Source organism: Vibrio sp. V15_P4S5T153, assembly GCF_963874485.1.
Lineage (GTDB): Bacteria > Pseudomonadota > Gammaproteobacteria > Enterobacterales > Vibrionaceae > Vibrio > Vibrio anguillarum.
Window position 1 is genome coordinate 1 of the sequence record NZ_CAWNHR010000020.1, and the last position, 57,671, is coordinate 57,671.

Below are 57,671 nucleotides of genomic sequence, written 5' to 3' on the forward strand. Positions count from 1 at the left end.
AATTTGCTTGGCGACCATAGCGTTGTGGACCCACCTGATTCCATGCCGAACTCAGAAGTGAAACACAACAGCGCCGATGGTAGTGTGGGGTCTCCCCATGTGAGAGTAGGACATCGCCAGGCTTTGAATATTGTCTAACCAGACACGCTGCGGAGCGGTAGTTCAGTTGGTTAGAATACCGGCCTGTCACGCCGGGGGTCGCGGGTTCGAGTCCCGTCCGCTCCGCCACTTATTAGGAAGCCCTGCTAGTAATAGCAGGGCTTTTTTCGTTTGAGAAAAATAGCATTTTATTTTTTATCACTCTCAGTGCCGTCTTCTAAAAATCAATTCCACGCATACTTACATATTCACTCCTTGTAATCCGTAACACTCTGATTAGCTAGGGCTCGCTTAGTAGTCCGTAGTTTTACTTGGCGTCCTTCTTCAATAATCATTGAACCTGTTTGTTCAAACTTGTTCGGCTGACTTTAAGCTATTGTGTGATTATTTGTGTACGTGAATGACTTTCTTTGGGGTGTGCGAGAGCCATCATCACACCTTCATCTGAATAGGGTTCGCCAGCTTTTTAAATAGGTGTTACTAAAGCTATCCATAGTGATATTTCACCATAGTTCAACAGCCTTAATTAGATCATATTTTTTAAATTGGTATTACAGTAGATATAGAAAGAGGAGCAACAAAGTAAAGATAGCAAAAGCCGATGTTCTAGAACATCGGCTAGGGATAAAATTGATTTGGTCAGTCATTACTGACAGTTTTCTTTCTACACTGACGACTTTTCAGCTTGTTTTGCTTTGTCTATCAATGGGGTAATTGTTGAACCTTGAATAAGTATTGAGAACACCACGACAGCGTAGGTCATAACAAGGATTATCTCTTTTACATCAATAAGCTTGTCTGGGATAACTAATATGCCAGATGGGATAGAAAGTGCCATTGCTAGTGCTAGCCCACCTCGCAGTCCTCCCCAAGTTAGTATCTTTATTGACCATGGGTTGTAGGAGCGGTAACGCTGGAAGCCGATGTAAGAGAAAAAAACGCTTAGATAGCGAGCAGATAAGACAAGAGGAATGGCGAAAGCCATCAATATCCAGTCCTCTTCATGGAATTTGAAGAGTAGCATCGACATACCGATAAGTAGAAAGAGCACACCATTCAAAAATTCGTCAACCAATTCCCAAAAGTGGTCAAGGTGTTCTTCACTTTCTTTTGAAAAGCCAATGAAGCGTGTCCAGTTGCCGATCATTATCCCTGATACAACCATAGCTAAAGGCCCGGAAACATGAATAACATCTGCAAAAACATAGCCAGCAGTCGGTATACCAATGGTTAAAAGCAGTTCCATTGAGTGATCATCGGTGGCGCTGATGAGGTAGTGGAATAATAGCCCAAGAGCTAGGCCATACAGGATGCCCCCCATTGCCTCTTGAATAAACAACATAGTTACACTACCTATGGTTGGTGCTTCTGTACCAAATGCAATAGTGAAAATAGTGACAAAGATAACCAAACCAAAACCATCATTAAAGAGCGATTCTCCCTCGATTTGGGTTGAAATACGTTTTGGTGCATTTAACTTTTTAACAATAGCTAATACGGCTATTGGGTCTGTTGGTGATATGAGTGCACCAAATAGCAGACAGTAAACGAGATCGAAGTGAATACCGATAAATTGACAGAAGGCGTATAGCCCAAAACCGATGAAGAAGGTTGAAAATAGCGTTGCGCCTAGTGCAAGAACCGCGATTTCCCATTTCTGATCTTTTAGGTTGGGTAATTTGATGCCTAGGCCGCCAGCGAAAAGTAGAAAACCGAGTATTCCTTTGAGCAGAAAATTTTCAAAGTTAATACTGTTGACGGTTTCTGTCGCTATTTGAGTTAGATGAAACCAATCATTTTGACCTGCAACTAAGATCAATAATGACAACATCATCGATCCTGCTGTAATGGCGATAGTGGTTTGCATATTGCCTATCTTACTGTTTAGAAAGGCAATCAACATTGCTGCTCCTGATAGGAAGCATAAAGTGTAATAGACAGACATTGTTTTCTCGTCGTGTAACAAAATATGAATGAAATTCTCCTTGGATGATGTACAAATAGCAAACACTTTTTAGCCATGATTGCCGATGTATCAAACGATAATTAAAGTGAAGTTTAGACGTCTAGATTTCTAATGGTTATATGATAGGATGAGCGAATAACCAAAAGGAATGAGGCTGTACTGTGGGAAGAGAAGTTAGAAGTCAAATTGAAGCTCAATTGCAACAGAGAATATTATTGATTGATGGTGGCATGGGCACCATGATTCAGAGCTATAAATTGGAAGAGCAAGATTACCGCGGAGATCGCTTTGCCCATTGGCCAAGCGATCTGAAAGGAAATAATGACCTTCTCGTCTTGACGCAGCCTCAGTTAATCAAAGAAATTCATAGTGCTTACTTGGAAGCAGGTGCTGATATCCTCGAGACGAATACCTTCAACGCGACGAGCATCGCAATGGCCGACTACGATATGCAAGCCATTAGCGATGAGATCAATTTCGCTGCTGCAAAACTTGCACGCGAAGCTGCTGACGAATGGACGGCGAAAACGCCTGAGAAACCTCGTTATGTAGCAGGAGTGCTAGGGCCAACAAACCGCACTTGCTCGCTCTCCCCTGACGTGAATGACCCTGGTTTTCGAAATATCAGCTTTGAGCAATTAGTTGAAGCTTACTCAGAATCAACACGTGCTTTAATTCGTGGCGGCAGCGACTTAATTTTGATTGAAACTATTTTCGATACTTTAAATGCTAAAGCCTGTGCCTTTGCGGTGGATTGTGTGTTTGAAGAGTTGGGTTACAAACTGCCCGTGATGATCTCAGGGACAATCACCGATGCCTCTGGTCGAACGCTTTCTGGGCAAACAACCGAAGCCTTTTATAATGCACTGCGACACGTTGAGCCTATCTCATTTGGTTTGAACTGTGCACTCGGTCCGGATGAATTGCGCCAATACGTTGAAGAGCTATCACGTATTTCCGAATGTTATGTCTCGGCTCATCCCAATGCGGGGTTGCCTAACGCATTCGGTGAGTATGATCTTGAAGCCGATGAGATGGCGAAGCACATCGGGGAATGGGCGCGAGCAGGATTCTTGAACCTTGTTGGTGGCTGTTGTGGAACCACTCCTGAGCACATTAGACAAATGGCAAAAGTGGTCGAAGGTGTGAAACCAAGAGCGTTACCCGATATTCCAGTGGCTTGTCGTCTATCCGGTCTAGAGCCGCTGACGATTACCAAAGAGAGCTTATTCATCAACGTAGGTGAGCGAACTAACGTCACTGGTTCTGCGCGTTTTAAGCGTTTAATCAAAGATGAGCAGTATGATGAGGCGCTGCATGTTGCTCGAGAGCAGGTCGAAAACGGTGCACAAATCATCGATATCAATATGGATGAAGGGATGTTGGATGCGCAAGCTTGCATGGTCCGCTTTCTCAATTTATGCGCTTCTGAGCCGGATATTTCCAAAGTACCAATCATGGTTGATTCTTCTAAGTGGGAGGTAATTGAAGCAGGTCTCAAATGCATTCAAGGCAAAGGGATTGTGAACTCGATTTCCCTCAAGGAGGGGAAAGAGAAGTTTGTTGAACAAGCTAAACTCATTCGCCGCTATGGTGCTGCTGTGATCGTGATGGCGTTTGATGAAGTAGGCCAAGCGGATACCCGTGAGCGAAAACTTGAAATTTGTACCAAAGCTTATCGAATTTTGGTTGATGAGGTTGGTTTCCCTGCTGAAGATATCATTTTTGATCCGAATATTTTCGCGGTTGCGACTGGTATTGATGAGCATAATAATTATGCTGTGGACTTTATCGAAGCCGTGGCTGATATCAAACGTAATTTACCCCATGCGATGATTTCCGGCGGGGTTTCCAACGTCTCTTTCTCTTTTCGCGGTAACAACTATGTGCGTGAAGCGATCCATGCTGTATTCCTTTATCACTGTTTTAAAAACGGCATGGACATGGGCATCGTCAATGCCGGTCAGCTTGAGATTTACGATAACGTGCCTGAGAAACTGCGTGAAGCAGTCGAAGATATCATTCTCAATCGCCGCAGCGATGGCACTGAACGCTTACTGGATATTGCGGCTGAATATGCGAACAAAGGTGTCGGTAAGGAAGAGGATGCCAGTGCGCTTGAATGGCGTTCATGGCCAGTCGCAAAACGTTTAGAGCATGCGTTGGTCAAAGGTATCACCGAGTATATTGTTGAAGATACGGAAGAAGCTCGTCAAAATGCCACTCGCCCATTGGATGTGATCGAAGGGCCTCTCATGGATGGAATGAACGTGGTCGGCGACCTCTTTGGCGAAGGGAAAATGTTCCTGCCGCAAGTAGTGAAATCGGCGCGCGTTATGAAGCAAGCCGTTGCGCATTTAGAGCCCTACATCAACGCGCTTAAGCAAGTAGGTTCTAATAATGGCAAAATCCTTCTTGCCACAGTTAAAGGGGATGTACACGACATCGGCAAAAATATCGTTGGCGTCGTTTTGCAGTGTAATAACTACGAAATCATTGACCTCGGCGTTATGGTGCCATGCGAGCAGATCCTCAAAGTCGCGAAAGAACAGAATGTCGACATCATTGGGTTATCCGGCCTCATCACTCCCTCTTTAGATGAAATGGTGCACGTCGCCAAAGAAATGGAGCGACAAGGGTTTAAATTACCGCTTTTGATTGGCGGAGCAACCACCTCTAAAGCACATACCGCAGTTAAAATTGAGCAAAATTATCACCAGCCAGTTGTGTACGTGAACAATGCTTCGCGCGCAGTAGGCGTTTGTTCTTCGCTTCTTTCTGATGAGTTACGTCCTGCTTTTGTGGAAAAATTAAACATCGACTATGAACGCACGCGTGATCAACATCACCGTAAAACCCCACGTACTAAACCCGTCTCATTAGAAGTGGCAAGGGCAAATAAAGCGGTTATCGATTGGGATAACTATACGCCGCCAGTTCCGGCTAAATTGGGCGTACATGTGTTTGATGATTTTGATGTGGCTACCCTTCGTCGTTACATCGACTGGACACCATTTTTCATGACATGGTCATTGATGGGTAAATATCCGACGATTTTTGAACACGAAGAGGTGGGAGAGGAAGCGCAAAGTTTATTCCATGATGCTAATGCATTGCTTGATAGAGTTGAGCGAGAAGGGCTACTCAAGGCTCGCGGTATTTGCGCTTTATTCCCGGCCGCGAGTGTGGGGGATGATATCGAAGTGTATCGCGATGAATCGCGCACCGAGGTTGCTCATGTTCTGCATCACTTACGCCAACAAACCGAAAAGCCCAAAGGTTATAACTACTGCCTGTCCGATTACATTGCACCAAAAGAGAGTGGTAAACGAGATTGGATCGGTGCATTTGCCGTGACAGGCGGAATTGGTGAGCGAGAATTAGCAGACCAATATAAAGCGCAAGGCGATGACTACAACGCCATCATGATCCAAGCGGTAGCTGATCGTCTTGCTGAGGCTTTTGCGGAATATTTGCATCAGCAAGTTCGTAAAGAAATTTGGGGCTATGCTGCTGACGAAGAGTTGTCGAACGATGATTTGATCCGTGAGAAATATCAAGGTATACGCCCAGCGCCGGGCTATCCTGCGTGTCCTGAGCATACGGAAAAAGGCACCTTGTGGGAGATGTTGCAGGTTGAGCAAACCATCGATATGTCTTTAACCACCAGTTACGCTATGTGGCCGGGTGCTTCGGTGTCGGGTTGGTACTTCTCGCATCCTGACTCTCGTTATTTTGCCATTGCACAAATTCAACAAGATCAGATGCAAGATTACGCACAACGTAAAGGCTGGAATGCGCAAGAAGCGGAAAAATGGCTTGGGCCGAATTTAGATTAAGTAATAAAAAACAGGTTGGCTAAGCCAACCTGTTTTTTATTCAGCGTGTTACTACTCAATGTGGTTTTATCGTTCAAACAAGTCTTGATGAAGTTTCTGAATTGCCGCTTTAGAAACCGACTCGTGTAATAAAAAGCAGAGGTTGTGCGGGCTGGCACCATAGCAAATCATACGCAAATTGAAATCTTCTAAGGTGCTAAAAACTTGTTTTGCATAGCCTTTGCTTTCACTCATGTTATTGCCGATCAGCGCAACTAAACACAGATTATGTTCGACTTCAACTTTACACAGCTCTTCTAATTCTAAGCGCACCGCTTGAGGCAGTTCAGGTGCTCCACCTGAGGTATCGGTTTTATCTAATGTTAATGAGACGCTGATTTCAGAGGTGGTGATCAGATCCACCGAAATTTTGTGTTTGGCTAAAATTTCAAACACCTTCGAAAGAAAGCCGTATGCGTGAAACATGCTAGCGCTGCGTAGCGTAACCATGGTTTGATTGCAGCGTAGGGTCAAGGCTCTAAATAGAGGTGAGCTTTCCACACGTTTACGGATCCAAGTGCCGCCTTTTTCAGGCTCTTTTGAGGAGCCGACAAACACAGGGATATCGTGGCGAAGCGCGGGCAGCAACGTCGATGGATGCAAAATCTTAGCGCCAAAGTTTGCCATCTCCGATGCTTCGCTAAAGCTTATTTCCGCAATCGGAGCGGCTTTAGGCGCAATGCGTGGGTCGGTCGTATAAATCCCCGGCACATCAGTCCAAATTTCTAAGCCAGAAGCTTGTACCGCTTCGGCGATCAAGGCCGCAGAATAATCACTGCCGCCTCGGCCCAATGTGGTTGTATTTCCTTGCTCATCAGCGCCGATGAAACCTTGAGTTACCACTACGTGTTGCAGACAAAGTGGTGTTAACTTCTCTTGGGCTAATTGCTGGATCTGTTCTAATTGCGGTTCTGCCCGACCGTAGTGATCATCAGTACGCAGCACTTCTCGAATATCAAAACGGATCGCATCCATGCCACGTTCACGCAGTAATTGCGTCAGAATGAAGGTCGACATTAACTCGCCACAAGCCACTAAGTGATCGGTCAGTTTTTTACTCGCTTGAAAAGAGGCCGCTTCTGCGACACTGGCCACCATATCTAAAATTGAGTGTACCTCTTTTTCAACTTGTAGCGGGTCGGCAAGTTTATCAATAATCGCATGATGAATATCAGCTAACTGCTTGATAATACTTAAGCGTTGATTGGCATCTTGTACGCCATTGGCTAATTCAACCAATAAATTCGTCACGCCAGAGCAGGCACTGCTCACGACTAATTTGGTCTCTGGATTATTTTCGATCACAGCGGCACAAAGGCTCATTGCTTCAAAGTTAGCAACGCTTGTTCCGCCAAATTTGGCGACATTGAATGCGCTCACGGCATTTCTCCCACGACTTCCTGAAATAAAAATAGTGTTGGTGTACCAACGTCCAATGTTTGAAGAGAGTTTTTCTAGAGCAAATAAAGAGGTGTTTTTATGATTGGTTTACCTCAGAAGCTCTTCATCAGGATTGCTGATGACAGTTGAAGGGATTCAGCCCATTCAACCGATAAACCAAATCCACAACCTTGGTTTATCTCGGCACTGCTCCCCATTAATGTTTTGTATTGGAGTTGAGGCTCCACAAAACATCTGCCTGGGCAGTGCTCCTCTTCTGCTAGATAGCTCATTCATTGAACGTTTTTGAACTGTTAATGTCAATCGCTAATTAAGTCCAAATGTAAAATAAAATTAACCAGAGTGTGACACTGGTTTGACCTCTAGACTTCGGTCGAATTGTTGCATCAGCGGATTTGTTTTACTCTGGGTATTCGCATTTGGCCGCAAGCAAGGAGCAACTATGTCCATTACCAGTTTTAACCCACCCCAGCGAATTTTGATGGGGCCAGGCCCGTCAGATATTTACCCTCAAGTATTACAAGCGCTGAGCAGGCCGACCGTTGGCCACTTAGACCCGCTTTTTATCCAGATGATGGATGAGCTAAAGCAGCTGCTTAAATACGCTTTTCAAACGGAAAATGAGTTTACCATCGCGGTTTCCGCGCCGGGCAGCGCAGGTATGGAGGCGTGCTTTGTCAACCTGATTGAGCCGGGAGATAAGGTCATCGTGTGTCGCAATGGCGTTTTTGGCGAGCGTATGCGCGAGAATGTAGTGCGCTGTGGCGGAGAGGCGGTGCTGGTGGATGATGAATGGGGAGCCCCCGTTTCGCTCGATAAAGTCGAGCAAGCCATACAGGCTAACCCTGATGCTAAAATTCTCGCGTTTGTCCATGCAGAAACGTCAACTGGTGCATTGAGTGATGCGCAAGCATTAGGTTTGCTGGCTAAGCAAAACAACATGCTGAGTATTGTAGATGCGGTGACATCCTTAGGCGGCGTGCCACTTTATGTGGATCAATGGCAGCTCGATGCCGTCTATTCTGGGAGCCAAAAGTGCTTATCGTGCCCTCCGGGTTTATCGCCACTGACTTTTTCAGCGCAAGCGATTGAAAAAATTCAATCTCGCACAACCCCCGTTCAAAGCTGGTTTTTAGATCAAAGCTTAGTGCTTGGTTATTGGAGCGGTGCAGGCAAGCGCAGTTATCACCACACTGCGCCAGTTAACAGTTTGTACGCATTGCATGAAGCCTTGCTGGTGTTGAAAAACGAAGGTCTAGAGCAGGCGTGGGCACGTCATCGTGTGATGCATGACAAATTAAAGCTGGGCCTAGAAAAATTAGGATTTGAATTTGTCGTTGCTGAAGATTGCCGTTTACCGCAATTGAATGCGATCTATATTCCAGAGGGGGTTGATGAGGCTAAAGTGCGCGCGCATTTACTCAATCAATACAACTTGGAGATCGGCGCAGGCCTTGGCACTTTAGCGGGTAAAGCGTGGCGTATTGGTCTAATGGGGTATGGGGCGCGCAGTGAAAACGTGGCCTTATGCTTGCGGGCGTTAGAAGAGTCATTAACAAATTAACAAAGAAACTACATAAGGGAGCATTTGCTCCTTTTTAGTGGTGCTGATGCCGAATGTTGTTCGTCTCAGCATCAATCATAAAATTCATTTTTATTGTTAGCTCTTCCCTAGCGTGAGTGGAATACTCGTGATTGATGTCTTAAGATAAATTCTTCCGTTAATGGTTTAATTACTCCTATGAATATAAGTGGCATTTTGTGTATTTATAATAAATATACGATGCTAAAGTTTGTGGCCTAAATATTAGAACAGGTTTGGATGCTACTTTGTATTGTCATGGTATTGTAAAAAATGAACATTGTTCGATTGTTTTGGTTGACCATTATTTTATCTGCGTTAGGATAACCGCGCTGAGAAAGCATACTTATTATTAACTTTTTAGAGGTGCAATAGAAACCTATGGACTCGTCGAGTAGTCGATTATCCAAGTGTGGTATTTTCTGGTTAGTAGAAAAGCCTACGTTTTGTTGCCAACTTTTCATTTAAAGCCTCGCTTTTGCTAAGTTGGTATTCATACTAACGAAGCTCCTTTTCTTGTTCTCTCCTGTCAATATCACACTCTTTTTATAGAGTATCGTGTTTGTTTAAGTCGATCATATGATTTATTCAATACAGCGTTTCTACTGGCTAGAGCGTGAATGCTTTTGAATTTCTTGCGTGTCATCTGTACACCGCTAGAACTTTCGCAAGTACACGGCTTCTCTATTTGACTGACTTTATCTTCTCCTAACTTGCTTGTTCAAGGCGGGGAATGCTTGAGCTTGATGGTATAAGCTTATTGCAGCTCAGTTACGTGGATTTTCTGCATAATTTGGTTTCTTTGCCTTGATAGTTTCAAGGAGATACAAAGATGGTTATGTACAACACATCATTAGCTATGGGCAACCGGCTACCTGCTGCTCACTCTATTCAAACCGAAATGGATAACAACTTTATTTGTGTAGGCGCATCGCTATCTGTAGAGGCGGTGATTGCGATTCTACGCTCATCGTCCTTAACCGATAAGCGTTTAAACCTTATCTTTATCTCTGGTGATGCAGGTGAATACTTAGGATTTGTTTATTTAAGCAAGGTGGTGGTATCACAGATGAATATCATCATGAAAGATATTATGCACAAAAGCGATATTGCCGTATCGGCCTTAATGGATAAGGTTCAAGCTAGAAAGTTATTATTAGACAGTCATTTGCCTATGATTCCTATCATCGATAGTCGGAATCGAGTGATTGGCGCCTATTCTATATAATAAATATTAACAAACTTTAAAATAAGTCGCTCAACTTCACTAAATGAAATTTTAGTGAGATTGGAACAGTGTGCTTAAAATTTAAGTTATTCATTGAATACATTGATTCTAAAAATAAGCTTTAAAATTATTATGTTTATTTTTAAAGTTAAATATCGGCTGAGATATGATAATGAAATTACAAAAAATAGCGTTAGAACTCGCTGCGATTAATTTTAATCGTGACCCATTAAACTTAAATCAATTAATGGAACAGTATCCCATCGCTGATATTGCTCAAGTCTTCGCTGAGCAGTTGGCTAATCAGACCTTGAGCGAAGAGGATGTCTTTGAGCTGGTGCAATTGATGCCAATCGCTCGTCAAGCGGCGCTATTGGGGTATTTTTCTGAGCCTATCAGAGAAAAAGTGGTGGAGAGAATGCCGCTCGAAGCGCTTGCGAAAGTGCTTCAAGTTATGCCCCATGATGAAAGGGCTGACTTATATGCTCACTTGGATGAGACGCGCCAACCGCCGCTACTTGCTCTACTGGATCAACAAGAGCGGCAAGATGTACAACAACTTGCAGCCTACCCTCAAGGCTCGGTCGGCTCTATCATGACGACAGATTATGCGACGTTAAACGCCGATGATGATGTGCAGCAGGCGATTGCGCGTTTACGTGAAATGGCCAACGAGAGGGAAACCATCTATCAAGCGTATGTGATTGATAAACAGAATCGCTTACTTGGTACACTTTCGCTTAAGGATTTAGTGCTGGCACAACCAACCTCGCTTGTCTCTGACATCATGACCAAAGAGACAGTGTTTGTGCGAGCCGATGAAGATCAAGAGTGTGCAGCGCAAGCCATCAGTAAATACGATTTACTTGCGGTGCCTGTTTTTGATGAGCAATTTCGTTTGGTCGGTATAGTGACTTATGACGATGCGATGGACGTGGCCGAGCAGCAAGCGGATATGGATTTTCATAAAGTCGCTGCGGTTGGTTTTACCGGTAACCTTAAAGAAGCCAGCGTATGGCTAATGTACAAGAAACGTGTGTTTTGGCTGGTGTTGTTAGTCTTTGGTAATCTTTTTTCTGGTGCTGGTATTGCGTACTTTGAGGAGACGATTCAAACCTATGTCGCCTTGGTCTTCTTCTTACCACTATTGATTGATAGCGGCGGTAATGCAGGATCCCAGTCAGCAACGTTAATGGTTCGAGCCTTAGCCACTGGTGAAGTGGTGATGAAAGATTGGCTATCCATGTTGGTGCGAGAGTTAGGGATTGCGGCGTTATTAGGGGCAACAATGGCCATTGCTGTCTCTTTATTGGGTTTTTGGCGAGGCGGCAGTGATATCGCTTTTGTCGTTGCGGTAACGATGCAAATTGTGGTGATTATTGGCTGTATTGTTGGAATGCTCCTTCCGTTCATTCTGAATAAGTTTAAGCTCGATCCTGCGTCAGCCAGTGCTCCGTTGATCACGACCATTGCGGATTCTATCGGGGTGATCATCTATTTCAGCGTTGCTACCATGGTGTTGGATTTTCCACCAGTGACGTAAGCCACTCATCTGGCAGTGAGATCTACTGGTTGGAGTGTGAAATAAGCTCAACGGTTAAAAGCTTTCTCTATTTTTGGGAAAGCTTTTTTAATGAATAAGGCTCATATACTCAATTTAATTGGCAGACGAACGATCAGCCGAACTGGCTGGCGGACTATACTGCACCTCACTGAAATCCATATTGGGGAACAAAAATGCGGCTTCGGAGCGAATTTGCTCGGCGCGGCTTTCGTCACCAATACCTTGGTAAGCCAAGATCAGATTATTGTAAAAAGCAGGACGCGGTTTATGTTTTATGATGGCCAATGACCAGTCGATGTATGGCGTAATCAATTTAGGATCTTGATTATACAGGCCAATGTTGAGGTAAGTGCTGTAGACATCCCAATCAAAACGGTCTTTCCAAACCACAGGGTTCGTCACCTTTTGTAGGATATCCGGGTTCTTGGGTTGAGATTTCTCAAATTGGGTAAGCACGTAATTACTGTGCAGTGCGCTGAGCATATAAAAGCCAGTCAAAATCGGCACTACTAAACTCAATACTCGAAACAGGGATTTACTGATAAGGCCAAAAGGGGCCGAACGGTATTTAGCCACGCGTTGATCAACCCAAAAAAGCAGAATAATGAAGGTTATCCAATGAATGGCAGAATGGTAAAATGGGTATTCGAGTTGGCTGTGCAACACGATAGGGATGAAAAGGGCGAACATCGCAAGCCTGGTCCCTTTCTTGGCCGAATACATCCGCATGAGCACGAAAAGCATGGCCAGTGTGATCCCTAGCACAGGTAACAAACCGCCTTCCACCGCCCAGAATAGTAATTCATTATGAGGATGATCCATCGACGCTAACCCCGGTTGGTAGCTAGGGTTTAATTGGTGTTGCCTTGCAGTATAAAGCAAATATTCAGATTCAAACTTGCCATAGCCATAACCCGTGAAGGGTTTTTCTATGACCATATCGATGGTTTGAGGAAAGGTATAACGGCGAGGGCTCTCTAAATCAGCCTTATTCTCTAGAAAATCGCCCGTGCCTTGGGAATAGACAGCGACAAACCCTAAAGCAATACCCAATAGCGTTGCAGCGCTCCATCCCCAAAACCGTTTAGGCGTCGAAAATTTAAATAGGTAAGGCAGAACAAAAAGCGTGCCGAGTACCGCGCCAATCCAGCCAGTGCGCGAGGCTAATATCACCAGCAACGGTGCAGTGAGCAGTGGAGTGACATAAAGTAGGCTCACTTCGCTAACATGCTGATTGTACTTTTTCGGTTGACGAGCCAGTAAATAGCCGGACATAACTAGCCCTGTCGCGAGAAAGCTCGCCATCACATTCGGTTGCTGAAAAATGCCGTAAGGGCGGTTGATGAGGGTGTTGTAGCCAAAAATATTATCGGGTGAAAGCAAAAAGTATTGGTACAGACCAAATAGAGTTTCAATCAATACCGCGAGTACGATAAACCAGAGTAATCGCTGCTTATGTTTGTTACTAAAACGAAATTGTTGCAGCAATACAAAAAAAAGCAGCCCAGTCCATAGTCCTAACATTCGACTCAACGACGACTCAATTTGAGCATTCGTATAAAACAGCGGAATCGTCATGATGGTACAACTGATGAAAAGACCGATGGTCAGTTTGGAATAGCGTAACCTACGGTTAGATGCGAGTTGATACAGACCTAATGAGAGCGTAAAACTAAGGGTAAGCCAAGTGGTTGGATTAAAAGATAAAGCTAGACCTGAGCCACCAGGGTTGGGCATAAAAAAATGCATTGCCAGTAAATAGAGAATGCCAATCGAAAGCAAAAAGGGTTTGTTTAAGGGGATGGCGGGTGTTTGTGCTTCAAGTTGTGTACCGCTTAGATGCAATGTTGCCATAGGTCTCGCGTTCCAATTAAAAGAAACCAGCAACCACTTGCTGGTTTCTTTACTTTACCGTTTTTTTCTATTTCAACATAGGCTTAAGAAAGCGTGCTGTGTGTGAACCTTCGATCTGCGCCACATCTTCGGGCGTTCCTTGAGCAATAATTTCGCCGCCGCCTTGTCCACCTTCTGGCCCTAAGTCGATCACCCAGTCTGCGGTTTTAATCACATCTAAGTTGTGTTCAATCACCACCACGGTATTGCCGTGGTCGCGTAGGCGATGCAGTACGGTCAAGAGCTGTTGGATATCATGGAAGTGTAAGCCAGTCGTTGGCTCATCCAAAATGTACAAGGTTTTTCCTGTATCGCGTTTTGATAGTTCACGAGCCAGTTTGACGCGTTGAGCTTCGCCCCCTGACAACGTCGTCGCCGCTTGTCCGAGGCGTATGTAGGATAAACCCACGTCAATCAAAGTTTTGAGTTTGCGAGCGATCATCGGTACGGGCTCAAAAAAAGCGTAAGCATCTTCGACGGTCATCTCCAACACTTCATCAATCGCTTTGCCTTTGTAGCGGACTTCCAATGTTTCACGATTATAGCGTTTGCCCTTACACACATCGCATGGCACGTAAACATCGGGTAAAAAGTGCATTTCAACCTTAATCACACCATCACCTTGGCATGCTTCGCAGCGTCCACCGCGAACGTTAAAGCTAAAACGACCCGGTTTATAGCCTCGAGAGCGAGACTCTTGAGTGCCCGAGAATAGCTCACGGATCGGTGTGAAAATGCCTGTATAGGTGGCCGGGTTTGAGCGGGGAGTTCGGCCTATCGGGCTTTGGTCAATGTCGATGACCTTATCAAAATGCTCTAACCCTTTGATTTTTTGATATGGAGCAGGCGTTGCTGTGGTGGCTCCATTTAAGGCCGTATGAGCAATTTTAAAAAAGGTATCATTAATTAAGGTTGATTTACCGGAGCCTGAAACTCCGGTTACGCAGCTAAATAAACCAACAGGAATTGATAAATCAACCGTCTTGAGGTTGTTACCCGACGCGCCGATAAGCTCCACTGTTTTCTTGGGATCTCTTGGGGTACGCACGGTAGGAATCGCAATTTTTTTCGCGCCGCTCAGGTACTGTCCCGTGAGCGAATTAGGGTTGGAAATAATGTCATTCACATTCCCTTCTGCGACGACTTGCCCACCATGCACACCAGCGCCGGGGCCAATATCAATTACATGATCGGCCATACGAATCGCGTCTTCGTCATGCTCTACAACTAATACCGTGTTGCCTAGATCGCGCAAATGTGTGAGCGTTTTTAATAGCCGTTCGTTATCACGCTGGTGGAGCCCAATCGATGGCTCATCTAAGACGTACATTACCCCAACGAGTCCAGCGCCAATTTGGCTCGCTAAGCGAATCCGTTGTGCTTCGCCTCCTGATAGGGTTTCAGCACTCCGAGAAAGGTTGAGATAATTCAACCCAACGTTGACGAGGAAATGCAAACGGTCATTGATCTCTTTCATTACTTTTTCAGCAATTTGTGCTCGTTGGCCTTCTAAATCAAGAGATTGAAAAAATTGCAAGGCATCGGCAATGCTCAGTTCCACCACTTCCGGGAGCGCGGTGTCATTGATAAATACGTTGCGAGCTTCGATGCGTAAACGGGTGCCATTACAACTGGTACAAGGCTTAGTCGAGATGTATTTCACCAAATCTTCACGGACAGAGTTAGATTCTGTATCGCGATAACGCCGTTCAAGTGTATTGAGAATGCCTTCAAACGGATGGCGTTTAACCCGAATATCACCACGGTCATTAATGTAGTTAAACTCAATCTCAGTTTTCCCCGAGCCTTTCAAGATGATTTCCTGAACCTTTTTAGGCAGTTTGTTAAATGGGGTGTGTAAATCAAAATCATAATGCGCAGCGAGTGACGTGAGCATCTGGAAGTAGTAGTAATTTTTCTGATCCCAGCCACGAATCGCTCCTTGCGCGAGGCTGAGTTGGCTATCTTGGATAACGCGTTCAGGGTCAAAATATTGTTGTACGCCTAAACCATCACAGGTGTGGCATGCGCCCGCTGGGTTATTAAATGAAAACAGCCGAGGCTCTAACTCCTGCATACTGTAGCCACAGTGTGGACAAGCAAAATTGGCTGAGAATACAATCTGTTCGCCTTCACCATCCATGTCAGTAACCACAGCAATACCGCCAGACAATTCGAGCGCTGTCTCAAAGGATTCGGCTAGGCGCTGCTGTAGGTCAGGACGAACTTTAAAGCGATCAACCACCACTTCAATGGTGTGCTTTTTGTGTAGTTCAAGGGTTGGTGGATCAGTCAGATCGCACGTTTCACCATCAATTCGGGCACGGATAAAACCTTGCGCGGCCAAGTTTTCCAGCGTTTTAACGTGTTCACCTTTGCGCTCTTTTACAATCGGAGCTAGCAGCATCAGCTTTGAACCTTCAGCTAACTCCAATACCTTATCAACCATTTGGCTGATGGTTTGAGCGCGAAGTGGAACTTTGTGCTCAGGGCAGCGCGGCTCACCGACTCGCGCATAAAGCAGACGCAAGTAGTCATAAACTTCGGTAATGGTGCCAACCGTAGAACGAGGGTTATGCGAGGTTGATTTTTGTTCAATAGAGATAGCCGGTGAAAGACCTTCAATATGGTCAACATCCGGTTTTTCCATCAAAGATAAAAATTGGCGTGCATAGGCAGACAGCGATTCAACATAGCGGCGTTGGCCCTCTGCGTAGAGTGTATCAAAGGCGAGAGACGACTTCCCCGAGCCTGATAGCCCTGTAATCACCGTTAATTTATCGCGTGGAATGGTCAGGTTGATATTTTTCAGATTGTGGGTTCGAGCGCCCCTAACTTCAATTTTGTCCATCATCTAGGCTCTATGTAACACAAGTTAAGCAAGTATTGCATAGTGTGAGTTTTGTGCAAATAGGTACTGGATAAAAAAACAGTAAATAAAAACCACGGGACTTGCCGTGGTTTTTATTGGGGAGGCGCTAGGTTACTAACGCATTCGGTTACTTAAGCTTTATGAGTCGAATGTTTATCCAACGCGACTTTTTGTTCGTTCTTTTTGTACATGTTTTCAAAGCAGTAGTTAGTGGCTTCGATATAGCCTTCTACGCTACCACAGTCAAAGCGTTGGCCTTTGAATTTATACGCCAATACACAGCCTGATTGCGCTTGTTTGAGTAGCGCGTCGGTAATTTGAATTTCGCCACCTTTACCCGGCTCTGTTTGCTCAATCAGATCAAAAATATCTGGGGTTAAAATGTAGCGACCAATGATGGCTAAATTGCTTGGTGCGGTGCCTGGTTCTGGTTTTTCAACCATGTCATCAACTCGGAACAGATCGTCTTTGATCATTTCACCGGAAATAACACCGTATTTATGTGTTTCATTTTCAGGCACTTCTTGAACGGCAACAATTGAGCAGCGGAACTGTTTATACAGAGCGACCATTTGTGCCAAAACCCCTTTTTCTTGATTGACACATAAGTCATCGGCCAGCACCACCGCAAAAGGTTCATCGCCGACTAACTCTCGACCCGTTAAAATCGCATGGCCTAAACCTTTCATTTCACGTTGACGAATGTAGGTGAAGTTGGCGGTATCAATGATTTCACGAATATCAACCAGTAGCTCTTCTTTGTTGGTGCCACTAATTTGATGCTCTAGCTCATAGTTTTTATCGAAGTGATCCATGATCGAGTGTTTTCCACGCCCAGTCACAATACACATCCCGGTCATTCCAGCTTGAATCGCCTCTTCAACACCATATTCGATCAAGGGTTTATTGACGACTGGCATCATCTCTTTAGGCATTGATTTGGTCGCTGGAAGAAAACGTGTACCGTAGCCAGCGGCTGGGAATAGGCATTTTTTGATCATGCTATAACCTTATTTTTATTTGAATTGTTAATTGATGGCGCAACCTTATCATGCTTTATGAAACGCTATCACCACTAAAGCGGTGAACTCAGTTAAATTCTGCGTGAAAGCACATAATTAAGACAGAATATTTTGATTGGCCCACGCAATCGCTTGGACCCTATTTTTGACCGATAGCTTTTTGAATATTTGGTAAAGATGTGATTTGACCGTGAATTCACTGATGAATAAATCTTCCGACATTTGGTTATTCGATGCGCCAGTTTGTAAGCAGCGAAGGATCTGTATTTCGCGGGCGGTTAAGTCTGTAATCACTTGAGCAGTATGGGACTCAAACGCGTAGCGATAGTAGTGCAGTAACTGACTTACAGCGTGTCTGGGTAGCCAATTTTGTCCATTAATGATTTCGCCAAGCCCGAATGCAATTTTATCTAAGGTGTCATTTTTATAAAATAGCCCTTTTAAATGGCCAAAGGTTAATAAGTCATTAGTGGTTAATCTTTGCAACACATTGATGAGGATCGTTTCATGATGCTGACTGTTTAATGGGCAGTTTCCCAAGCGTCGTTGCAACTGCGCATAATCGGCATGGTCAATCATCAATATTTTGTGTTTATCTGAGCAATACGTTTGGCGCAGGGTTTCGGGCTCAATTTTAGGAATGGGCAGCCCAAGCCGATCGGTTAAATGGTCAATATAAGGGTGTTCTTGCTCTTTATCTAAACAGAGAAAGTAAATGGTGCGGGTATAGTTTGCTTTTCTCATGGTCACTTCCTTTTGACGAGAATGTTAGACAACTGTCTAGAAAATGACGGAAATTAGGTTATAAAGCCAACGAGATAAATAAAATTGCGCTTAGTTTCATATAGTAAGGTAACTGAGTGTTTTGTCATCCTTAAATTAGAGGTAGTGGTTCTAAAAAATAGGAAATTGAGCAAGATTGTGAGATGAATTTTGACAACTATTTCTGTGAAGATTTGTGCCTCGCATAAAGCGTGGTATCCTAGTCAGCTATTTAAAGAACACTCATGATGGAAGACGGAGCAAAACATGGCAAGCCGTGGAGTAAATAAAGTTATTTTAGTGGGTAACCTAGGTAACGACCCAGAAATTCGTTATATGCCTGGTGGCGCTGCTGTGGCAAATATCACCATTGCAACGTCAGATTCATGGCGTGATAAAGCAACTGGCGAGCAACGCGAAAAAACCGAATGGCACCGTGTTGCGCTGTTTGGCAAATTAGCCGAAGTTGCTGGTGAATACTTACGTAAAGGTTCACAAGTGTACATTGAAGGCCAGCTACAAACTCGTAAGTGGCAAGATCAAAGCGGACAAGATCGTTATACCACCGAAGTTGTCGTACAAGGTTTTAATGGTGTGATGCAAATGTTGGGTGGCCGTGCTCAAGGTGGTGCTCCAGCGCAAGGTGGAATGCCACAACAACAGCAACAAGGTGGCGGATGGGGGCAGCCTCAGCAGCCTGCGATGCAAAAGCAACCACAGCAGCAGTCAGCTCCTCAACAGGCTCAACCTCAGTATAATGAACCACCAATGGATTTTGATGACGACATCCCATTCTAAACGTTCGAATGTCGAAAAAAGCCGCGAAAACCGCGGCTTTTTTATATAGTTATCACTATTAGCATTTTCTTATTTGTCAGCACAGCTTAGTGATCGACAAAGTTTACGTTGAAAAGGAATTCAGCATTCATGCGGTATACACCAACACTGAAACTGAGTACTCGGTTAGTAGCTTTTGTTACGCTCATCGTAACCAGTGCAATGTTCATTTTGTTTATTGGTGGAACTTTGTCTTTTCAACGGCTTGGACAAGAATATCTCAATCACTACCTAGCAGGAATTGTGGAGGTGGTCGATAAAGAAATAGAAGATCCTGATGCCGCTTATTCATTGCAACGTTGGATGCCCAAAATGTTGCAAGCCAGTAGCATTGTTGAAATGCAGCTCTCTTCACCAGCTGGCGTTATTTACCGTTTTAAAGATACCTCGTCCAAAGTCGACCCTGCCCGTTTGTACCATATTGATATTATCCTTGAACGTAATCCAGGCTATAGCATCAGCTTTAAAGCAGTTCCGCCCTATCTCAGTTATAGCTACTCATTGGGTGCCATGTGGTCTATTACGTTGGCAGTTGGTCTCATCGTGTTTTGCTTGATTCGTGGAGTAAAGTGGCTTAAAGAGCAATTGCTGGGATCTGAATTGTTGGAGGAGCGAGGGCGAATGATTCTCGCCGGCCGTGTGGAGCAGTACGCCAAAGGTGATCACCGCGAGTGGCCCTATACGGCGAGTGAGGCGCTTGATGTCCTGATTGATGAGCTGCAAGATGCTCGTCAAGAGCGTAGCCGCTTTGATACTTTTATCCGGACCCAAACCTTCTTAGATAAGTTGACGGGTACGGCCAACCGTGTCCTTTTTGATAGCAAATTGGAATCAGCCTTGTTAGAGAATGGCGCGCGTGGTGGCGTTTTGTTAGTGCGTATCGATGATTGGGATTCTCTGTGCGAAGAAAATGATAAAAAAGCAGCGGATGATCTCGTTGTGGAAGTCGGGGAGAACATCTCTAACGTCATACAGCGTTACCCGGATGTGATTTTATCTCGCTATTACGATACCGATTTTGCCATTTTTGTGCCGCACCAAGGGGTAAAAGAGGTCGCTTCTATTGCTACACAATGTTTGAAGCTTTTAGCGCGCATATCGCCTCCAGAGCCGCTCGATAAAGAAAACTGGTGCCATATAGGTATCAGTATGTACAGCGAAGGCGAGCGGCGTGGTCGAGTGTTGGATGAGGCAGAAACGGCCTTAAAAAGTGCTCAGTTACAGCGAGTGAATACGTGGAGCCGCTTTAAAAAGAGTACTTTTTTCCAAGAGGAACGGGGCAGTGTGCGTTGGCGAACTTTGTTTGATCAGGTGCTGACGCCTGAGAAAATAATTTTATTCCGTCAACCTTGCTATTTGCTTGAAAAGACGAATGATTTAGTATGGCTGCACGATGAGTTGTTTGCGCGTATTGATGATCCAGAACAAGGTGTTATAAAAGCCTCTCGCTTTCATTCTGCTTTAGAAACTGTAGGTTATGAAATGGTGATGGATCGAGCCGTATTGCTGCAGGTGGTTCGTTTACTCAAACGCTCTGAAGTTAAGGTTAATGTGTCAGTGAACTTGCATGTGATTCCATTCGCCGATAAGCAGTATTTTAAGTGGTTTCGACATGAATTGCTGCAACTGACCTCGAGTAGCCGATCGCAGCTCTCCTTTGAGTTTCCTGAAGGCCGATTAGTACAGCATCTCGATTATATGCGCCCCGTTATTAAGATGATCTCCGGTCTCGGTGCTAAGGTAGTAGTAGGGCAGGCTGGCAGAACGATTGTCAGCACTCACTACATAAAAGATCTTAAGATTGATTTCCTTAAGTTACACCGCAGTTTGATGAAGAAAATAGATCAACGGCATGAAAATCAGCTGTTTGTTCGTAGCATGATCGGTGCTTGTGGCGGTACTCAGACTCAAGTTATTGCGGTCGGTGTCGAAACAGAACAAGAGTGGCAAACGCTAAAAAACCTAGGCATTCATGGTGGGCAAGGCCGACTGTTTGAAGAAGAACAGCCTTTGTTACCTGAGAAAATAATTAGCCCTAGCGTGACCTTAGGGCGAAGAAATCGTTGGCGTAAAAAATAAAAGCGAACCTATATGAATCTTCAGTCACTGATTGATAAATTAAAACCATCTAAAGCGACGTTGCGGCAATTGTTCGTTGTCGTAAGACCTGATGCTCTCTATTTCTCGGCTTTGGATGATGCGACTTTGCCGACAGAGATCCCGCTTGATGGTGCAACGTGGCAACAGGTACTCTTTCACGCACTCAAACCGCTCAACATCAAGGGTACGGTAATTAACCTTGTCCTCCACGCTCATTTTTATCAAACTTATCAAATAGAAAAACCGCAGTTACCCAAAGAAGAGTGGTCAGTCGCCCTGCCATTTTTATTGAAAGATCTGGTGACAGAGAAAGTCACTGATATCATCGCTGATGCTTTTCCGTTACTCGCAGATAATAAAATTCAAGCCTACGTGGTCTCAAAACGCACGGTATTGGAAGTGGCGTCGCAACTGAGTACGATGGGTTTAGAGTTAGGCAAAGTCATCCCCGAAGATGAAGTGTGGGCGAGAAGTGCCGGTGATCTTGAGCATTTTCTACTGCTACAGCGCAGTAAAAATAGCAGTTTTAAGTTTGACGCATTTGTGGACCGAAAATGCTGTTTTCAACGCACAATGAGAGGGGTTGTGCCACCGATTACAGGTGTTGCTAGCTCGGCTCTGCAATTGGATGGCTTAGCGTTAGAACTGCAACGTTCGATCGATTACCTTTCCTCGCAGCTTAAAGGGGCCTCATTACATCAGCTAAAAGTGCTGTGTGATGAAGAAGTGCAGCAAGAGTTGGTCGATGCATTAAATGAACGCCTAAATGTCAAAGTGTCCCTGCTTGATGAGCGGCTACCGAGTTCGGCGCATCTGCTGGTGGAGCAAGTGACTCGCATTGACGATTCAATGCTCAACTTATACCCGGCGCATCTGAAGCCGAAGAAAGAGTATTTTTCACTGTCCATGGTCTGCGCGATTTGGGGCATTGTCGCTTTAGTGATGCTATTGGCCTATGCCAGTTATCAATGGCAAAATAGTCAATTGGAACAGCAGCTACAAGCCAAACAAGTGCAAAATCAAGTCCTTGCTGCTGAATTAGAAACGACCAAACAGAAAGTTGATAAGCATAAGCCATCGGTTGAAAAAATGGCGGCGATTGAGCGTTTGAAGCAGCAAATTAAGGGCAAACAAGCCACATTGGATTCGATTAATGAGTTTGACCAATCACAACAGGTCGGTTACTCAGGAGTCATGCGTTCGCTCGCCACACTCAGCCGTGATGATATTTCATTAACGACCATTACCATTCATCATGAGCAGCTCGATTTGCAAGGCTTGGCTAGAGAGGCGAAAGATATTCCAAACTGGTTAAGTCAGTTTAAAAGCGAACTGAACCTAGTGGGACGTAGTTTTGAAAAGTTAAAAATTGCGCGCAATGAGCAAGGCATTCTCATCTTTGAGCTTAAAACTAAAGCGGAGGATAGCCAATGAATTGGCAGAGCATCAGCAACAAATTTTTAGCCATCAGTTCGCGTGAAAAAATGTTGATCGCCTTATGTGGTTTAGTGGTGATTACACTGCTCTTGTTTAGCTTGTTGCTCGAGCCTGCGATGAAATCGGTGGCGGCTAATCGGTTACAGCTTCAGTCTGTTGAGCAGATGAACCAGCGAATGCAAGGTGAAATTCTGTTATTGACTGCTAAGCTTAATAAAGATCCTAATCAAGAGATCAATCTAGAATTCAAACAGTTAATGACGCAGAGCCAAACTCTCTCGCTTGAGCTGGCAGCATTGGTTGATTCACTGATTACACCCGCGAAGATGGCGCAATTGCTTGAAAGTGTTTTGGCAACCAGCCCAGAGTTGACGTTGGTCTCCATGGAGTCATTGGCAGCAGAGCCGATTGCAAATAACAACCAATCATCTGAATATTCAGGCTATTATGTTCATCCTGTGAGATTGGAGTTCACCGGTAATTACTTCGCGATATTGAATTATTTGACCAATTTAGAAAGTTTACCGATGAAGTATTATTGGCGTCATTTCCAATACAAGGTAGAAAATTACCCCCAAGCCAGAGTCATTATGGAAGTGTACACATTAGGCATTAGACAGGAGTTTATTGGTGGTTAGATCCGTTTTTTCACTGCTGTTGATGTGTGTTGTATGCAGTAGTTGGGCAGCGCAAGATCCTACCGCGCCATTAGGTTGGGCGAGTGAGAGCGCATCACCTGTCAATAAGATAGAGAGTTACCCGCTACCTAGGTTGCAAAGTATTGTATGCCAACAAACCATACCTTGTGTGGCAGTGCTTAACGATCAAGTGGTTGGCATCGGAGAGTCGCTATTTGGCTACACAGTAGAAGCCATTGAGCCACAGCAAGTGACCCTTTCTCGCAGAGGAAAGACGTGGGATTTAGGCCTCTTTTCTCTGGACATCAAGCAGTAAGGTATAGAAATCGTATGCGTAAAATCGTATTAGGCGTAGTCATCGTATCCTTAATGGGCTGTTCCATGGGACATCGCGATCCAGTTGAGATGAAACAGTCTTTGAATCAGGCGATTAATGAAGCCAACAGCCGAAATCTAGCCGTTCTACCGGCCTCCGTAGAAGCTGACTTGATGCCTGACATTGAGGGAATCACAGCGCGCAGTCAAGAAACGGTTAAACGCTTTCGTATCCAAGCTGATAATGTGGATGCAAGGGTATTTTTTGCCAGTTTAGTGAAAGGAACTGAGTTTAGTGCCGCCATCCACCCTGAAGTTACTGGAAGTGTAACGGTAAATCTAACCGACGTGACTTTGGATGATGTATTGGCCGTCGTTCGTGACATGTATGGCTATGAAATTATTAAAAAGGGTAAAGTGATTCAGGTTTACCCGTCAGGCCTGCGTACGGTGACTATCCCGGTCGATTATTTACAACTTAAACGTACGGGCCGTTCTTTAACTTCCATCACCACCGGTACGATCACTAATACGGATACCGGTTCTAGTTCCTCGAGTAGTTCTAGCTCAAATTCCAGTTCTAATTCCAATTCGAGTAACTCATCCAGTAATTCGAAAGGTGGAACGGAAATTGAAACCACCAGTGAAAGCGATTTCTGGCCGCAGCTTGAAAAAGCAGTTGCACAGCTGATTGGCTCGGGCAAAGGTCAAGGCGTTGTTGTCACGCCACAAGCGAGCGTAATCACTGTTCGAGCCTACCCAGATGAAATACGTGAAGTGCGAGAGTTTTTAGGCATTTCTCAGCAACGTCTGCAGCGACAAGTGATCCTTGAAGCAAAAATTTTAGAAGTCACCTTGAGCGATGGTTACCAGCAAGGGATCAATTGGTCAAATATGTCCTTTGGCAATGGTGATGTTGTGATTAATAAGGTCGGTAGTGCGGCCTCGTTACTGCCGGGGATGGATGCGATTGGCACTCTGCTGCAAGGCCAAACCAATGTCACCATTTCAGATGGCAGTTTTAAAGCAGTGCTTAACTTCATGGGAACTCAAGGGGATTTGAATGTCCTATCCAGTCCAAGAGTCACCGCTGCTAATAACCAAAAAGCGGTGATCAAAGTCGGCACCGATGAATACTATGTCACTGACGTAACGGGTGTGGTTGGTAATGGCGATAACTCCAATGTTGCACCAGATATCCAACTAACGCCTTTTTTCTCGGGTATCTCGCTTGACGTGACGCCACAAATTGATGACCAAGGCAATGTGCTATTGCACGTGCACCCCGCTGTGATTGAAGTCGACGAGCAGACGAAACAAATTGAATATGCAGGCAACCAAATTGTGTTGCCATTAGCGCGCAGTACGATCCGCGAATCAGACTCGGTAATCCGTGCACAAGATGGTGACGTGGTGGTGATTGGTGGATTAATGAAATCCAACACCTCCAATCAAGTATCTAAAGTCCCTTTTTTGGGGGATTTACCCGGTTTAGGATATCTGTTTCGTAACACCTCTGAGCTGACTGAGAAAACCGAATTGGTGATTTTGCTTAAACCAACGGTTGTGGGTGTTAATACGTGGCAAAAAGAGCTCGAACGCTCGCGTGAACTACTACAGGAGTGGTTCCCAGACGAAGAATAAACATCATGTATCTTGAGCACTTTGGTTTTGAGCAACTGCCTTTTCATCTCACGCCTAATACATCACTGTTTTTAGGCTTAGCGCCACATTACGAGGCGATTCAGACAGTGAGTGCTGCCATTGATTTAGGCGAAGGGGTGATCAAGATAACCGGAGAAGTCGGAACCGGAAAAACCATGGTGTGTCGTATGTTGATCAATTATTTACATGATCATATTGCACTGATTTATTTACCCAACCCAGCGCTTAATGGTCGAGAACTTCGCCAAGCTGTCGCCAGCGAACTAGGCCTTAGTAAGCAAGATGATGCGGATGTTGTTGATCGTATTCAGCAACAATTGATTGTGCTAAAGCAGCAGGGGAAACGAGTAGTCGCGATTGTTGATGAAGCACAAGCGTTACCAGACGATGCATTAGAAGTGCTGCGTTTATTCGGCAATTTAGAAACAGAATACACAAAGTTGTTGCAACTGGTGTTGATTGGCCAACCAGAGCTCGATGAGCGTTTAGCGCAGCACCATCTGCGCCAATTTCGCCAACGAATTACTTTTAGCGCTTATCTGCGGCCGCTCTCTTTAGATGAAACAGTCGCTTATATCGAGAGCCGCTTGAGCAAAGCCGGAGGTGATGCGCAACTGTTTAATCTTGAACAGAAAAAAGCGTTGTGGCGAGCCAGTTATGGCACCCCTCGTTTGATTAACCAAGTATGTCACAAAGCTCTGTTGCTGGCTTTTACGCAAAACGACAGCACGATTCGCAATCAGCACCTATTTACAGCGATTCACGATACGTTTGATACCTGTAAGCCTAAGTTTAAACGCCCTTTTATGTGGGGATGGAGTCAATCATGAGTGCGATGAACGATGCACTATCAAAACTGGCACAAGCGCAACGCCAATCGGTGGTGAACTTGCAACCAGCGCAAGTTGCGAAAGTAAAACGCAGCCGCGCTTGGTTGTGGATGGTAGCCGGGTTTGCTGCTAGCTTAGCGGTCGGTGGATGGGCGGTGTCACAGCAGCAAGCTATGGTTGACCAAGCTGCGGTTGACCAAACTATGGTCAGTCAAACTATGGTCAGCCAAACCGTGGTCAGTCAGACACTGGCCAATCAAGCGATAGTGAATGAACCTAAGAGCCTGTTGTTAGAGGTTGATGAGCGAAGCTCTTCGCCTGCGCTTGTTTCCCCGACCACCAAAATTGTTCCGGTTCACCGTCCCGTTTACCAAACTGCCGTTGTTGCAGTAGACAAAAAAACGTCAAATTCAGCAATGCCCACAGTGACGGTTAAACAGGATTCGGCCTTAGCCAATCAACAGCCGTTGCATTCTAACCGTGCGGTCGCGCTCGGTGCTGAAAGTGGCCAAGAAATCTCAAGTGTTTTGATTGAACAAGTGGATTTGACGCCAGAGCAACTGGCGGTAAAAGCAATGAGCCGCGCTGATAAAGCTGTGGACAGCAATGAGCTCAAAGAGGCACTGGATGCGTACAGTGAAGTGCTACGCTTTACCCCAGAAAATGAACTCGCCCGTCAAAAATTATCCGCGCTCTATTACGGCAAAGGTGATGCGCGCAAAGCTTTTGAAATTTTACAAAGCGGTATAAAGCTCAATCATAACGGAGAAAGTTTGCGGATCGCGTTAGCTAAATTGCTGATTAAAGAGAAGCAGAGTGAAGCGGCGTTAACCCCGTTAGTTCATTTACCTGACAATGCTTCGATCGATTATCTCTCGCTAAGGGCAGCCTTGGCACAAAAAGCCAAGCAAGATTCACTCGCATTAGAAAGCTATCAACGCTTAGTCAAGCTTGATGCTGAGAACGCACGCTGGTGGTTAGGGCTTGCGATAGCACAAGAGCGCACGATGGATTTTCAGGCGGCCAAATATACCTACCAACAAGCGCTTGCGAAAGTTGGCCTCTCGAGTCAGTCGCAACTATTTATTCGTGATCGCCTAGTCGTACTAAGCAGTTTAGAGGAGAGTGCGAGTGCAAATTAAGCTACGAAAACGCTTAGGTGATCTGCTGGTTGAAGAAGGGATCATCACTGAAAATCAAGTTGAACAAGCGCTCGCTGCGCAAAAACGCAGTGGACGTAAACTGGGTGACACGCTGATCGAACTCGGCTTTTTGTCAGAGCAGCAGATGCTTAGCTTCTTATCGCAGCAACTTTCGCTGCCGCTGATCGATCTCAGCCGAGCCAATGTCGATATTGATGCAGTGCAGATCCTCCCGGAGGTACATGCACGCCGTTTACGCGCCTTAATCATTGGTAAAAATGGCGACACGCTGCGCATCGCAATGAGTGATCCGGCGGATCTGTTTGCTCAAGAATCTCTGCTCACTCAATTACCCCAATACAGTTTTGAATTTGTTATTGCTCCAGAAAAACAATTGGTTGAAGGGTTTGATCGTTACTATCGCCGCACCAAAGAGATTGCGTCCTTTGCCGAGCAGCTACAACTGGAACACCAAGGCAATACCGCCTTTGATTTCGATATCGGTGATGATGACAGCGATGAAGTGACCGTTGTTAAGCTCATCAACTCTCTATTTGAAGATGCGATTCAGGTCGGGGCGTCTGATATTCATATCGAACCTGATGCTAACGTATTGCGTTTACGCCAGCGGATTGATGGGGTATTACACGAAACCCTACTCAATGAAACCAACATCGCTTCGGCTTTAGTGCTGCGTTTAAAATTGATGGCCAATCTTGATATCTCAGAAAAACGCCTCCCACAAGATGGCCGTTTTAATATCCGAGCCAAAGGTCAATCGGTCGATATTCGTATGTCGACCATGCCAGTACAATACGGTGAATCGGTGGTGATGCGTTTGCTCAACCAATCATCCGGAGTTCGTAAACTGGAAGAGTCAGGTATTCCTGATGGTATTTTACAGCGTTTACGTCATCAACTTAAACGTCCACACGGCATGATCTTAGTGACCGGCCCAACCGGCTCCGGGAAAACGACGACGCTATACGGCGCGTTATCAGAGCTCAATGTTCCCGGTAAAAAAATCATTACCGCAGAAGATCCGGTTGAGTACCGATTGCCACGCATCAGCCAAGTGCAGATCAACCCTAAAATTGACCTTGATTTCTCAACGGTGCTGAGAACCTTTTTGCGTCAAGACCCGGACATTATTCTAGTCGGGGAGATGCGCGATCAAGAAACGGTTGAAATTGGTTTGCGCGCGGCTTTAACCGGCCACTTAGTGTTGAGCACCTTACACACCAATGATGCGGTTGATAGCGCCTTGCGCATGATGGACATGGGCGCGCCGGGTTATTTAGTGGCCAGCGCCGTGCGGGCGGTGGTTGCCCAACGTTTAGTGCGTAAAGTTTGCCCCGATTGTAAAGCGGTTGATGAGGTTGATGAAGCCCGTAAACAGTGGCTGACGGTGCGTTTCCCAAATCAAGTTGAAGCGGCTTTTACGCGTGGGCGTGGGTGCCAGAACTGCAATTTGACGGGGTACCGTGGGCGAATTGGGGTTTTTGAAATGCTCGAACTTGAACATGAAATGATGGATGCGCTACGCGCCAACGATGCGGTTAGTTTTGCGCAAGCCGCTCGTCAGTCGAAGCAGTACAAACCGCTGCTAGCTTCGGCGATGGAGTTGGCGCTACAAGGGGTTGTCAGTTTAGATGAAGTGATGAGCTTAGGTGAAGGTGATTCATCCGGCATCATTCAAGCCATCTATCTATAGTTAAGGTTACTCATGCCAACGTATCGTTATCAGGGTCGAAATTTAGATGGTAGCAAAACCTCTGGACATGTTGATGCGCCGACGGAAGAGCTCGCGGCGGAAGCGCTATTTAACAAAGGCGTCATTCCGACCTTAATTTCGTCAGACCAAGGGGCTGATTTTTCGATTGATTGGAAATCGCTGTTTACCCCAAGTGTGCCACTTGAGGTGTTGGTGATCTTCTGTCGTCAGCTTTACAGCTTGACCAAGGCGGGTGTGCCGCTGCTGCGCTCGATGAAAGGACTTATCCAAAATTGTGCCAATAAACAGCTTAAAGAAGCATTGGAAGCGGTTAGTAATGAGCTAACCAACGGGCGCAGTTTATCGAGCTCAATGCAGATGTACCCGAAAGTCTTTAGCCCGTTGTTTGTGTCGATGATCCACGTCGGTGAGAACACAGGGCGGCTTGATGAAGCCTTGCTGCAATTGTCTCATTACTACGAGCAAGAAGTCGAAACTCGTAAACGGATTAAAACGGCGATGCGTTATCCGAGTTTTGTCATCAGCTTTATTTTGGTCGCGATGTTCATTCTCAACGTTAAAGTGATCCCACAATTTACTAGCATGTTTAGCCGTTTCGGGGTTGATTTACCGCTGCCAACTCGCATTTTAATTGGTATGTCAGATTTCTTTGTCAACTACTGGCCGATGATGATAGGCGTATTGCTTGGGTGTTTATTTGCTTTCAGAGCTTGGTTGAGCACAGCCGCAGGGCGCCAAAAGTGGGATAAGTTTCGTTTAAGAATGCCCATTGTCGGCGGCATAGTGAACCGAGCGCAATTGGCGCGTTTTTCTCGAACTTTTGCCTTGATGCTGAAAGCAGGGGTGCCGTTAAACCAATCGATAGCATTATCTGCCGAAGCGCTGGATAACAAATTTCTAGAGTCTCGCCTGTTAGAAATGAAAGCTGCCATTGAAGCGGGAACAAGCGTATCCACCACCGCGGTAAACGCCAATATTTTTACGCCATTAGTTATTCAGATGATTTCGGTGGGTGAAGAGACAGGGCGCATTGATGAGTTGCTACTTGAAGTCGCGGACTTCTACGATAGAGAGGTGGATTACGATCTCAAAACCCTCACCGCGCGTATAGAGCCGATTTTATTGGTGATTGTTGCCGCTATGGTGTTGGTGCTGGCACTTGGCATCTTTTTGCCAATGTGGGGAATGCTCGACGCGATCAAAGGATAAAGGTTGTCAGATGAAAACGGCGATAGAGCGTTCTCAGTTCGTAATTTGGGGGTTGATTGTCTTTGTTCTTTTGATGGCTTTGCTATCAGCATGGCAGTCGATAGAAAAAGAAGCCAATCAAACCGCATTAGCGATGGCGAGCAGTAAAATCGTAGAAAGTGCCAATTTTTATAAGCAAGATTGGTTATTAAAGGGGCGGCCCTCAACTTTAATCGCGAATGGTCGATTACTCAATATGAGTGCAACGGGCTGGGTATTACCATTGGCTGAGAATGAATCAAGTATAGATTGTCGTTATTGGTTAAGCCTGCTATACCCAGATGAACAACTGCTTGAAAGCAAAGTGATTTCAATTGAGTCGGCACATCAAGCAAATCAGTATCAATGCCGCTATGTTTACAGTCAAAAACAGGTGATAACCATTGAACTTTTAAGGGATAAGTTTACAGTAAGCGTCGATTTTTCAGCATGAGTTTTCGACATAAGCAGTGAAATGGGCACTCGCCCCGTAGCGATGCGAGAACAAGTGCGTATAATACACGGTAATAACAAAGAGATAGGTAGAGCATGGATAACAAACAAACGGGCTTTTCCTTAGTTGAATTAGTCGTAGTGATTGTGGTTGTCGGCTTATTAGCCGTTGCAGCGCTACCCCGCTTTTTAGATGTCACTGATGAAGCGAAAAAAGCCAGCATCGAAGGGGTTGCCGGTGGTTTTGCTACTGGTGTTCTATCGGCGCGTGCTCAGTGGGAAGCTCAGGCAAGAACCTCTGTGACTTTGGGCTCGGAAAAACAAAACACCGTCAACTATGATGGTGTCAATTTCTGGCTGACTCGCTCTACAGATAGCAGCGGGGCCGCAACAGGTTTTAGGGACGGTTATCCGTTGGCGCTCAATACCGATAATACCAGTTATCCAGCGGCGATTACGGATCAGTCATGTATTGATTTAATGGATAATTTGCTGCAAAACCCACCAAAAGTTGACACAGTCGCTAATGCAGCCAATAACGCTAATGTAAAATATTCAGCACAAGCCGATGACGGTCAAGCCACTTGTACTTATGTGCAAAAAGAGGGCGGAACCGCACACCAGTTTGTGTATGAGATAAAAACTGGTCGTGTGACCGTCACTTTGCAGTAAGTCTGCGCATTGATTAAAACATAGAGAGAAAGTAACTATGAAAAGACAAAACGGTTTCACCCTAATCGAACTTGTGGTTGTGATTGTCATTCTCGGCATTCTCGCCGTCACCGCAGCACCACGTTTTTTGAATTTTCAGGGAGATGCACGTAAAGCTTCCTTGCAGGGTTTAAAAGGTGCAATTGATGGGGCCGCGGGTATTGTTTATGGTAAAGCAGCATTGGCAGGTCTGGAAAAATCGGCTTCGGGAGCTGTAGATAATGTTCAGATTATTTATGGTTATCCCAAAGCTAGCAGTGATGGAATTGGTAATGCAGTAGTTGGTCTTAATTCAGACTGGAACGTAGCTACCAGTGGGGCCACTTCAATTACATATGGTTTTAAATCAAACACAAGTACAACATGTGCTGTTACTTATAATCAAGCTACTAGCAGTGCGGTGTATTCTACAGCAGTGACTGATACTGGCTGCTAATACTAAAGGCCAGCGTTGCTGGCCTTTACTTTATCTATAACGAGAGTTATTTCTCATCCACAAAAGTCAGTAAAACTTAAGCCCACTACGGAAATTTCTTATATACTTTAAGCACTTGTTTTTTCGCTAGAGGTATAAAATGCAGCAACATTTAGCAGCACGGCGTGGTTTTACGTTGATCGAACTGGTCGTGGTTATTGTGCTGCTGGGCATTGTTGCTGTGTACGCCGCAAGCCGTTATACCGGCATATCCTCCTTTTCAAGCGTGACCACACAAAGCGAAGTGTTGGCCTCACTGCGTTTGACCCAAAACCGCGCCATGCAGCGCACCGACCTCTGTAATCGCTGGTTGGTCAGCAATAATCAAGCGCAGCAAGTTTTCCCTCAAACTATTTCTTCTGCTGTCTGTACCACTTCACTGCCTAACCCTGCAACCGACAGTAGTTTTGTTGACGCGGCGGCGAACGATATCACCCTGACGTTAACCAATAACGATGGCAGCTATTTTTTAGATTTTGATAGTTTAGGCCGCGCCGCGCAGTGCTTAACGGCAAACTGCACCGTTACCTTAAATAATCTGCAATCGGGTGAATCTCGCCAAGTGTGCATCAATAATGAGGGATACATTTATGCGTGTTAACGCGCCGCGCGGGTTTACTCTCATTGAGATGATCATCGTTATCACGGTAACGGCAATAGCCATGACAGGCATTACAGCCGCGCTTTATCCTCGCTCGCAGCAAAGCGCTGAACAGGTGCTGGCGGTAAAAGCCGCCGAGTTAGGCCGCGCGGTTATGGATGAAGTAATGGGCCGAGCCTTTGACCAAAACTCCGGCCCTAATGGTGGAGTACCTGAGTGTGTATTAGTGACAACATCAGGACGAGAAGTGTGTACGTCTATTGCGCAACTTGGTCCCGAACCTAGTGAAACCAATAATACTTTGTACAACGATGTGGATGATTTCCATGGCCTAACGGGATCGGTTAAAGACGTATTAGGCATTGATATCAGTGCTGATTACCAACGTTATAACGTTGAGATTCAAGTATTTTATGAGCAAGATAGTGGTGGGCAACTCAGCGGAGTGAATGCTAACCAACGGACTCACTATAAGCGGGTTTCTGTGGTGATCATTGACCCGAAGGGCAATCGCTACCCGTTTGCGGCGATTAAGGGCAATTTCTGATGCGTGGTTTTACCCTGATTGAAATGGTGATTGCGATTATTCTGTTGTCGGTGGTCGGGCTATTTTTAGGCTCTGTGATCCGCCAAAGTATGGGTATTTATGTTGATACCACCGCCCGCGAAGCTTTGATCCAACAAGGGCGCTTTGTTACTGAGCGGCTGAGCCGAGAACTGCGTGAAGCGGTACCAAACAGCGTGATGGTAGAAAATGGTTGCATTGAGTTTTTACCGATCACTGACAGCGCGATCTACAGCGAGCTGCCAACCGTGCAATCGCCTTCGGCTGCGGTACGGTTGTTACCGATCGACAAAAAGGTATTCAATGGCGATCGTCTGGTCGTGTTTCCAACCAACGCCGCTTCGCTACGCCAAACGCCAAGTGCCAGCGGGCAAACAGCGCAAGTAAACGCAGATGTGGATTTTACATCACCCAACAACACAAGCATGGTCGGTGTAGCCTTGACACAACCGACTGGGTTTGTAATTCAATCGCCAGCTAAGCGAGTCTATTTTTATCGCACGCCAGTGGCTTTTTGTTATCAGAACAGTCGTATTTATCGTTATGCGGATTACGCGCTTAATCGCAGTGCGCTCAGCCCTGAACAGCTTGGCACTCCAGTATTGATGGCTGAAAACATAAGCCAAGCCAATTTTTACGTCACGCAGCCAGAGCTACAACGCAACGGCTTAGTGAAAATTGAACTGACATTTTCCGACCGCGGCGAGGAGGTAAAGTTTGACCATGATGCGCTTATCTACAACACGCCGTAAACAGCAAGGCAGCGGCTTAGTATTGGTCATCTTTATCATTGTGGTGGTCGGCTTTGTTGCATCGGTCGCGAACCGTAATCAACAGCGCAATAGCCAGCAATTGGTTTCGATGGTGTTAGGGACAAGGGCCGAAATGGCGGCGCGATCGGCGATCAACGTTGAACTGAGTCGTTTTTATCAAACGACAACCGACGGCAGTTGCCATAATCATTCTGTACAATCACTCACGTTTGAAAGTGAAGGATTAGCACAATGTAGTGCACAGGTTAAATGTAATTTGGTGGGTACAATGGATGATGGCCGTACTGTCTATCAACTGACTTCAACCGGGCGCTGTCAGTCTGGTGATTGGATGTTGCAGCGAGTTATTGAAGTGGGGGTGAAAAGTGATCCACTATAAATGGCTGATTAGCATACTGCTCATGAGCTGTGGGGTTTGTGCCCAACAATATAATTTATCCAATAATCAATATCCTCCTTGTAATACCTCGTGGCAAAAATCTGGCAACAGTTATACCTGTAGCGGTAATGGTCAAGTGACGTTAAATGATGGTGATGTGATTGTCGCCGATGTTGACTCAACACTGATCGCCAATGACGGTTTTTATTTGATTAATAACCAAGTGGGTAACGCATCAAATAGGATAAGTCTGCAAGCGAACTACGGAGCGATAGCCAGCCAAGGCTCTCAAAATACGATTTATGGGGATGTTTCAGCCAACAGCAGCAACGTAACTTTCAATAACACCAATTTAATCGGTAATGTTACGACGGGAGGAAACGTCACTATCAACGGTGGTAGCGTGCAGGGTAATTTAACCAGTAATGATCGAACGGTTGTTATTACTGGAGCAAACGTGGTTGGTAATATTACGGCGCAATCAGGCATTGTCATTACAGGAAGTGTGTATAGCGGCAATATTACGATGACCTCTAATAACTCTGTGACCTTTAATTCGGTGGATATGACTTCCGGTTCAGTATCTGGGGCAAGTCATTTCACGGCAAACAATAGCCAGCTAGGAAGGCCTGATTCTCAGGTCAGTATTAATACTACCTCTAACGATATCACCTTAAATGACTCAACGGCTTATGGTGATTTTAATGCGGCAATTAATAATGCTGGTGGCCAAGTTAATGTCAACAATAGTTCAATTACTGGTACATGTTCCCCCATATCTAATCCATTGAATGCTTGTGATCCCTCTCCTGTAGCGCGCTATCATTTTGATGAAGTGCAATGGAGTGGGGCTTTCAATGAAGTCAAGAATGCGTTTGGCTCTTCTCTTAACGGCCGCGCAATGAATGGAGCGCTTACCAGTTCTCAATCACCGGCGCTACCCGCCAATATTAATAATTACGGTACTTGTGGTTATGGCGAGTTTGTTGCCAACCAAAACCAATATGTACAAGTGGCTCATGATAGCCAGTTATCCTTCTCGGACCAGCTAACGATATCTGCGTGGGTGTACCCCGTCAGTCGCCCGGCGAATGGTGGCTTGCATACCATAGTGGCGAAAGATACTAACTACGAATTCCACCTTGATAGCCAAGGGCGAGTTTTTTGGTATTGGGAGAGAAGTTCTGGCGGTGCCAATACACTAACCACATCCAATGTTATTCCGCTAAATACTTGGACTCATATCACCATTCGCTATAACCGCTCAGCAAGTAGTAATGAGAGACAAAAAATCTATATTAATGGTGTGGTTGCGGCGACAAACAGCGATAACCAACCACTCAAAACCAATACAGTGAATTTGGAGATTGGTCGAGATTACAATTCCGACAACAGAACTTTCTCCGGAAGGCTTGATGAGGTGGCTATTTATAATAAAGCTCTCACTGATAGTCAGATTGTCAATCTGTATAACGAACGTCATCTGTGCCAAAGTTCAGGGCTGCAATGTTTTAGCGATGATTTCCAAAGTCAGCCATTGGATGAGCAGTGGCGAGTATTCAGTAGCAGTGGCAACTTTACGCCTTCAATCATCAATAATCGTATGCGACTAACACAAGCGCTGCAAAACCAAGCCACAGCCTCAACATTCCAACGGATTTTCCCAGCGGCAGGGAACCGTGTAGAGGTTGAATTTGACTATTTTGCCTATGGCGGTAATGGTGCTGATGGGGTGGCGATTGTCTTCTCTGATGCCTCTGTCACTCCTCAAGTTGGAGCATTTGGTGGTCCTTTAGGTTTTGGTTATAAAGTCAATGAGCAAAAACCCGGATTTGCGGGCGGCTGGTTAGGCATTGGATTGGATGAATATGGTAATTATTCGATTGAAGGTGGCGGGAATGGTCCAGGCCGCAGGCGGCAAGCTGTTGTATTAAGAGGTTCTGGTTCCGGCTATAGCGGTTATAACTATTTAGCAGGCACGTGTAATAACGGCACAACCAATACCAATGGAGATTGCCTAAATCCGAGGGTAGATAATACCAATGGTAATCCTCAGCACCGCTACCGAATTGTTATTGACTCAACTCAAGCTTCAACGTCGCTGGTGACCGTAAGCCGTAAAGTTGGCACTGCCAGTTGGAAAACTTTAATTGGGCCAGTTGATGTGATGTCATTTGCGGCGCAACAAAATGTTCCTACGGATCTGTTTATGTCCATTACAGGTTCTACAGGCTCTTCGACTAATAACCATGAAATTGATAATTTCGAAGTCTGTGCGCTCAATTCTCGTCCAGTTGGCGAGCAAATTAATCACTTTCGCATCTCTTTGCCTGCACAAGGTTTAACTTGTGCAGCTTCTGACGTGTCTGTGACGGCGTGTGCCGATGAAAGTTGCAATAACTTATTTACCGATCCGGTTATTGCTTATTTAGTCCCTAACTCTCTACCTAGTGCAACGGGCGGTTGGGTGAATGGTTCAACTATCTCATTTAGTAATGGGGTTGGTAACACCCAACTTAGGCGTAACAGCGCAGGTAATGTCACCGTTGATGTTTCTGGTTCCGTTCCCACGGCTATGTCTTTCAATAACACTTTATGCAGCCACAATGGGAATGCTGGCCCCTTTTTGACCAGTAACTGCACGATGAACTTTGCTGACAGTGGCTTCATTTTGGATGTACCCAATTCCTACGCCAATCAATCGGTAACTGGGACCATTAAAGCGGTACGAAAAGATAACGCTTCACAACTGTGTTTGCCTAGTTTTCAAAATGTACAGAAACCCGTTTCCTTTTGGAGTGATTACTTGAGCCCTAATGGGGGGCAAGGTTTTAGCGCTTTATCGGTTGGTGTGAATAGTGTGACGGTAGGGCAGTCATCCACTACTGCGACGCCAGTGGTGCTCAATTTCAACCAAAATGGTGAGGCGAGCATTAACGTATCCTATCGTGAGGCTGGTAGCCTTGCTTTGAATGCTCGTTTAACTGGGAGTGGTGATGAGCAGGATTTGCAACTAACAGGTCAAACGACTTTTATACGAGTTCCTCGTGCTTTAGTACTCAGCGCGACCAGTTATTATGGTGTTAGTGGAGCGTGTCCTAATGCCGATATTAGCTGTGATATTTTTGCTAGGGCGGATGAAAACTTTAATCTCAATATCAAAGCGGTTGCGGAGGCACCGATTGAGGATAATGATTTCACTAACAATTTAGTAGTGACAAATTATCAACAAGCAAACATTGAGCTTAAACATACTCTAATCGCACCAGCGACAGGCGTGCCGGGTAATCTTGGCGAGGCGGAATATAGTCATCAAATGGGCAGTTTGACGACTGTACAACAAAGAGTGAGTGAGGTTGGGGTGTTTGATTTCTCGCTGAACGCGCCAACGACGTATCTTGGACTCGATTTAGCGAGTGAGAATCTGCCGATTGCCGTTGCCTCAACGGGCCAGATAGGTCGTTTTATCCCAGCCTATTTTTCTCCTTCTTCGGTGGTGACCAGCTTACAGGCTGAGTGTGAGGTGACTTCTCCTAATGACGAATCGTTCAGTTATTTAGGGCAACCGTTTGGATATAAAGACAATCCTGGTATTTACTTACACCCAAGATCCGCGTCAGGCAGTGAAACGGTCAATTATTTCGACAGTGCTTGGTGGCGTTATGATCGCCAGTGGGACAATCGAATATATAACGATACTGTGAATAGTTTACCAATCAGCTTTGATAGCGATTTGACGAGTGTGAACCGAGTCAATGGCGTTGATTCTCGCATTGAACTCTCTGGGGAGATATTGATCTACCAAAAGCCACCACAACCAATAGTGCCTTTTAACAGCAAGTTAGATCTTACCCTCTTGGTATCCGAGCTTACAGATCTTGATGGAGTTTGCTACCGCGAAACAGCCAGCAGTCCTTGCATAGACTATACGATTACAGATATTGATGATGAGATGAAATTGCACTGGGGAAAACTGGTGATCCACGACACTTATGGCCCAGAAACGAGTGCGTTAAGTCAGCCAATCACGAGTGAATACTTCACTGCCAATGGCTTTGTTATCAATAGCTTTGATAGCTGTACAAGGTTACCAGATCTTGCGAATTTCACTTTAACGCCGACCGATCTAACTTTAGGTTCCGGTGGGGCTCCTGAAGTTTATCCTACTTTAGTCAGTCAAACGCTCGCTTTGGGTGCCGCGAATATCAACTTTACGGCTCCGGGAGCGGGTCATCAAGGATTCATTGATACTTTGCTTGATCTCAATGCTCATGGGTTGCCTTGGTTGCGTCCCTACAATGATCAAAATAGCGCGTTTGAAAATCAAGTCTCAGGCCGAGTACAGTTTGGATTGTACCGAGGCAACGACCGGGTAATCTGGTGGCGTGAAAAAAATTAACCGGATAATTCACACAAATTCATGGAGATTTTTCTACCTAAGTTAGGAATCTGTTAGAAATTGCGTGTTTCAGTCCATGTTTATGCGTCAACGCCTTGCTGTGATCGCAAGGCATTGGTACATTTAGTGCAATTTTCTATCTTCTAATTCTTGCAGGACGAGCGAAGAATATGTTCAAAAAACTGCGTGGCATGTTTTCCAACGATCTATCGATCGATTTAGGTACCGCCAATACTCTTATATACGTTAAAGGACAAGGTATTGTCCTCGACGAGCCTTCCGTTGTTGCTATTCGCCAAGATAAAGGTCGTGGTGGAAAAAGCGTTGCTGCTGTCGGTCATGCCGCTAAGCAGATGCTTGGTCGTACGCCGGGGAATATTTCTGCAATTCGTCCGATGAAAGACGGCGTGATTGCGGATTTCTACGTGACCGAAAAAATGTTGCAACACTTCATCAAACAGGTACATGACAACAGTGTCCTCAAACCAAGCCCTCGCGTTCTGGTGTGTGTGCCTTGCGGCTCCACCCAAGTTGAACGCCGTGCGATTCGTGAATCAGCGCTCGGTGCTGGCGCGCGTGAAGTGTATTTGATTGATGAGCCTATGGCGGCGGCCATCGGTGCTGGTCTGCGTGTTTCTGAACCTACGGGTTCAATGGTGGTCGATATCGGTGGTGGTACGACTGAAGTTGCCGTTATTTCCTTGAACGGTGTGGTTTACTCTTCCTCTGTGCGTATCGGCGGTGACCGTTTTGATGAAGCGATCATCAATTATGTGCGTCGTAACTACGGCAGCTTAATCGGTGAAGCGACCGCAGAGAAAATCAAACATGAAATTGGCTCGGCTTACCCCGGCGATGAAGTGATGGAGATTGAAGTTCGTGGTCGTAACCTTGCTGAAGGGGTCCCTCGTAGCTTTACTCTTAACTCCAATGAAATCTTAGAAGCACTGCAAGAACCACTTTCCGGTATTGTTTCTGCGGTGATGGTTGCGCTTGAACAGTGCCCGCCAGAGCTTGCTTCTGATATCTCAGAAAATGGTATGGTATTAACCGGTGGTGGAGCGCTGCTCAAAGATATCGACCGCCTCTTGACCGAAGAAACGGGAATACCAGTCGTGGTTGCCGATAATCCTCTAACCTGTGTTGCCCTTGGTGGCGGTAAAGCGTTGGAAATGATCGATATGCACGGTGGCGACCTATTTAGCGAAGAATAATGGCTTTGGGAGCCGTAAAGCTCCCATCATGACATCTAGGATTTTTATAGAATGAAGCCAATATTTGGTCGAGGACCATCTCTTCAGCTACGTCTCTTTTTTGCCGTGATTTTATCAGCCAGTCTTATGCTGGCTGATAGTCGTTTAGGTGCTTTTTCCAACGTTCGTTTTTTTCTTAATAGCTTAGTGGCTCCCATTCAATATATGGCGGATTTACCGCGCAGCATGTTTGATGATCTGTATGAGCGATTCGCCACTCATCAAAAACTGATTGAATCGAATCAACGTTTAAAACGAGAAGCGATCACCTTGAAAAGTGATTTGATCTTGTTTGATCAATACCGCGAAGAGAACCAACGGTTACGTAAATTGCTTGGATCTTCTTTTGTTCGTGATGAAAAGAAGGTTGTCACTGAGGTGATGGCAGTCGATACCTCACCTTATCGTCACCAAGTTGTGATTGATAAAGGGCGAACGGATGGCGTTTACGAAGGGCAACCCGTTATCAACGACAAAGGTATTGTTGGCCAAGTGACTTTTGTGGCGGCGCATAACAGCCGGGTGTTGTTGCTGACTGACACCAATAGTGCGATTCCAGTGCAGATTATTCGTAATGATATTCGAGTGATTGCTTCAGGGAATGGCCAGGTGGATCGTATTCAATTGGAACACATTCCCACCAGCACTGATATTGAAGTGGGTGACTTGCTCGTCACATCAGGTTTAGGGGGCGTATATCCTGAAGGTTATCCTGTCGCACACGTTTCGGTGGTCGACAAAGATACCCAGCGTGAATTTGCGTCGATCACCGCCGATCCCGTGGTGGATTTTGATCGTCTACGCTATTTGCTGTTGATCTGGCCTAACGAAGATAGGCAGCAGAAAGTATTGCAAGTTACGCCAGAGAAAATGTTAGAGGAAGCAACCGATGGCCAGTAGTGTCGTGAAAAGTAAATTGGTGATTGGTGCATCATTTCTCTTTGCTCTGGTTTTACAAACTATCCCTTGGCCGGGTGAGTTGGATCTATTGCGCCCATCGTGGTTACTGCTGGTGACATGCTATTGGGTTTTAGCGTTGCCGCATCGAGTCAACGTAGGGTCGGCTTTGATCCTTGGTTTGTTATGGGATCTGCTGCTTGGTTCAACATTGGGCATTCGTGGCATGATGATGGCCATTGTTGTCTACTTAGTGGCGATTAACTTCTTAGTGCTGCGTAATATGGCGTTATGGCAACAAGCCGTAATTATTGGCGTGTTATCTATGTTGCTTGAAGTGCTGATCTTCTGCGGCGAATATTTAATTCAAGATGTGACATTTAACCCGCTCTCGCTATGGGTTGGTATGATCAATTGCATATTATGGCCTTGGATGTTCCTACTGCTTCGTCGTGTGCGACGCCACTGGCACCTTAGATGATGAATAAAAAAATTGTATTAGCGTCTGGCTCGCCAAGAAGACGAGAGTTACTGACTCAACTGGGTTATCAGTTTGATATTGTGGTGCCCAACGTTGAAGAGTGCCGTAATGAGCATGAAGCCCCAGCAGCGTATGTTGAACGTTTATCACGTGATAAGGCACTGGCTGGTGTTGCTTTATCCAACCCTGCTTCGATAGTTATTGGGTCTGATACCATAGTCGTGCAAGGTGAAACAGTACTTGAAAAACCTGCTGATTTTGCTCAAGCACAACAGATGTTACGCAGCTTATCTGGTACAAAACATCAAGTGATGACGGCCGTAACCGTAGCAACACATGATCATTCTAAATCCGTCGTGGTAACGACGGATGTATGGTTTAAACCTTTGTCAGATGAAGATATAGAACAATATTGGCAATCGGGTGAACCTTGCGATAAGGCTGGCAGTTATGGCATTCAAGGATTGGGTGGACGATTTGTAACGAAGATCGAAGGCAGTTATTACGCTGTTGTAGGATTACCATTATTCGAAACTGACCAGCTCTTGCACGAATTTATATAATTAAAAACATTGAGGTGTACTCATGAGTGCAGAGTTGCTACTAAACGTCACCCCGAGTGAAACTCGAGTGGCGATGATTGAAGGCGGAGTTCTTCAAGAGGTCCACATTGAGCGAGAAGCGAAACGCGGCATTGTGGGCAATATTTACAAAGGAAAAGTCAGCCGAGTTCTTCCCGGAATGCAGGCCGCCTTTGTCGATATTGGTTTAGATAAGGCCGCTTTTCTTCACGCTTCTGACATTGTTCCTCATACTGAATGTGTGGCTGAGAACGAAAAACAGCAGTTTCAAGTTCGTGATATTTCAGAGCTAGTTCGTCAAGGCCAAGATATCGTGGTGCAAGTGGTCAAAGATCCATTAGGCACTAAAGGCGCCCGTTTAACGACAGATATTACCCTACCTTCGCGCTATCTCGTTTTTATGCCCGGCGCAAGTCATGTTGGTGTCTCACAACGCATTGAAAGTGAATCAGAGCGTGATCGTCTCAAAAAAGTCGTGTCTCATTATTGTGATGAGCACGGTGGGTTCATTATTCGTACCGCCGCTGAAGGGGCTGATGAGAAAGAGCTTTCACAAGATGCCGCCTTTCTTAAACGGCTATGGTTGAAAGTGTTGGAGCGTCGAGTTAAATACAAAACACGCTCGACACTGTATGGCGAATTGGGTTTAGCTCAGCGTATTTTACGAGATTTTGTCGGCACCGATTTGACGCGGATCTTAGTCGATTCGCGCCTTGAATTTGAGAACCTCAAAGAGTTCACCTCAGAGTTTGTGCCTGAGTTAACCGATAAGCTTGAACTGTATGAAGGTGACAAGCCTATTTTTGATATGTACGACACCGAAAACGAGGTTCAGCGTTCTCTCGAGCGTAAAGTGGAGCTCAAGTCTGGTGGATACCTTATCATCGACCAAACCGAAGCCATGACCACGATTGATATCAATACTGGCGCGTTTGTTGGCCGTCGTAACCTCGAAGAAACCATTTTTAATACCAATGTTGAAGCGACCCAAGCGATTGCCCGTCAGTTACGTTTGCGCAACTTAGGGGGCATCATCATTATTGATTTTATCGATATGATGTCTGAAGAGCACCGTAAGCGAGTGCTCAACTCCTTAGATGCCGCCCTGGTTAAAGATCGCGTCAAAACGAATATTAATGGTTTTACGCAGTTAGGCTTGGTGGAGATGACGCGTAAGCGCACCCGTGAAAGTATTGAACACGTGTTATGTTCAAGTTGTCCAACCTGTGAAGGCCGCGGCAGTGTGAAAACCGTTGAAACCGTCTGTTTCGAAATCTTACGTGAAATCACGCGTGTCAACCGTGCTTACGATGCGGATAAATTTGTGGTTTACGCATCCCCTGCGGTGGCAGAAACCTTGCAAGGTGATGAGTCTCATGCTCTTGCTGAGTTGGAAGTGTTTATTGGAAAAGAAGTGCGTATCCAAGCGGAGCCACTTTATATTCAAGAACAATTTGACGTTGTGATGATGTAGTAGGGCCTTTGTGATCTCAACTTTTACGCGCCTTTGGCGAATAGTATTGTGGTTTATCGTTAGCGTGCTAGTGGTGCTGGCTGTTGCTGTCACCACCTTGCGTGTGTTTTTGCCACAAATGAATCGTTTCCAAGGCGAAATACAAACCTTGATCAACCAAAATTCAGGTTTTGAATTTGAATTAAGTGAGGTCACTGGTTTTTGGCGTAATACTCACCCGTCAATTGCACTTAAGGGGCTAAAAGCAAAGCTACCTGATGGATCGCAAATTCACTTTTCTGCGCAGCAAATCGATGTTGAATTTGACCTCATTCAGTCAATACTGCAAATGCAACCTGTGGTCGCGGATCTCAGTATTCATCAACTCAAATTGGATATTCGCTCGGTAAACTGGCTTGAGCTACAGGCTGAAGATAACCAACAGAGCCGCACACAAGGCAATGTCATTCAACGTTTAGACAACCTACTGTTGCGGCAATTGGATGATTTTGCGCTACTCGACTCGACGGTTTTCTATCAATCTGTCGCGGGGGAGATTCGCCAGTTAGATATTGAACGTCTTCGGTGGAAAAATAACGCTCAGCAACATAAAGCTGAAGGCGTGGTGAGTATCGCTGATACCAGTATTAACTCTCTGTTAGTGAGTGCTAACTTTGAAGATCATGGTTCACTACGCGATATTTCAGGTCGCTTCTATGTTAGCGCTGACAATATCAAAATAAACCCGTGGTTGACTCGTTATCTCAAAGACGAAACCGGCCTTAAGAAAGGACAGGTGAGTTTTAATGCCTGGCTGACCTTAGAACATAACCAACCCAAAGATGGCTATGTCGAACTTAAGCCCTCTGAACTGGTTTGGGGTGAAGAGCGTCAGCATGAACTGCTGTTAGAGTCGGGAATCATCAAACTGTTACCTATTGAAAAAGGATGGCAAGTTAACGCTTACTCACTTCAGTTGCGTACGGATGACGAAGTGTGGCCTAAACTTGATGCTGCGTTTGAATGGCAACCGACGCAATGGCGTTTGAACTTGTCGCAGTTAGACATAAAAACTTTGCTTCCCTTTGTGAAAATGATGCCCGATTCCAGCAAAACGAACGAGCTTTTGCAGCAATTGGATTTGGGGGGTACCTTAGAAGATATTCGGCTCAGCAAAGGAGATAGCCTGCAATCGCTTCGTTATTCGGCTGAACTCAGTGATGGCGCCATGGCGCAATGGCAGTTATTACCACAAGTACACCATCTCAAAGCCTCCATTGCAGGTAGCATGGAGAGTGCCCGCGCCAAAGTGACGCTGATTGATGACGTGTTACCTTATGGTGATGTTTTCCAAGCACCATTGAATATTCGTCAAGGTGAAGCCGATGTTGTGTGGCAAAAGCAAGCCGATGGCTGGTCATTGTGGGCCAGTAAAGTGACTGCGGCGACGCCTGACTTACAAGTGCTTGGATCATTTCGTCTCGATTTTCCTGAAAAACGTAGCCCTTTACTTTCATTTTATGCGGAAGCGGACTTATACAATGCAGGTGAAACTTGGCGTTATTTGCCCACCTTAGCATTGGGTCGCAAGTTAACAGACTATCTCTCTACTGCGATTCAAGGCGGTAAAGCCAATACGGCTAAACTGCTTTGGTATGGTGAACTTGGCGATTTTCCCTACCAACAAAACAATGGCGTATTCCAAGCTTGGGTTGGTTTAAAAGAGGCGAAATTTAGTTTTGATACGGCGTGGCCGCCGATCACCAATTTGCAACTCGATCTGCTGTTTGAAAACGATGCGATGTACCTTGATTCACACTCTGCGACCTTAATGGATGTCACTGCCCAGAGGATTACGGGGCGAATACCTGAACTAGCCGAAGGTGGACACATCGAAATCGAAGCCAGTGCAACAGCCCAAGGCAATGCCGTACGCGACTATATGACCTCAACGCCTTTAGTGGATTCGGTGGGAGCGGCGTTAACGGCGATCCAAGTCAGTGGCGAAGTGCAATCTGAATTTCAGCTTCGTATTCCTTTTGATAGTGAGCAGGAACCCCGAGCGTGGGGTTGGGCGAATTTAAATAATAACCACGTGGAAATTGATGCACCGCCAATGGTGCTTGAGGGTGTCTCTGGCAAAATTGAATTTGATAATGACGTTGTGACGGCAGCCGGTTTGTCGGCTGATCTGCTGACTCAACCGATCGCGATTGATTTTAAAGGTGAAAATGCCAGCCAAGGTTACGCGGTGAATATTGATGTGGTGGGAGACTGGGATATTAAACCCCTGACGCCTTTTGTCGGTGAGCGCTGGCTAAACCGTTTAAAAGGGCATGCTCCTTGGCAAATGGGCGTTGATATTCAGCTCAATGATGTCGGTTTCACTTATCAAATCGACACCTTAGCCGATTTAAAAATGGTAGAAAGTGATTACCCTTACCCGCTAAAAAAAGCCTTCAACGTGGCAGGCAAAGCTCACTTGCAAGCATCGGGTAACCAAGAGTCGATCACCGCTCGCCTACAATTACCACAAGCGAAATACCAAGCTGAAATCGATATCACATCGAAAAAACCACGCCTGACAGCCACCAATCTCATAGTAGGGAGCGGCAATTTCAAAATCAGCCCAGTGGTTGGCCACCATGCGCAGATCCGCAGCGATACCTTTAATTTGGATGAATGGTTGAGTTTGGCCAATGAGCCTCAACCGAAGAAAAAATCAGCTCTAGCGGAGATGAATACTCCTGAGATCCCACCACCAGAGAGAGTGGACATCAACGTCAAAGCACTTCTACTAGCGGGAATTGAATGGCACGATGTTGATTTTAATGCCAGACGTAAAAATCTCGGTTGGTACGCACAGCTCGAGAGCCAAGAAGCAAAAGGCCAAGCGAGTTATATTGAACCTTATGATTTGTCCGTCTCGCTTGAACGCTTGCACGTTTACATTCCTGAGTTGGAGGACAGCTCCAAAAAATCACTGTTGGTTGATCAAGATCGCCAGTCTGAGCCGCTTATTACTGATTTTGACCGACAGTTTCATCGATTGGTGCCAAACTTAACTTTGGCCATTGATGATTTTTGGTTGCAGGGTTACAAGGTGGGCAAGATGAATATGGACTTCCAACGGCAAGGTGATACTTTGCAATGGAAGAAGATTGATATCAGTAGTGGTTCAAACCAAGTCAATATCAGTGGTGCTTGGACGTTGAATAAAGACGCACAAGGTGATGAGCGTAGCCATACCCAACTGAATCTCACCATGAAAGGTGACAATAATAGCGATTTGATGGAGCGCTTTGGCATCAGCTCCGGTATCCAAAGAGCGCCATTTGAAATGTCGAGTCAAACCGAATGGGATGGCGCGCCTTGGTCAATGAAGATCGACAGCTTAGAAGGCAAGATAGAGACTACTATGGGTAAAGGTGTCGTTTCTGATGTCAGCGGTGCCGCTCGTTTACTCGGATTATTCAGTTTAGATTCCATTATCCGTAAAATGCAGCTCGATTTTAGTGACGTGTTTGATAAAGGAATGGCCTTTAACTCAATTACGGGCAGTGGTGAAATTTCGCAAGGGATTTTTGTTACCAACAACATCAAAATGGATGCTGTTGCCGGTGAAATGACCATTAAAGGCTTAGCGGATCTCAATAGCCGTACTGTTGATGCTGAGGTGAATTTTGTACCAGACATCACATCAGGAATTCCCGTCTTGACGGCTTTTGCGGTGACACCGCAAACAGCGCTGTATGTCCTAGCTATTACGACCGTGATTGCACCTGTGGTTGAGGTCTTTACCCAAGTCAACTATGAGGTTAAAGGACCAATTAATTCACCGGTTGTTAAAGAGCTTTCACGTAGTAGGGGCGAGTTTAAATTGCCAGAAAAGTTGAGAAAATTGACTGAAAAATAGGGAAGTAGGCATGGATCGCGTTGGACTTATTCAAATGACGTCAAGCTCTGAACCTGCGCAGAATTTGGCCTATATCGAACAGCAAGTGTCACTACTTGTGGCGCAAGGTGCGAAGTGGATTGTCACGCCGGAAAATGCACTGGTGTTTGGCACGCGACAACAGTACCACCAACATGCCGAGCCATTGGGGCAAGGGCCCTTGCAGAGCCAATTGGCTGCTATGGCTCGCTTTCATCGGGTGTGGCTGTTGGTGGGCAGCATGCCTATCCGTCGTGAGGTTGGGGTAACGACTACCTCCTTGCTGTTTGATGCCAATGGCGATCTTGTCGCGCACTACGACAAATTACACATGTTTGATGTAGATGTCGCTGACGGCCACCAGCGCTATCGAGAATCGGAAACTTTTACCTGCGGCACAAAGCTGAGTGTTGCGTCGACACCATTTGGTCAAATTGGCCTTTCCATCTGCTATGATGTGCGCTTTCCGCACCTCTATTCCCAATTAAGAGTGCAGGGTGCTCAGATATTAGTGGTTCCTGCGGCCTTTACGGCGGTGACCGGAAAGGCACATTGGGAAGTCTTGTTAAGAGCCCGAGCGATAGAGAATCAGTGTTGGATTGTTGCGGTTGGGCAAACTGGGCTTCATCCATGTGGGCGCGAGACATGGGGTCATTCGATGGTCATCAGCCCGTGGGGTGAGGTTATTGCAAGCTTAAACCAGCAAGTGGGGAATTTAGTCGCCGATATTGACTTGGCTTACGTTGAGCAAGTTCGACAAAAAATGCCCATTGCTGCACACACCCGATTCACCAATCAGTTTATAGATAATAAGAGCAAACTATGAGTATTAACCGCATTGAAGATGCACTATTAAAACCTGCAGGATTAACCGAGCAAGATATTGCGGATACACTAGCGACAATTGCCACTCGTCAAATTGATTATGCCGATATCTATTTTCAGTCGAGCTGGCATGAATCTTTAGTGCTCGAAGACAGCATTATTAAAGACGGCTCATTTAATATCGATTGCGGTGTTGGTGTGCGTGCCATCACAGGTGAAAAAACGGGTTTTGCTTATTCAGATCAAATCCAACTAGAAGGTTTGAAACAGAGTGCAATAGCCGCACGAGGCATTGCGCAGCAAGGCAAAAGTGGTTGTGTTCAAGCCTTTAAACGTAGCGATAATCAAGCCTATTATGCGGCGGATAACCCGCTAGCCAGTTGGGAAAAAAAGCAAAAAACAGAATTACTGCAAGAGCTGGATGCTTACATTCGCACCAAAGAGCCTTTGATCCAAGAAGTCTCGGTGAGCTTAAGTGGTGTGCATGAACAGATGTTAGTTGCTGCAACTGATGGGACTTACGCAGGCGATATCCGCCCGTTGGTCCGTTTGTCGATCAGTGTGTTAGCACAAAAAGGTGATCGCCGCGAGCGAGGCAGCTCTGGTGGTGGTGGTCGTTTTGGTTATGACTTTTTCCTCACCGAACAAGATGGCCGTAAAGTTGCGTTTCAGTTTGCCGATGAAGCTATCCGACAAGCCTTAGTCAACCTTGAAGCTGTCGCAGCTCCTGCGGGTGCGATGCCAGTTGTGCTTGGTTCTGGTTGGCCGGGTGTCTTGCTTCACGAAGCGGTAGGGCATGGCTTAGAAGGTGATTTTAACCGCAAGGGATCTTCTGTCTTCTCCGGTAAAATTGGCGAGAAAGTAACCTCAACGCTTTGTACGATTGTTGACGATGGCACGTTGAAAGATCTGCGTGGCTCGCTCAATGTCGACGATGAAGGTGTCAATGGTCAATACAACACCTTAATTGAAAATGGCGTGTTGAAAGGCTACATACAAGACAAACTCAACGCACGTTTGATGGGGGTGAACCCCACGGGTAATGGGCGTCGTGAATCGTACGCACATTTACCGATGCCGCGCATGACCAACACTTACATGTTGCCGGGTGAACATACGCCAGAAGAGATCATTTCAACAGTGAAGAAAGGCGTTTATGCGCCCAACTTTGGCGGTGGCCAAGTGGATATCACCTCGGGTAAATTTGTGTTCTCTGCCTCTGAAGCCTATATGATTGAAAACGGCAAAATTACTTATCCAATCAAAGGTGCAACCTTGATAGGTTCTGGCATTGAGGCAATGCAACAAGTCTCAATGGTGGGTAACGATTTGAGCCTTGATCGCGGCGTTGGAGTGTGCGGTAAAGCAGGACAAAGTGTGCCTGTTGGAGTAGGACAACCTACGCTTAAGCTAGATTCGCTCACTGTTGGTGGCACCGAATAACGTTGTTACTCGCTCAGAGCTGACGTGGTTTGTATCGCGCAGCGTAAGCAAATAAAAAGCGGCGTTTTGATGCGCCGCTTTTTTATCTCTTTTATTCACTGTGTTGAATTGAAAAGGTTAAATATCATCTCGCTCGATCGGGCAGCTCATGCAGCGCGCGCCGCCTCGGCCTCGGCCGAGTTCATTGCCGGGGATGGTTAATACTTTGATGCCCGCCTTATCGTATTTCTCGTTAGTGTAGACATTGCGCTCGTAGCCAATCACAACTCCGGGTTTAACCGTTAGCACGTTGTTGGCGTCATTCCATTGCTCACGTTCAGCCTCATAGCTATCACCACCAGTGGTGATGATTTTGAGTTTGTCCAAACCTAACGCGCGTTCAATCGCATTAACATAACTTGGCATTGAATCGACGTTCATCCCGCCATTGCCTTTTGGCGTTAAACGCCATGTTTCTAAATCATGACGCATAATTTCGGGGTAAACAGAAAAGGTGTCGACATCCATATGTGTCATCACCGTATCTAAATGCATACAAGAGCGGTGTTTAGGCAAGTTAACGGCAATCACCTCTTTGGCCTGCCCATGTTTAAATAAACTCGCAGCAAAATTTTCTACCCCTTGCACAGTTGTGCGTTCGGAAATACCAATCAACACCGCACCTTTACCGATCACCAGTACGTCGCCCCCTTCAATATTGGCATTATCGTAGTGCAGATCTTCATCACCGAAATACTTGATAAAACTCTCTCCTGCAAATACAGGATGCCAACGATAAATGGCGCGTAAATGGTTGGTTTCACGTTGGCGTGCTGGTTTCATCATCGGATTAAGCGATACGCCGCCATACACCCAGCAAGAGGTATCGCGGGTAAAGAGATGATTGGGCAACGGCTCAATCACAAAATCTAACGGACGATGCATTTTAGGTAGCATCGAAGAGGAGTGGATGGGCAGTTCGGAATAAGCAAGACCACCGAGTAGCAGAGTGGCGAGGTGTTCGTTATCCATGTCAGCTAAATAGCAGCGCAGATCGCGCGCCAAAGTGGGACCATAGCGAAAATCAGAAATTTGCGTATCGAGCAACCACGCTTTGGCATCGGCAACGGCTAAGGTTTCGACTAAGAGATCATGCAACAACAGCACTTCAACATCTTGGTCCTTCAATGTGTTGGCAAAGGCATCATGCTCTTTTCCTGCATCTTCTACGGCAAGCACATCATCAAATAACAGTTCATGACAGTTCGACGGTGTGAGATGAGTTAAGGCACGCTCTGGCCGATTGAGTAATACTCGGCGCAGTTGCCCAACTTCAGATCCAACGTACAGCTTATTCATTTTGTATCCCTACTCTTATTTCTCATGTTCTTTATGACAAGCTTAAGCGAACGATGCAAGTCTACTTAGTGGTGGTATTGGCTGTTATTTTGTGAACTTATAGTTGTGTATGCTTTAAAGTGTGCGCTTATTAAAAAATAACTCCAAAACTAGCCAAATAAGCCTAATAACGGCAAAGTGCTTTGTTATGCGTTTTTGGCTCAGAGGAGGGTGAATTAAGCATGAAGAATAAGTGATTTTCTATGCGGTTATTTACATAAAAAGTGCATAATGCGGGCATGTTTAGCTAAAGCGACCTTTTTCGCTATGCATGAATGTTTGATAAACAGGCAGTTTAATGCGGTGAAAGAGCAAATCATCAGGCAGATAATCTACTGAATTAGCAAAATGAAAATAAATTGTTAAATTAAAGTATTTTTTATTTAATCTGTACTTGATTGAGCTGTGATCCTTTAGAAAGATAGAGATCGCGGTACGTTGTTGGTGGCAATTTTAGGCGAACCATGCCATATTTCGTCGAAATTCATTTATACCCTTCCGACGTGAAGTTGCAGCGGTGCTGGCTACGTTTGCTCACCCCAGTCACATAGTTTATCTATGTTCATGGGGATGAACCCACTTGCCGCCTATCTGCAACGCCAAGTTGATGGAGTATAGTCTAAATTTAGCCAAATCTGGAGCACCTTATGTCTCAACCTCAGCAAGATGACTACGTATCCGTTGAAGAGTTAATCGAAATTCAAAAAGAAGATACTCGCGACATCATTCAAGCCCTGCTCGAAGATGGCAGTGATCCAGATGCGTTATATGAGATAGAGCACCACCTATTTGCTGAAGATTTTGACACGCTAGAAAAAGCGGTTGTTGAAGCCTTTAAAATGGGCTTTGAAGTGCTTGAAGCAGAAGAAACAGAAGATGAAGACGGCAATAAACTATTGTGCTGTGACGCGACTATGCAATCGGTACTGAAGGCCGAAGCGATCGATGAACAGGCAGAGAAGCTTATTCAACTTGCTGAAAAATATGACATTATTTACGACGGATGGGGCACTTACTACGAGGGTGAAGATGCGCTATACGACGATGAAGAAGATGAAGACGACCAAGAGTGATTAGGCGTTATTTACCTTAATGTGAGATACCAGCCCTTTGGCTGGTATTTTTTTAGCTATGCAAAGCTAACGGGGCACTTTAGTGACGAATCATTATTTTTGTCAGCACATCTTTATTTATTTTGTATATAATCGTTCAACATTGATCTAGCTCAAGTTTATTATGCGAATTTCTCTTGCTGGCTTTTGGCAGCTTTCACCGTTGACTGATTTATCGATCCCGCAAGAGGATCTTTGTTTTCCTGCGCCTCTCAGCCAAGCATTACCTCACGACATGACAGAAGTACAAATTGCCGAGCAAGAGTGGCATTTGATGCATGATGTTGAGGTGGATGAAGCGATGCTTAGCTTCGCTGCAATTGATCTTGTGCTTGAGGGCATCGATTTTTATGCGGAAATACGTTTAAACGGTGTGGCACTATTCGATTGTGATGGCAGCCAAGCGGTGTATAAAAAAGACATTCGGCCTTTGCTGCAACTCGGCCGCAATCGATTCGAAATTTTGTTTGTTGAGCAAGAAGAAGAGTGGTTGCTTGATGAGCCAGATTTGCCGCAATTATGCCCGCTAGGGCACCACGCGGTGAAGAAATACGATGAGCGAATGGGGATTTGGCAAGAGCCTTATCTACAATGCATTCGTCATGTTCGTCTAGAGCATGTTACCGCTGAGCAAATCTGGCACTATGGCGGCGGCTGTGAGTTTTTGGTTCACTTACATTATCAAACCTACGCACCAGGATTAGTTTCCGCGGTAGTAAAATTTAATGGTATGAGCTATCAGTTGCCTATTGATGTGCGCCATCAGCATGCCAGTGCTTTATTTCAAGTGGAAGCGCCGAAGTACGCAGATCTTACACAGCTTAACCCGAATGATTTGTATACCTTATCGGTGCAACTTGATGGTCAGCAGCAATCCTTCCATATCGCGTTAAGCGAAGATCTCTGTGTTACCCATTTTCCTATCTGATCAACGTACAGTTAATGAGAGCATTTCATTGGTGACCATTCTTGCGGATGCCTCTTTTGCCAGAACTTCTCGTAGAAGTAGTAAGCACACGTATTAATGCTCGGTTCGATCATGGCTAAAACACCACCAATGACAAAACTTCCGGTCATGATATATGCCACGCTAAATGCAACACTGAAGTGCACTACAGCAAAGCTACCTGTTTTAATTTTGGCCGATTGTGAGTAGCGGCGCAGTGGGGCGTAGTGTGCCCATACTTTTTCGTGAAAGTAAAAAGCAACGGTATTGACCATCGGCTCAAGCATGGCAATCAGACTACCAAGAATAATGTCGCCCGTAAGTAGATAAACGACGGTAAACGCAATACTGAAATGGATCGCGGCAAAGCTAAGCGTTTTTTTCATAATGTTCACCTAAACGGTTATCGGGTTGATGTAAACATTATTGATAATTATTCTCAACAAGTAAAGGTAATTGAGCCTATTAGTTTGATAGCCAATTCCTAACTGAGGCGCTTGTCGTTGGCATAAAAAAAGCGCCTCATGCGCTTTTTTATGACGATGCAGGGTTTCTATCCTTGCGGTTTGACAACCAGTACATTGATTGGCGAGTTTTGCACTACTTTACTGGCCACCGATCCCAGCATCACTTTATCGATCTTCGATCGTTTATGGCTTGGCATGATAATCAAATCAGCTCCGAGCTTTTCTGCGTAATCTAAAATGGTGGTGTAGGCTTTACCTTCCGCTACATGCAGTTTGTAGATTATTTCGTCAGCGATATGTTGATCAGCAAACTGTTTTAGCTGTTGCTTGACGTCTTCTTTCATTTTCGCCGCGGCATCTTTCGGGAAGTATGTGGCGACCATCGACATGTGGATACCAGGTAATACATTTAAAAGATGAATTTCAGCATTGGAATGTGTCGCGTGCCAAACAGCAAGTTCAACGGCTTTGTCAGAAAAGCCTTTTTCATTAAGGTCCACTGGAACAAGGATGTGTTTATACATTATGGATTATCTCATCTACGATAGGGTGCTTTAGAGCACCTTGTTTCCGTAAAGTATATGCCTAGCTCGTGCTAGGCATATTGATTAAGCGCGTATTTCTTGTGTTCTCATACGGCGTTTTTGATTCCAAGCTAGCGTCAGCACTAATAATAATGCAGGTAAGAAAACCCACTCTTTCATTGGCCGTTGGCTTTCCAACACAACTGAGCGGATTTCCCAATCAAAATCTATACCTGCGGCTTCAGCTGGACTGCCAAACTCAATCATATCCACCAGCATACGATTACTGGTTTCTTTCAGGGTTAGCCCCATTGATTGAATACGCTGTTCTGCCGTTGACGCTTGATCATCAAAAGGGAGTAGTACTGTTTTTGATAAGTAATCACCTTCAATGGTTTCACCAGCGACGATAAGCTCTATCGATTGACCCACATCGAGGTTTTCTACAATTTGCGCTATCTCTGTGCCTGGGTGCAGTTCGGTCGCAGGATAAATCATGTCCCACCAAAAACCGGGTCGGAAGAACGAGAACGTCAGCACCAACAGCAAGACGGTTTCCCACCACTTATTGCGAGTTAGCCACCAACCTTGAGTCGCAGCAGAAAACAGCAGCATTGCGGTAATGGCCGAGAAAATGGTTAACGCTAAGTGCCACCATGTATCAATTCCCATTAGCAGTAGTTGAGTGTTGAATACGAACATAAAGGGCAAAATGGCGGTACGAATATCGTAAGCAAACCCTTGAATACCTGTACGAATAGGGTCTGATTTAGCGATAGCGGCTGCGGCAAATGCCGCCAAGCCAACTGGTGGGGTGTCATCTGCCAAAATGCCGAAATAGAACACAAATAAGTGTACGGCAATCAATGGGATGATAAGACCATGAGCGGCTCCCAGTGTTACAATGACGGGAGCCATTAAGGTTGATACGACGATGTAGTTGGCGGTGGTCGGTAAGCCCATACCAAGAATGAGGCTGATCACGGCGGTAAAAATCAGCATCAGTATGACGCTGCCACCGGATATAAACTCAACAAAATCGGTCATCACTAAGCCAATGCCAGTCAAGGTGACGACACCAACGACGGTTCCTGCGGCTGCGGTTGCCACACCAATGCCAATCATATTCCGCGCACCCGAAACCAAGCTTTCGGCAAGATCAACAAATCCAGCCTTCACTTGCGTGTTCAAATCGTTGCTCTTATTGAGTAACGACATGATTGGCCGCTGAGTGATCAAAATGAAGACCATAAATATCGTGGCCCAAAAGGCGGATAATCCAGGCGAGAAGCGCTCGACCGTCAAACACCATACTAGCACCACAATAGGTAGCAGGTAATGAAGCCCTGATTTTACCGTCGGCCCAGGGTCGGGTACTTCTTGGATATCCATATCCATTGCACTTTCTGAGGCGTAGCGAGACGAAATTTTAATCAGAGCGACATAAGTCAGTAAAAGCGCGACCGTAACAATTGGAGTAGCGGCGTCACCAAACACCTCTTTGGTCCAACCAATGCCGTAGTAAACAACAGCGCTGAGAACGCAAAGCCCTAAAATAGTACCCGTAAATGAAAGTAAGCTTTGCACCCATGTCGGTGTATGACGGCGAGGTAGGCCTTCCATTCCTGCTTTGCAGGCTTCCAAATGGACAATATAAATTAAGGCAATATAAGAGATAAGCGCTGGCAGTAGCGCCGCACGGATCACTTCAACATAGGAAATACCGACATATTCCACCATTAAAAATGCGGCAGCACCCATGATAGGCGGGGTTAATTGGCCATTGGTGGAAGCGGCTACTTCAACAGCGCCCGCCTTTGTTCCGGGAAAGCCGACACGTTTCATCAAGGGAATGGTAAAAGTACCGGTGGTAACTACGTTTGCAATCGATGAGCCAGACACTAGCCCCGATAAGCCTGAGGCTACAACCGCTGCTTTCGCGGGACCGCCTCGCATGTGGCCCAGCAGTGAAAAGGCTACTTTGATAAAATAGGAACCTGCGCCAGCTCGTTCAAGCATTGCGCCAAATAGAACAAACAAGAACACAAAAGAGGTGGAAACCCCAAGAGCCACCCCAAAAACCCCTTCAGTAGTCAGCCATAAATGAGACATCGCTTTGTTTAGGCTCGCTCCTTTATGAGCGATCACATCCGGCATGTAGGGGCCACCAAAGGTGTAGAGCAAGAATAGTGCTGCGACCAACATTAGCGGAGGCCCTAACGCTCGACGTGTTGCTTCAAGTAATAGCACCATTCCTGTGACGGAGACCGCTATATCAATCAAGGTTGGCGCACCAGAGCGACCAGCCAACTCATTGTAAAATAAATAGATGTAAGCAGCAGAGAAACTGCCCGCCAATGCCAAAATCCAATCAATCAATGGAATGCGATCGCGTGGTGAGTTCTTTAACGCAGGGTAGGCAGTAAAGGCGAGAAAGACAGCGAATGTGAGGTGAATGGCTCGTGCTTGCGTATCGTTTAAAATGGCAAAGTTAAAAATAAAGGGCAGCGGTGAAGCATACCAAAGTTGGAATAGTGACCAACATAGTGGGACAAACCACAAAATGCGCCCCGGCAAGCCATGAGGGTTTCTTGCGCCAGTATCAGATTGCGCTACCATTTCCTGCACATCGGTTGACGGAGTAAGTGTCTTCGTCATGTACGTTATCCTTATTATTGGCTGCCTACGTCTCGGTTGGTCACAGGGTCAATTCACTGCTAATGAGAAGTGGGCTATTGCGGAACAGAACAAAAGGTGGGTTGTTAAATCATTTAAAACCCAAATGTGCCCAAAGAGTCGTTGTAAACGTAAGAGGACAGGCCATCATCGTTGACCATAACGCCAAGGGATAAAGGGCATATCGCTCGTGACTGAAAGGGCAATCAAAGGAGACGTTCAGCCTCCTTTGATTCGGTATCGCTATTGTTGGTTTTCGCGATGCGAAATTATTTTAGCAGACCGATTTCTTTGTAGTATTTTTCTGCGCCAGGATGAAGAGGAATGGAGATCCCCGCTTTCACCATGTCTTCTTTTTTCAAGTTAGCAAAGGCAGGGTGAAGACGTTTAAAGGTATCAAAATCTTCAAATACCGCTTTGACCAAATTGTATGCGACTTCATCAGACACATCAGTGCTTGATACCAAGGTCGCAGCCACACCAAAACTGGTTACATCTTTATCTGTTCCACGGTACATGCCAGCAGGAATCGTGCTGTAAGCGTAGTAAGGGTTATTGGCAACAATTTTTTCAATTTCAGGGCCAGTAGCAGAGACGAGTTTTGCATCGCATGAGGTCGTTGCTTCTTTGATTGAACCATTTGGATGGCCAACCATATAAATAAAGGCATCTATTTTATTGTCGCACAATGCTTGAGAGCGCTCAGAGCCTTTGAGCTCAGAAGCCAGTTTGAAGCTGTCATTGGTCCAACCAAATGCATCCATCACAACAGCCATGGTTGCCCTGTCACCAGAACCTGGGTTACCAATGTTGACACGTTTACCTTTCAAGTCAGCTACGTTTTCAATGCCAGAATCCGCGCGGGCAATGATATTAAAAGGTTCGGTATGAAGGGAAAATACTGCGCGCAGTTTTTTATTCGGGCCTTGCTCGGCAAATTCACTGGTACCGTTATAACCATGGTACTGCCAGTCAGATTGAACAATACCGAAATCGAGTTCACCTGCACGAATCGTGTTCACGTTGTAGATCGATCCGCCTGTTGATTCTACTGAGCAGCGAATGTTGTGATCTTTACGCCCTTTATTAACCAGCTTACAAATAGCACCACCTGTCGGGTAGTAAACACCAGTGACGGATCCTGTACCAATCG

At 45.5% G+C, this 57,671-nt stretch carries 43 protein-coding genes, 1 tRNA gene, 1 rRNA gene and 1 riboswitch (1 of these 46 running past the window's edge); of the genes, 34 read left to right on the forward strand and 11 right to left on the reverse strand.

Going from position 1 to position 57,671, the window contains the following annotated elements:
- Positions 1-6: 6 nt before the first annotated feature.
- Positions 7-122 (forward strand): 5S ribosomal RNA (gene rrf, locus AACT42_RS21185).
- A gap of 29 nt (positions 123-151) precedes the next feature.
- Positions 152-228: transfer RNA gene (locus AACT42_RS21190), tRNA-Asp, on the forward strand.
- 535 nt (positions 229-763) lie between these two features.
- On the opposite strand, the gene AACT42_RS21195 is transcribed toward AACT42_RS21190, so the two are convergent.
- Positions 764-2,044 (reverse strand): cation:proton antiporter, encoded by a 1,281-nt coding sequence (locus AACT42_RS21195; RefSeq protein WP_094167900.1) that lies wholly within the window; start codon positions 2,042-2,044, stop codon positions 764-766.
- 182 nt (positions 2,045-2,226) lie between these two features.
- Between AACT42_RS21195 and metH the strand changes: the two genes are divergently transcribed.
- Positions 2,227-5,904, forward strand: a complete 3,678-nt coding sequence (metH, locus tag AACT42_RS21200; RefSeq protein ID WP_094133181.1) for a methionine synthase — start codon at positions 2,227-2,229, stop codon at positions 5,902-5,904.
- Between the two features lie 66 nt (positions 5,905-5,970).
- Here metH and lysC read toward each other — a convergent pair whose 3' ends face one another.
- Entirely contained in the window at positions 5,971-7,323 is a 1,353-nt protein-coding gene (gene lysC, locus AACT42_RS21205; protein WP_017043419.1) for a lysine-sensitive aspartokinase 3, read from the reverse strand.
- A gap of 109 nt (positions 7,324-7,432) precedes the next feature.
- Positions 7,433-7,608: riboswitch (Lysine riboswitch) on the reverse strand.
- 178 nt (positions 7,609-7,786) lie between these two features.
- Between lysC and AACT42_RS21210 the strand changes: the two genes are divergently transcribed.
- From AACT42_RS21210 to mgtE, 3 genes are all read left to right on the forward strand, one after another.
- A complete protein-coding gene (locus tag AACT42_RS21210; protein WP_094133180.1) occupies positions 7,787-8,908 on the forward strand; it encodes a pyridoxal-phosphate-dependent aminotransferase family protein in 1,122 nt (373 codons plus the stop codon).
- Between the two features lie 850 nt (positions 8,909-9,758).
- Positions 9,759-10,154, forward strand: coding sequence for a hypothetical protein (locus AACT42_RS21215; RefSeq protein WP_017050669.1), 396 nt, complete (start codon positions 9,759-9,761; stop codon positions 10,152-10,154).
- 166 nt (positions 10,155-10,320) lie between these two features.
- Positions 10,321-11,697: a magnesium transporter gene (mgtE, locus tag AACT42_RS21220; RefSeq protein WP_088731551.1), complete on the forward strand. Its 1,377-nt coding sequence runs from the start codon at positions 10,321-10,323 to the stop codon at positions 11,695-11,697.
- 114 nt (positions 11,698-11,811) lie between these two features.
- Here the strand turns inward: mgtE and AACT42_RS21225 are convergent, their stop codons facing one another.
- The 4 genes from AACT42_RS21225 to AACT42_RS21240 all read right to left on the reverse strand — a co-directional run bounded on the left by AACT42_RS21225 (position 11,812) and on the right by AACT42_RS21240 (position 18,249).
- On the reverse strand, positions 11,812-13,605 hold the full coding sequence (locus tag AACT42_RS21225) for a PglL family O-oligosaccharyltransferase (protein WP_094133112.1): 1,794 nt from the start codon (positions 13,603-13,605) through the stop codon (positions 11,812-11,814).
- Between the two features lie 34 nt (positions 13,606-13,639).
- The gene (gene uvrA, locus AACT42_RS21230) at positions 13,640-16,462 is read right to left on the reverse strand and encodes an excinuclease ABC subunit UvrA (RefSeq protein ID WP_026029161.1); all 2,823 of its coding nucleotides are present in this window, start codon (positions 16,460-16,462) and stop codon (positions 13,640-13,642) included.
- Positions 16,463-16,614: 152 nt separating this feature from the next.
- Complete coding sequence (galU, locus tag AACT42_RS21235; protein ID WP_013857894.1) at positions 16,615-17,484, reverse strand: UTP--glucose-1-phosphate uridylyltransferase GalU; 870 nt, start codon at positions 17,482-17,484, stop codon at positions 16,615-16,617.
- A 117-nt stretch (positions 17,485-17,601) separates the two neighbouring features.
- Entirely contained in the window at positions 17,602-18,249 is a 648-nt protein-coding gene (locus AACT42_RS21240) for a LuxR C-terminal-related transcriptional regulator (protein WP_064624269.1), read from the reverse strand.
- Between the two features lie 285 nt (positions 18,250-18,534).
- On the opposite strand from AACT42_RS21240, the gene AACT42_RS21245 reads away from it, so the two are divergent.
- The 26 genes from AACT42_RS21245 to tldD all read left to right on the forward strand — a co-directional run bounded on the left by AACT42_RS21245 (position 18,535) and on the right by tldD (position 49,416).
- The gene (locus AACT42_RS21245; RefSeq protein ID WP_019282036.1) at positions 18,535-19,065 is read left to right on the forward strand and encodes a single-stranded DNA-binding protein; all 531 of its coding nucleotides are present in this window, start codon (positions 18,535-18,537) and stop codon (positions 19,063-19,065) included.
- Positions 19,066-19,194: 129 nt separating this feature from the next.
- On the forward strand, positions 19,195-21,183 hold the full coding sequence (csrD, locus tag AACT42_RS21250; RefSeq protein WP_094133111.1) for an RNase E specificity factor CsrD: 1,989 nt from the start codon (positions 19,195-19,197) through the stop codon (positions 21,181-21,183).
- Between the two features lie 12 nt (positions 21,184-21,195).
- On the forward strand, positions 21,196-22,638 hold the full coding sequence (locus tag AACT42_RS21255) for an MSHA biogenesis protein MshI (RefSeq protein WP_094133110.1): 1,443 nt from the start codon (positions 21,196-21,198) through the stop codon (positions 22,636-22,638).
- Entirely contained in the window at positions 22,635-23,279 is a 645-nt protein-coding gene (gene gspM / locus AACT42_RS21260; RefSeq protein WP_094133109.1) for a type II secretion system protein GspM, read from the forward strand. The genes AACT42_RS21255 and gspM overlap by 4 nt, the downstream gene beginning before the upstream one ends.
- Positions 23,269-23,595, forward strand: coding sequence for an MSHA biogenesis protein MshK (locus tag AACT42_RS21265; RefSeq protein WP_017043833.1), 327 nt, complete (start codon positions 23,269-23,271; stop codon positions 23,593-23,595). Before gspM ends, AACT42_RS21265 begins: the two co-directional genes overlap by 11 nt.
- Before the next feature lie 14 nt (positions 23,596-23,609).
- On the forward strand, positions 23,610-25,238 hold the full coding sequence (gene mshL / locus AACT42_RS21270; protein WP_017047100.1) for a pilus (MSHA type) biogenesis protein MshL: 1,629 nt from the start codon (positions 23,610-23,612) through the stop codon (positions 25,236-25,238).
- A gap of 5 nt (positions 25,239-25,243) precedes the next feature.
- Positions 25,244-26,089: an ExeA family protein gene (locus tag AACT42_RS21275; protein ID WP_161441856.1), complete on the forward strand. Its 846-nt coding sequence runs from the start codon at positions 25,244-25,246 to the stop codon at positions 26,087-26,089.
- Positions 26,086-27,231, forward strand: coding sequence for a tetratricopeptide repeat protein (locus AACT42_RS21280; RefSeq protein WP_094133107.1), 1,146 nt, complete (start codon positions 26,086-26,088; stop codon positions 27,229-27,231). Before AACT42_RS21275 ends, AACT42_RS21280 begins: the two co-directional genes overlap by 4 nt.
- Positions 27,221-28,945 (forward strand): GspE/PulE family protein, encoded by a 1,725-nt coding sequence (locus AACT42_RS21285; RefSeq protein ID WP_094133106.1) that lies wholly within the window; start codon positions 27,221-27,223, stop codon positions 28,943-28,945. Before AACT42_RS21280 ends, AACT42_RS21285 begins: the two co-directional genes overlap by 11 nt.
- A gap of 12 nt (positions 28,946-28,957) precedes the next feature.
- Positions 28,958-30,175 (forward strand): type II secretion system F family protein, encoded by a 1,218-nt coding sequence (locus AACT42_RS21290; protein ID WP_013857883.1) that lies wholly within the window; start codon positions 28,958-28,960, stop codon positions 30,173-30,175.
- Between the two features lie 10 nt (positions 30,176-30,185).
- Positions 30,186-30,647 carry a hypothetical protein gene (locus AACT42_RS21295; protein WP_017050659.1) on the forward strand — a complete coding sequence of 154 codons (462 nt, stop codon included), beginning with the start codon at positions 30,186-30,188 and terminating at the stop codon, positions 30,645-30,647.
- A gap of 95 nt (positions 30,648-30,742) precedes the next feature.
- Positions 30,743-31,318, forward strand: a complete 576-nt coding sequence (locus tag AACT42_RS21300; RefSeq protein WP_013857881.1) for a prepilin-type N-terminal cleavage/methylation domain-containing protein — start codon at positions 30,743-30,745, stop codon at positions 31,316-31,318.
- Between the two features lie 37 nt (positions 31,319-31,355).
- Complete coding sequence (locus tag AACT42_RS21305) at positions 31,356-31,793, forward strand: type II secretion system protein (protein ID WP_010320594.1); 438 nt, start codon at positions 31,356-31,358, stop codon at positions 31,791-31,793.
- Positions 31,794-31,932: 139 nt separating this feature from the next.
- Complete coding sequence (locus AACT42_RS21310) at positions 31,933-32,433, forward strand: prepilin-type N-terminal cleavage/methylation domain-containing protein (protein ID WP_094133105.1); 501 nt, start codon at positions 31,933-31,935, stop codon at positions 32,431-32,433.
- Entirely contained in the window at positions 32,423-32,980 is a 558-nt protein-coding gene (locus AACT42_RS21315; protein ID WP_176429063.1) for a type IV pilus modification PilV family protein, read from the forward strand. The genes AACT42_RS21310 and AACT42_RS21315 overlap by 11 nt, the downstream gene beginning before the upstream one ends.
- The gene (locus AACT42_RS21320) at positions 32,980-33,750 is read left to right on the forward strand and encodes a PilW family protein (protein WP_094167954.1); all 771 of its coding nucleotides are present in this window, start codon (positions 32,980-32,982) and stop codon (positions 33,748-33,750) included. The genes AACT42_RS21315 and AACT42_RS21320 overlap by 1 nt, the downstream gene beginning before the upstream one ends.
- The gene (locus AACT42_RS21325) at positions 33,722-34,150 is read left to right on the forward strand and encodes an MSHA biogenesis protein MshP (protein WP_094133403.1); all 429 of its coding nucleotides are present in this window, start codon (positions 33,722-33,724) and stop codon (positions 34,148-34,150) included. The genes AACT42_RS21320 and AACT42_RS21325 overlap by 29 nt, the downstream gene beginning before the upstream one ends.
- Entirely contained in the window at positions 34,137-38,549 is a 4,413-nt protein-coding gene (locus AACT42_RS21330) for a DUF6701 domain-containing protein (protein WP_094133404.1), read from the forward strand. The genes AACT42_RS21325 and AACT42_RS21330 overlap by 14 nt, the downstream gene beginning before the upstream one ends.
- A 170-nt stretch (positions 38,550-38,719) precedes the next feature.
- Positions 38,720-39,763 carry a rod shape-determining protein gene (locus AACT42_RS21335; RefSeq protein ID WP_013857874.1) on the forward strand — a complete coding sequence of 348 codons (1,044 nt, stop codon included), beginning with the start codon at positions 38,720-38,722 and terminating at the stop codon, positions 39,761-39,763.
- A 51-nt stretch (positions 39,764-39,814) separates the two neighbouring features.
- Complete coding sequence (gene mreC / locus AACT42_RS21340) at positions 39,815-40,702, forward strand: rod shape-determining protein MreC (RefSeq protein ID WP_013857873.1); 888 nt, start codon at positions 39,815-39,817, stop codon at positions 40,700-40,702.
- Positions 40,692-41,180, forward strand: a complete 489-nt coding sequence (gene mreD / locus AACT42_RS21345; protein ID WP_013857872.1) for a rod shape-determining protein MreD — start codon at positions 40,692-40,694, stop codon at positions 41,178-41,180. Before mreC ends, mreD begins: the two co-directional genes overlap by 11 nt.
- Complete coding sequence (locus tag AACT42_RS21350) at positions 41,177-41,743, forward strand: Maf family protein (protein ID WP_088731599.1); 567 nt, start codon at positions 41,177-41,179, stop codon at positions 41,741-41,743. The genes mreD and AACT42_RS21350 overlap by 4 nt, the downstream gene beginning before the upstream one ends.
- 22 nt (positions 41,744-41,765) lie before the next feature.
- On the forward strand, positions 41,766-43,235 hold the full coding sequence (gene rng / locus AACT42_RS21355; RefSeq protein ID WP_019281135.1) for a ribonuclease G: 1,470 nt from the start codon (positions 41,766-41,768) through the stop codon (positions 43,233-43,235).
- A 10-nt stretch (positions 43,236-43,245) separates the two neighbouring features.
- A complete protein-coding gene (locus AACT42_RS21360) occupies positions 43,246-47,130 on the forward strand; it encodes a YhdP family protein (protein WP_094133405.1) in 3,885 nt (1,294 codons plus the stop codon).
- A 10-nt stretch (positions 47,131-47,140) separates the two neighbouring features.
- The gene (locus AACT42_RS21365; protein WP_094133406.1) at positions 47,141-47,974 is read left to right on the forward strand and encodes a carbon-nitrogen hydrolase family protein; all 834 of its coding nucleotides are present in this window, start codon (positions 47,141-47,143) and stop codon (positions 47,972-47,974) included.
- A complete protein-coding gene (tldD, locus tag AACT42_RS21370) occupies positions 47,971-49,416 on the forward strand; it encodes a metalloprotease TldD (RefSeq protein ID WP_094133407.1) in 1,446 nt (481 codons plus the stop codon). Before AACT42_RS21365 ends, tldD begins: the two co-directional genes overlap by 4 nt.
- A 117-nt stretch (positions 49,417-49,533) precedes the next feature.
- Here the strand turns inward: tldD and arcA are convergent, their stop codons facing one another.
- Positions 49,534-50,754 (reverse strand): arginine deiminase, encoded by a 1,221-nt coding sequence (arcA, locus tag AACT42_RS21375; RefSeq protein WP_094133408.1) that lies wholly within the window; start codon positions 50,752-50,754, stop codon positions 49,534-49,536.
- A gap of 686 nt (positions 50,755-51,440) precedes the next feature.
- On the opposite strand from arcA, the gene rraB reads away from it, so the two are divergent.
- Positions 51,441-51,866 carry a ribonuclease E inhibitor RraB gene (gene rraB / locus AACT42_RS21380; RefSeq protein ID WP_017046663.1) on the forward strand — a complete coding sequence of 142 codons (426 nt, stop codon included), beginning with the start codon at positions 51,441-51,443 and terminating at the stop codon, positions 51,864-51,866.
- 163 nt (positions 51,867-52,029) lie between these two features.
- Positions 52,030-52,833: a glycosyl hydrolase 2 galactose-binding domain-containing protein gene (locus AACT42_RS21385; RefSeq protein ID WP_094133409.1), complete on the forward strand. Its 804-nt coding sequence runs from the start codon at positions 52,030-52,032 to the stop codon at positions 52,831-52,833.
- An 11-nt stretch (positions 52,834-52,844) separates the two neighbouring features.
- Here the strand turns inward: AACT42_RS21385 and AACT42_RS21390 are convergent, their stop codons facing one another.
- From AACT42_RS21390 to AACT42_RS21405, 4 genes are all read right to left on the reverse strand, one after another.
- Positions 52,845-53,237 carry a DUF2061 domain-containing protein gene (locus AACT42_RS21390; protein WP_064624308.1) on the reverse strand — a complete coding sequence of 131 codons (393 nt, stop codon included), beginning with the start codon at positions 53,235-53,237 and terminating at the stop codon, positions 52,845-52,847.
- A gap of 167 nt (positions 53,238-53,404) precedes the next feature.
- Complete coding sequence (locus AACT42_RS21395; protein ID WP_013857847.1) at positions 53,405-53,842, reverse strand: universal stress protein; 438 nt, start codon at positions 53,840-53,842, stop codon at positions 53,405-53,407.
- Between the two features lie 84 nt (positions 53,843-53,926).
- Positions 53,927-56,500, reverse strand: a complete 2,574-nt coding sequence (locus AACT42_RS21400) for a TRAP transporter permease (protein WP_094133410.1) — start codon at positions 56,498-56,500, stop codon at positions 53,927-53,929.
- A gap of 287 nt (positions 56,501-56,787) precedes the next feature.
- On the reverse strand, positions 56,788-57,671 hold the 3' portion of the coding sequence (locus tag AACT42_RS21405; protein ID WP_026027829.1) for a TAXI family TRAP transporter solute-binding subunit. It continues 85 nt past the right edge of the window; 884 of the gene's 969 nt are visible here — the last part of the coding sequence; its start codon lies off the right edge, out of view; it ends in the stop codon at positions 56,788-56,790.

What these genes read in the sequence shown, in the direction of transcription:
- AACT42_RS21195 (WP_094167900.1), bottom strand. Translation starts at nt 2,044, where the DNA reads ATGTCTGTCTATTACACTTTATGCTTCCTATCAGGAGCAGCAATGTTG.
- AACT42_RS21210 (WP_094133180.1), top strand. Translation starts at nt 7,787, where the DNA reads ATGTCCATTACCAGTTTTAACCCACCCCAGCGAATTTTGATGGGGCCA.
- AACT42_RS21215 (WP_017050669.1), top strand. Translation starts at nt 9,759, where the DNA reads ATGGTTATGTACAACACATCATTAGCTATGGGCAACCGGCTACCTGCT.
- mgtE (WP_088731551.1), top strand. Translation starts at nt 10,321, where the DNA reads ATGATAATGAAATTACAAAAAATAGCGTTAGAACTCGCTGCGATTAAT.
- uvrA (WP_026029161.1), bottom strand. Translation starts at nt 16,462, where the DNA reads ATGGACAAAATTGAAGTTAGGGGCGCTCGAACCCACAATCTGAAAAAT.
- galU (WP_013857894.1), bottom strand. Translation starts at nt 17,484, where the DNA reads ATGATCAAAAAATGCCTATTCCCAGCCGCTGGCTACGGTACACGTTTT.
- AACT42_RS21240 (WP_064624269.1), bottom strand. Translation starts at nt 18,249, where the DNA reads ATGAGAAAAGCAAACTATACCCGCACCATTTACTTTCTCTGTTTAGAT.
- AACT42_RS21245 (WP_019282036.1), top strand. Translation starts at nt 18,535, where the DNA reads ATGGCAAGCCGTGGAGTAAATAAAGTTATTTTAGTGGGTAACCTAGGT.
- csrD (WP_094133111.1), top strand. Translation starts at nt 19,195, where the DNA reads ATGCGGTATACACCAACACTGAAACTGAGTACTCGGTTAGTAGCTTTT.
- AACT42_RS21255 (WP_094133110.1), top strand. Translation starts at nt 21,196, where the DNA reads ATGAATCTTCAGTCACTGATTGATAAATTAAAACCATCTAAAGCGACG.
- gspM (WP_094133109.1), top strand. Translation starts at nt 22,635, where the DNA reads ATGAATTGGCAGAGCATCAGCAACAAATTTTTAGCCATCAGTTCGCGT.
- mshL (WP_017047100.1), top strand. Translation starts at nt 23,610, where the DNA reads ATGCGTAAAATCGTATTAGGCGTAGTCATCGTATCCTTAATGGGCTGT.
- AACT42_RS21275 (WP_161441856.1), top strand. Translation starts at nt 25,244, where the DNA reads ATGTATCTTGAGCACTTTGGTTTTGAGCAACTGCCTTTTCATCTCACG.
- AACT42_RS21280 (WP_094133107.1), top strand. Translation starts at nt 26,086, where the DNA reads ATGAGTGCGATGAACGATGCACTATCAAAACTGGCACAAGCGCAACGC.
- AACT42_RS21290 (WP_013857883.1), top strand. Translation starts at nt 28,958, where the DNA reads ATGCCAACGTATCGTTATCAGGGTCGAAATTTAGATGGTAGCAAAACC.
- AACT42_RS21295 (WP_017050659.1), top strand. Translation starts at nt 30,186, where the DNA reads ATGAAAACGGCGATAGAGCGTTCTCAGTTCGTAATTTGGGGGTTGATT.
- AACT42_RS21300 (WP_013857881.1), top strand. Translation starts at nt 30,743, where the DNA reads ATGGATAACAAACAAACGGGCTTTTCCTTAGTTGAATTAGTCGTAGTG.
- AACT42_RS21305 (WP_010320594.1), top strand. Translation starts at nt 31,356, where the DNA reads ATGAAAAGACAAAACGGTTTCACCCTAATCGAACTTGTGGTTGTGATT.
- AACT42_RS21310 (WP_094133105.1), top strand. Translation starts at nt 31,933, where the DNA reads ATGCAGCAACATTTAGCAGCACGGCGTGGTTTTACGTTGATCGAACTG.
- AACT42_RS21315 (WP_176429063.1), top strand. Translation starts at nt 32,423, where the DNA reads ATGCGTGTTAACGCGCCGCGCGGGTTTACTCTCATTGAGATGATCATC.
- AACT42_RS21320 (WP_094167954.1), top strand. Translation starts at nt 32,980, where the DNA reads ATGCGTGGTTTTACCCTGATTGAAATGGTGATTGCGATTATTCTGTTG.
- AACT42_RS21325 (WP_094133403.1), top strand. Translation starts at nt 33,722, where the DNA reads ATGATGCGCTTATCTACAACACGCCGTAAACAGCAAGGCAGCGGCTTA.
- AACT42_RS21335 (WP_013857874.1), top strand. Translation starts at nt 38,720, where the DNA reads ATGTTCAAAAAACTGCGTGGCATGTTTTCCAACGATCTATCGATCGAT.
- mreC (WP_013857873.1), top strand. Translation starts at nt 39,815, where the DNA reads ATGAAGCCAATATTTGGTCGAGGACCATCTCTTCAGCTACGTCTCTTT.
- mreD (WP_013857872.1), top strand. Translation starts at nt 40,692, where the DNA reads ATGGCCAGTAGTGTCGTGAAAAGTAAATTGGTGATTGGTGCATCATTT.
- AACT42_RS21350 (WP_088731599.1), top strand. Translation starts at nt 41,177, where the DNA reads ATGATGAATAAAAAAATTGTATTAGCGTCTGGCTCGCCAAGAAGACGA.
- rng (WP_019281135.1), top strand. Translation starts at nt 41,766, where the DNA reads ATGAGTGCAGAGTTGCTACTAAACGTCACCCCGAGTGAAACTCGAGTG.
- AACT42_RS21365 (WP_094133406.1), top strand. Translation starts at nt 47,141, where the DNA reads ATGGATCGCGTTGGACTTATTCAAATGACGTCAAGCTCTGAACCTGCG.
- tldD (WP_094133407.1), top strand. Translation starts at nt 47,971, where the DNA reads ATGAGTATTAACCGCATTGAAGATGCACTATTAAAACCTGCAGGATTA.
- arcA (WP_094133408.1), bottom strand. Translation starts at nt 50,754, where the DNA reads ATGAATAAGCTGTACGTTGGATCTGAAGTTGGGCAACTGCGCCGAGTA.
- rraB (WP_017046663.1), top strand. Translation starts at nt 51,441, where the DNA reads ATGTCTCAACCTCAGCAAGATGACTACGTATCCGTTGAAGAGTTAATC.
- AACT42_RS21385 (WP_094133409.1), top strand. Translation starts at nt 52,030, where the DNA reads ATGCGAATTTCTCTTGCTGGCTTTTGGCAGCTTTCACCGTTGACTGAT.
- AACT42_RS21390 (WP_064624308.1), bottom strand. Translation starts at nt 53,237, where the DNA reads ATGAAAAAAACGCTTAGCTTTGCCGCGATCCATTTCAGTATTGCGTTT.
- AACT42_RS21395 (WP_013857847.1), bottom strand. Translation starts at nt 53,842, where the DNA reads ATGTATAAACACATCCTTGTTCCAGTGGACCTTAATGAAAAAGGCTTT.
- AACT42_RS21400 (WP_094133410.1), bottom strand. Translation starts at nt 56,500, where the DNA reads ATGACGAAGACACTTACTCCGTCAACCGATGTGCAGGAAATGGTAGCG.